The organism is Escherichia sp. E4702 (genome assembly GCF_963883545.1).
GTDB lineage: Bacteria > Pseudomonadota > Gammaproteobacteria > Enterobacterales > Enterobacteriaceae > Escherichia.
Genome location: NZ_CAWORF010000021.1, coordinates 111,989 through 169,659 on the forward strand (window position 1 = coordinate 111,989; position 57,671 = coordinate 169,659).

The 57,671-nt window shown below is 51.9% G+C and carries 46 protein-coding genes, 1 tRNA gene and 1 pseudogene (2 of these 48 running past the window's edge); 26 read left to right on the plus strand and 22 right to left on the minus strand.

All coding sequences use genetic code 11. The features are described 5' to 3' along the window. Together carB and caiF are read left to right on the plus strand one after the other, a co-directional pair. Positions 1-2,633: the 3' portion of a carbamoyl-phosphate synthase large subunit gene (gene carB / locus AACU94_RS14015; protein ID WP_135489624.1), read on the plus strand. The gene continues 589 nt to the left of window position 1, outside the view; the window shows 2,633 of its 3,222 coding nt (coding positions 590-3,222); its start codon lies off the left edge, out of view; its stop codon occupies positions 2,631-2,633. Positions 2,634-2,893: 260 nt separating this feature from the next. Next, positions 2,894-3,289, plus strand: coding sequence for a carnitine metabolism transcriptional regulator CaiF (gene caiF, locus AACU94_RS14020; protein WP_135489625.1), 396 nt, complete (start codon positions 2,894-2,896; stop codon positions 3,287-3,289). Between the two features lie 208 nt (positions 3,290-3,497). Here caiF and caiE read toward each other — a convergent pair whose 3' ends face one another. From caiE to caiT, 6 genes are all read right to left on the minus strand, one after another. Then, a complete protein-coding gene (caiE, locus tag AACU94_RS14025; RefSeq protein WP_131161266.1) occupies positions 3,498-4,088 on the minus strand; it encodes a carnitine operon protein CaiE in 591 nt (196 codons plus the stop codon). Positions 4,089-4,093: 5 nt separating this feature from the next. Beyond that, positions 4,094-4,879, minus strand: coding sequence for a crotonobetainyl-CoA hydratase (caiD, locus tag AACU94_RS14030; protein ID WP_135489626.1), 786 nt, complete (start codon positions 4,877-4,879; stop codon positions 4,094-4,096). Positions 4,880-4,988: 109 nt separating this feature from the next. Further along, a complete protein-coding gene (caiC, locus tag AACU94_RS14035) occupies positions 4,989-6,542 on the minus strand; it encodes a crotonobetaine/carnitine-CoA ligase (protein ID WP_135489627.1) in 1,554 nt (517 codons plus the stop codon). 72 nt (positions 6,543-6,614) lie between these two features. Continuing rightward, entirely contained in the window at positions 6,615-7,832 is a 1,218-nt protein-coding gene (caiB, locus tag AACU94_RS14040) for an L-carnitine CoA-transferase (RefSeq protein ID WP_135489628.1), read from the minus strand. 128 nt (positions 7,833-7,960) lie between these two features. After that, positions 7,961-9,103 (minus strand): crotonobetainyl-CoA dehydrogenase, encoded by a 1,143-nt coding sequence (caiA, locus tag AACU94_RS14045; protein WP_130217474.1) that lies wholly within the window; start codon positions 9,101-9,103, stop codon positions 7,961-7,963. A gap of 31 nt (positions 9,104-9,134) precedes the next feature. Continuing rightward, the gene (gene caiT, locus AACU94_RS14050) at positions 9,135-10,649 is read right to left on the minus strand and encodes an L-carnitine/gamma-butyrobetaine antiporter (RefSeq protein WP_130217472.1); all 1,515 of its coding nucleotides are present in this window, start codon (positions 10,647-10,649) and stop codon (positions 9,135-9,137) included. A 472-nt stretch (positions 10,650-11,121) separates the two neighbouring features. Between caiT and AACU94_RS14055 the strand changes: the two genes are divergently transcribed. The 8 genes from AACU94_RS14055 to folA all read left to right on the plus strand — a co-directional run bounded on the left by AACU94_RS14055 (position 11,122) and on the right by folA (position 19,025). Next, positions 11,122-11,892: an electron transfer flavoprotein FixA gene (locus AACU94_RS14055; protein ID WP_135489629.1), complete on the plus strand. Its 771-nt coding sequence runs from the start codon at positions 11,122-11,124 to the stop codon at positions 11,890-11,892. 14 nt (positions 11,893-11,906) lie between these two features. Next, positions 11,907-12,848 carry an electron transfer flavoprotein subunit alpha/FixB family protein gene (locus tag AACU94_RS14060; RefSeq protein WP_130257864.1) on the plus strand — a complete coding sequence of 314 codons (942 nt, stop codon included), beginning with the start codon at positions 11,907-11,909 and terminating at the stop codon, positions 12,846-12,848. Positions 12,849-12,898: 50 nt separating this feature from the next. Further along, the gene (locus AACU94_RS14065; protein ID WP_135489630.1) at positions 12,899-14,185 is read left to right on the plus strand and encodes an FAD-dependent oxidoreductase; all 1,287 of its coding nucleotides are present in this window, start codon (positions 12,899-12,901) and stop codon (positions 14,183-14,185) included. Continuing rightward, positions 14,182-14,469: a ferredoxin-like protein FixX gene (fixX, locus tag AACU94_RS14070; RefSeq protein WP_000203741.1), complete on the plus strand. Its 288-nt coding sequence runs from the start codon at positions 14,182-14,184 to the stop codon at positions 14,467-14,469. Before AACU94_RS14065 ends, fixX begins: the two co-directional genes overlap by 4 nt. A 58-nt stretch (positions 14,470-14,527) precedes the next feature. Beyond that, positions 14,528-15,859 (plus strand): MFS transporter, encoded by a 1,332-nt coding sequence (locus AACU94_RS14075; protein ID WP_135404067.1) that lies wholly within the window; start codon positions 14,528-14,530, stop codon positions 15,857-15,859. A 110-nt stretch (positions 15,860-15,969) separates the two neighbouring features. After that, positions 15,970-16,500: a glutathione-regulated potassium-efflux system oxidoreductase KefF gene (kefF, locus tag AACU94_RS14080; protein ID WP_130217464.1), complete on the plus strand. Its 531-nt coding sequence runs from the start codon at positions 15,970-15,972 to the stop codon at positions 16,498-16,500. Next, on the plus strand, positions 16,493-18,355 hold the full coding sequence (gene kefC, locus AACU94_RS14085) for a glutathione-regulated potassium-efflux system protein KefC (RefSeq protein WP_135486684.1): 1,863 nt from the start codon (positions 16,493-16,495) through the stop codon (positions 18,353-18,355). Before kefF ends, kefC begins: the two co-directional genes overlap by 8 nt. A gap of 190 nt (positions 18,356-18,545) precedes the next feature. Continuing rightward, a complete protein-coding gene (folA, locus tag AACU94_RS14090) occupies positions 18,546-19,025 on the plus strand; it encodes a type 3 dihydrofolate reductase (RefSeq protein ID WP_130204869.1) in 480 nt (159 codons plus the stop codon). Between the two features lie 77 nt (positions 19,026-19,102). Here the strand turns inward: folA and apaH are convergent, their stop codons facing one another. The 6 genes from apaH to lptD are packed head-to-tail and all read right to left on the minus strand — an operon-like array spanning position 19,103 to position 25,835. Then, positions 19,103-19,945: a bis(5'-nucleosyl)-tetraphosphatase (symmetrical) ApaH gene (apaH, locus tag AACU94_RS14095; protein WP_130204871.1), complete on the minus strand. Its 843-nt coding sequence runs from the start codon at positions 19,943-19,945 to the stop codon at positions 19,103-19,105. A gap of 6 nt (positions 19,946-19,951) precedes the next feature. Further along, complete coding sequence (gene apaG, locus AACU94_RS14100) at positions 19,952-20,329, minus strand: Co2+/Mg2+ efflux protein ApaG (protein ID WP_130204873.1); 378 nt, start codon at positions 20,327-20,329, stop codon at positions 19,952-19,954. A 2-nt stretch (positions 20,330-20,331) separates the two neighbouring features. Then, positions 20,332-21,153 (minus strand): 16S rRNA (adenine(1518)-N(6)/adenine(1519)-N(6))-dimethyltransferase RsmA, encoded by an 822-nt coding sequence (gene rsmA, locus AACU94_RS14105; RefSeq protein ID WP_135404069.1) that lies wholly within the window; start codon positions 21,151-21,153, stop codon positions 20,332-20,334. Beyond that, positions 21,150-22,139 carry a 4-hydroxythreonine-4-phosphate dehydrogenase PdxA gene (gene pdxA / locus AACU94_RS14110; RefSeq protein WP_135486681.1) on the minus strand — a complete coding sequence of 330 codons (990 nt, stop codon included), beginning with the start codon at positions 22,137-22,139 and terminating at the stop codon, positions 21,150-21,152. The genes rsmA and pdxA overlap by 4 nt, the downstream gene beginning before the upstream one ends. Beyond that, complete coding sequence (gene surA / locus AACU94_RS14115; RefSeq protein WP_000800488.1) at positions 22,139-23,425, minus strand: peptidylprolyl isomerase SurA; 1,287 nt, start codon at positions 23,423-23,425, stop codon at positions 22,139-22,141. The genes pdxA and surA overlap by 1 nt, the downstream gene beginning before the upstream one ends. 52 nt (positions 23,426-23,477) lie before the next feature. After that, positions 23,478-25,835, minus strand: a complete 2,358-nt coding sequence (gene lptD, locus AACU94_RS14120; RefSeq protein ID WP_130217452.1) for an LPS assembly protein LptD — start codon at positions 25,833-25,835, stop codon at positions 23,478-23,480. Positions 25,836-26,089: 254 nt separating this feature from the next. Here lptD and djlA point away from each other — a divergent pair, with 254 nt between their 5' ends. Next, on the plus strand, positions 26,090-26,905 hold the full coding sequence (djlA, locus tag AACU94_RS14125; protein WP_130204881.1) for a co-chaperone DjlA: 816 nt from the start codon (positions 26,090-26,092) through the stop codon (positions 26,903-26,905). A gap of 117 nt (positions 26,906-27,022) precedes the next feature. Here the strand turns inward: djlA and rluA are convergent, their stop codons facing one another. From rluA to AACU94_RS14140, 3 genes and pseudogenes are all read right to left on the minus strand, one after another. Continuing rightward, entirely contained in the window at positions 27,023-27,682 is a 660-nt protein-coding gene (gene rluA / locus AACU94_RS14130; RefSeq protein WP_135489631.1) for a bifunctional tRNA pseudouridine(32) synthase/23S rRNA pseudouridine(746) synthase RluA, read from the minus strand. 11 nt (positions 27,683-27,693) lie between these two features. Next, positions 27,694-30,600, minus strand: a complete 2,907-nt coding sequence (rapA, locus tag AACU94_RS14135) for an RNA polymerase-associated protein RapA (RefSeq protein WP_001117011.1) — start codon at positions 30,598-30,600, stop codon at positions 27,694-27,696. 163 nt (positions 30,601-30,763) lie between these two features. Further along, positions 30,764-32,287 (minus strand): annotated as a pseudogene (locus AACU94_RS14140) (DNA polymerase II); the annotation flags it as partial. A 38-nt stretch (positions 32,288-32,325) separates the two neighbouring features. Here AACU94_RS14140 and AACU94_RS14145 point away from each other — a divergent pair. After that, positions 32,326-32,400 (plus strand) — tRNA-Gln (locus AACU94_RS14145). Positions 32,401-32,553: 153 nt separating this feature from the next. On the opposite strand, the gene ubiF is transcribed toward AACU94_RS14145, so the two are convergent. Continuing rightward, positions 32,554-33,729, minus strand: a complete 1,176-nt coding sequence (gene ubiF / locus AACU94_RS14150; protein WP_135489632.1) for a 3-demethoxyubiquinol 3-hydroxylase — start codon at positions 33,727-33,729, stop codon at positions 32,554-32,556. A gap of 145 nt (positions 33,730-33,874) precedes the next feature. On the opposite strand from ubiF, the gene miaB reads away from it, so the two are divergent. The 5 genes from miaB (at position 33,875) to lnt (ending at position 39,662) form a co-directional block, all read left to right on the plus strand. Then, the gene (gene miaB, locus AACU94_RS14155; RefSeq protein WP_000162740.1) at positions 33,875-35,299 is read left to right on the plus strand and encodes a tRNA (N6-isopentenyl adenosine(37)-C2)-methylthiotransferase MiaB; all 1,425 of its coding nucleotides are present in this window, start codon (positions 33,875-33,877) and stop codon (positions 35,297-35,299) included. A 327-nt stretch (positions 35,300-35,626) separates the two neighbouring features. Further along, positions 35,627-36,667 carry a PhoH family protein gene (locus AACU94_RS14160; protein WP_001018040.1) on the plus strand — a complete coding sequence of 347 codons (1,041 nt, stop codon included), beginning with the start codon at positions 35,627-35,629 and terminating at the stop codon, positions 36,665-36,667. Further along, positions 36,664-37,131: an rRNA maturation RNase YbeY gene (gene ybeY / locus AACU94_RS14165; protein WP_000084469.1), complete on the plus strand. Its 468-nt coding sequence runs from the start codon at positions 36,664-36,666 to the stop codon at positions 37,129-37,131. The genes AACU94_RS14160 and ybeY overlap by 4 nt, the downstream gene beginning before the upstream one ends. Before the next feature lie 89 nt (positions 37,132-37,220). After that, a complete protein-coding gene (corC, locus tag AACU94_RS14170) occupies positions 37,221-38,099 on the plus strand; it encodes a CNNM family magnesium/cobalt transport protein CorC (RefSeq protein ID WP_001278605.1) in 879 nt (292 codons plus the stop codon). 24 nt (positions 38,100-38,123) lie between these two features. Next, positions 38,124-39,662, plus strand: coding sequence for an apolipoprotein N-acyltransferase (lnt, locus tag AACU94_RS14175; protein ID WP_135489633.1), 1,539 nt, complete (start codon positions 38,124-38,126; stop codon positions 39,660-39,662). Between the two features lie 126 nt (positions 39,663-39,788). Here the strand turns inward: lnt and AACU94_RS14180 are convergent, their stop codons facing one another. Next, on the minus strand, positions 39,789-41,666 hold the full coding sequence (locus AACU94_RS14180; RefSeq protein WP_135489634.1) for a rhomboid family intramembrane serine protease: 1,878 nt from the start codon (positions 41,664-41,666) through the stop codon (positions 39,789-39,791). Positions 41,667-42,120: 454 nt separating this feature from the next. On the opposite strand from AACU94_RS14180, the gene gltI reads away from it, so the two are divergent. From gltI to hscC, 6 genes are all read left to right on the plus strand, one after another. Beyond that, on the plus strand, positions 42,121-43,029 hold the full coding sequence (gltI, locus tag AACU94_RS14185; protein ID WP_130222612.1) for a glutamate/aspartate ABC transporter substrate-binding protein GltI: 909 nt from the start codon (positions 42,121-42,123) through the stop codon (positions 43,027-43,029). A 169-nt stretch (positions 43,030-43,198) separates the two neighbouring features. Next, positions 43,199-43,939: a glutamate/aspartate ABC transporter permease GltJ gene (gltJ, locus tag AACU94_RS14190; RefSeq protein ID WP_000020944.1), complete on the plus strand. Its 741-nt coding sequence runs from the start codon at positions 43,199-43,201 to the stop codon at positions 43,937-43,939. Next, positions 43,939-44,613 (plus strand): glutamate/aspartate ABC transporter permease GltK, encoded by a 675-nt coding sequence (gltK, locus tag AACU94_RS14195; RefSeq protein WP_000272824.1) that lies wholly within the window; start codon positions 43,939-43,941, stop codon positions 44,611-44,613. Before gltJ ends, gltK begins: the two co-directional genes overlap by 1 nt. Beyond that, positions 44,613-45,338, plus strand: a complete 726-nt coding sequence (gltL, locus tag AACU94_RS14200) for a glutamate/aspartate ABC transporter ATP-binding protein GltL (protein WP_000631384.1) — start codon at positions 44,613-44,615, stop codon at positions 45,336-45,338. Before gltK ends, gltL begins: the two co-directional genes overlap by 1 nt. 117 nt (positions 45,339-45,455) lie before the next feature. Continuing rightward, entirely contained in the window at positions 45,456-46,391 is a 936-nt protein-coding gene (gene rihA, locus AACU94_RS14205; RefSeq protein ID WP_130219453.1) for a pyrimidine-specific ribonucleoside hydrolase RihA, read from the plus strand. Positions 46,392-46,474: 83 nt separating this feature from the next. Beyond that, entirely contained in the window at positions 46,475-48,145 is a 1,671-nt protein-coding gene (hscC, locus tag AACU94_RS14210) for a molecular chaperone HscC (RefSeq protein WP_130222610.1), read from the plus strand. Positions 48,146-48,255: 110 nt separating this feature from the next. On the opposite strand, the gene djlC is transcribed toward hscC, so the two are convergent. After that, positions 48,256-49,707, minus strand: a complete 1,452-nt coding sequence (djlC, locus tag AACU94_RS14215; protein WP_135489635.1) for a co-chaperone DjlC — start codon at positions 49,705-49,707, stop codon at positions 48,256-48,258. Beyond that, positions 49,704-50,411: a DUF1266 domain-containing protein gene (locus AACU94_RS14220; protein WP_135489636.1), complete on the minus strand. Its 708-nt coding sequence runs from the start codon at positions 50,409-50,411 to the stop codon at positions 49,704-49,706. Before AACU94_RS14220 ends, djlC begins: the two co-directional genes overlap by 4 nt. 101 nt (positions 50,412-50,512) lie before the next feature. On the opposite strand from AACU94_RS14220, the gene AACU94_RS14225 reads away from it, so the two are divergent. After that, positions 50,513-51,067 carry a tetratricopeptide repeat protein gene (locus AACU94_RS14225; RefSeq protein WP_130219445.1) on the plus strand — a complete coding sequence of 185 codons (555 nt, stop codon included), beginning with the start codon at positions 50,513-50,515 and terminating at the stop codon, positions 51,065-51,067. Positions 51,068-51,076: 9 nt separating this feature from the next. On the opposite strand, the gene AACU94_RS14230 is transcribed toward AACU94_RS14225, so the two are convergent. Together AACU94_RS14230 and AACU94_RS14235 are read right to left on the minus strand one after the other, a co-directional pair. After that, a complete protein-coding gene (locus AACU94_RS14230; protein ID WP_130219443.1) occupies positions 51,077-52,504 on the minus strand; it encodes a J domain-containing protein in 1,428 nt (475 codons plus the stop codon). Continuing rightward, entirely contained in the window at positions 52,501-53,208 is a 708-nt protein-coding gene (locus AACU94_RS14235) for a DUF1266 domain-containing protein (protein ID WP_130219441.1), read from the minus strand. Before AACU94_RS14235 ends, AACU94_RS14230 begins: the two co-directional genes overlap by 4 nt. 163 nt (positions 53,209-53,371) lie before the next feature. Between AACU94_RS14235 and ybeQ the strand changes: the two genes are divergently transcribed. Next, positions 53,372-54,349: a Sel1 family TPR-like repeat protein YbeQ gene (ybeQ, locus tag AACU94_RS14240; RefSeq protein ID WP_135489637.1), complete on the plus strand. Its 978-nt coding sequence runs from the start codon at positions 53,372-53,374 to the stop codon at positions 54,347-54,349. Positions 54,350-54,419: 70 nt separating this feature from the next. Here the strand turns inward: ybeQ and AACU94_RS14245 are convergent, their stop codons facing one another. Further along, positions 54,420-54,902, minus strand: coding sequence for a zinc ribbon-containing protein (locus AACU94_RS14245; RefSeq protein ID WP_001044880.1), 483 nt, complete (start codon positions 54,900-54,902; stop codon positions 54,420-54,422). Positions 54,903-55,137: 235 nt separating this feature from the next. Between AACU94_RS14245 and leuS the strand changes: the two genes are divergently transcribed. Then, positions 55,138-57,671, plus strand: partial view of a leucine--tRNA ligase gene (gene leuS, locus AACU94_RS14250; protein ID WP_135489701.1) — the 5' portion only. 49 nt of this gene lie beyond the right edge of the window; 2,534 of the gene's 2,583 nt are visible here — the first part of the coding sequence; the start codon lies at positions 55,138-55,140; its stop codon lies off the right edge, out of view.

Genomic DNA, 57,671 nt, shown 5'->3' on the forward strand with positions numbered 1-57,671 from the left:
ATCTCTCCCCAACCAAAGAGCTGCTGATTGATGAGTCGCTGATCGGCTGGAAAGAGTACGAGATGGAAGTGGTGCGTGATAAAAACGACAACTGCATCATCGTCTGCTCTATCGAAAACTTCGATGCAATGGGCATCCACACCGGTGACTCCATCACTGTCGCGCCAGCCCAAACGCTGACCGACAAAGAATATCAAATCATGCGTAATGCCTCGATGGCGGTGCTGCGTGAAATCGGCGTTGAAACCGGTGGTTCCAACGTTCAGTTTGCGGTGAACCCGAAAAACGGTCGTCTGATTGTTATCGAAATGAACCCGCGCGTGTCCCGTTCTTCGGCGCTGGCGTCGAAAGCGACCGGCTTCCCGATTGCTAAAGTGGCGGCAAAACTGGCGGTGGGTTACACCCTCGACGAGCTGATGAACGACATCACCGGCGGGCGTACTCCGGCCTCCTTCGAGCCGTCCATCGACTATGTGGTTACTAAAATTCCTCGCTTCAACTTCGAAAAATTCGCCGGTGCTAACGACCGTCTGACCACTCAGATGAAATCGGTTGGCGAAGTGATGGCGATTGGTCGCACGCAGCAGGAATCCCTGCAAAAAGCGCTGCGCGGCCTGGAAGTCGGTGCGACTGGCTTTGACCCGAAAGTGAGCCTGGATGACCCGGAAGCGCTGACCAAAATCCGCCGCGAACTGAAAGATGCTGGCGCAGAGCGTATCTGGTACATCGCCGATGCTTTCCGCGCGGGCCTGTCTGTAGACGGCGTCTTTAACCTGACCAACATTGACCGCTGGTTCCTGGTACAGATTGAAGAACTGGTGCGTCTGGAAGAGAAAGTCGCGGAAGTGGGCATCACTGGCCTGAACGCTGACTTCCTGCGCCAGTTGAAACGTAAAGGTTTTGCCGATGCGCGTCTGGCAAAACTCGCGGGCGTTCGCGAAGCGGAAATCCGCAAGCTGCGCGATCAGTATGACCTGCACCCGGTTTACAAGCGCGTGGATACCTGTGCGGCAGAATTTGCCACCGACACCGCTTACATGTACTCCACTTATGAAGAAGAGTGCGAAGCGAATCCGTCTACCGACCGTGAAAAAATCATGGTGCTTGGCGGCGGCCCGAACCGTATCGGTCAGGGTATCGAATTCGACTACTGCTGCGTACACGCCTCGCTGGCGCTGCGCGAAGACGGTTACGAAACCATTATGGTTAACTGTAACCCGGAAACCGTCTCCACCGACTACGACACTTCCGACCGTCTCTACTTCGAGCCGGTAACTCTGGAAGATGTGCTGGAAATCGTGCGTATTGAGAAGCCGAAAGGCGTTATCGTCCAGTACGGCGGTCAGACCCCGCTGAAACTGGCGCGCGCGCTGGAAGCTGCTGGCGTACCGGTTATCGGTACCAGCCCGGATGCTATCGACCGTGCGGAAGACCGTGAACGCTTCCAGCACGCGGTTGACCGTCTGAAACTGAAACAACCGGCGAACGCCACCGTTACCGCTATTGAAATGGCGGTTGAGAAGGCGAAAGAGATTGGCTACCCGCTGGTGGTGCGTCCGTCTTACGTTCTCGGCGGTCGGGCGATGGAAATCGTCTATGACGAAGCTGACCTGCGTCGCTACTTCCAGACGGCGGTGAGTGTCTCTAACGATGCGCCAGTGTTGCTGGATCACTTCCTCGATGACGCGGTAGAAGTGGATGTGGACGCCATCTGCGACGGCGAAATGGTGCTGATTGGCGGCATTATGGAGCACATCGAGCAGGCGGGTGTGCACTCCGGTGACTCCGCATGTTCTCTGCCAGCCTACACCTTAAGTCAGGAAATTCAGGATGTGATGCGCCAACAGGTGCAGAAACTGGCCTTCGAATTGCAGGTGCGTGGCCTGATGAACGTGCAGTTTGCGGTGAAAAACAACGAAGTCTACCTGATTGAAGTTAACCCGCGTGCGGCACGTACCGTTCCGTTCGTCTCCAAAGCCACCGGCGTGCCGCTGGCAAAAGTGGCGGCGCGTGTGATGGCTGGTAAATCGCTGGCTGAGCAGGGCGTAACCAAAGAAGTTATCCCGCCGTACTACTCGGTGAAAGAAGTGGTGCTGCCGTTCAATAAATTCCCGGGCGTTGACCCGCTGTTAGGGCCAGAAATGCGCTCTACCGGGGAAGTGATGGGCGTCGGCCGCACCTTTGCCGAAGCGTTCGCCAAAGCGCAGCTGGGCAGCAACTCCACCATGAAGAAACAGGGTCGTGCGCTGCTCTCCGTGCGTGAAGGCGACAAAGAACGCGTGGTGGATCTGGCGGCAAAACTGCTGAAACAGGGCTTCGAGCTGGATGCGACCCACGGCACGGCGATTGTGCTGGGCGAAGCAGGCATTAATCCGCGTCTGGTGAACAAGGTGCATGAAGGTCGTCCGCACATTCAGGACCGCATCAAGAATGGCGAATATACCTACATCATCAACACCACCTCAGGCCGTCGTGCGATTGAAGACTCCCGCGTGATTCGTCGCAGTGCACTGCAATATAAAGTGCATTATGACACCACCCTGAACGGTGGTTTCGCTACCGCGATGGCGCTGAATGCCGATGCGACCGAAAAAGTTATTTCGGTGCAGGAAATGCACGCGCAGATCAAATAATAGCGTGTGATGGCGGATATGTTTTATTCGCCAATTTGATCAAATAACTAATACGGTTCTCGGAAGAGGACCGTTTTTTTTACCTGTAAGACAAAACTTTGTTGGAATTCATATTTTTGATGGCGTAAGCAGGATTTTGCTCACACTAATCCTTCGTTAGGTTGCATACTATCGATATATCCACAATTTTAATATGGCCTTGTTTAATTGCTGCAAAACGAGTCATAGCCAGTCTTTTAATTTGTGAAACTGGAGTTCGTATGTGTGAAGGATGTGTTGAAAAACCACTCTATTTGTTAATCGCCGAATGGATGATGGCTGAAAACCGCTGGGTGATAGCAAGAGAGAGCTCTATTCATTTCGATATTGAACACAGCAAGGCGGTTAATACCCTGACTTATATTCTGTCGGAAGTCGCAGAAATAAGCTGCGAAGTTAAGATGATCCCTAATAAGCTGGAAGGGCGGGGATGCCAGTGCCAGCGACTGGTAAAAGTGGTCGATATCGATGAGCAAATTTACGCGCGCCTGCGCAATAACAGCCGGGATAAATTAGTCGGCGTAAGAAAGACGCCGCGTATTCCTGCCGTTCCGCTCACGGAACTTAACCGCGAGCAGAAGTGGCAGATGATGTTGTCAAAGAGTATGCGTCGTTAATGTCATTTCGTTGATACCGTGCGACCTGGTCGCCGGATGCGATGCTAGCGCATCTTATCCGGCCTACGGTTGCTCTCCAGCAGGGTTGGATAAGGCGTTTATGCCGCATCCGACAGCTATCGCCGGATGCGATGCTGGCGCATCTTATCCGGCCTACGGTTGCTTTCCAGCCCGGTCGGATAAGGCGTTTACGCCGCATCCGGCAAGATCACCGTTTCGGCGTCACATCCGTCGTCCCCTGCAAACGGGGGCGATTTTCCTCCATTTGCCTCAACGGCTGCGTTTCATGTAACGATGCATGACAACGCCCGACAAGATCATGATATTCTTTGGTATTTAACCGCTTCCAGTGTAACTCGTCGTCACTCACACTGCGTACAGCGCGGGCTGGCGTCCCCATCAACAACTGGCGTTTCTCGCCGCTAAAGCCTGCTTTGACAAAGCTCATGGCGGCAACAATGCTCTCTTCGCCAATGACCGCGCCATCCATAATCACGCTGTTCATCCCGACCAATGCATCGCGACCAATCACGCAGCCATGTAGGATCGCTCCGTGCCCGATATGGCCGTTTTCTCCAACGATGGTGTCAGTGTCGCAGTAGCCATGCATAATGCAGCCATCCTGAATATTGGCTCCCGCTTGCACGATCAACCGCCCGTAATCACCACGCAGTGAGGCGAGTGGGCCGATGTAGACACCGGCTCCCACAATCACATCGCCAATCAAGACGGCACTGGGATGGACAAACGCCGTCGGGTGAACCACCGGAATTAACCCCTCAAAGGCGTAATAGCTCACGGTTGTTAACGTCCTTTCCACACCGGATCGCGCTTCTCGGCAAACGCCAGCGGCCCTTCAAGGGCATCTTCCGAATGCAGAACCGATGGGTAGTGTTTCAACACGCCGCTGCGAATATAGCGATACGCTTCTTCTACCGGCATTTCGCTGGTGGTGCGGTAGATCTCTTTCAGCGCCGCAATCGCCAGCGGGGCGCTGTCAACCAGTTGCTGCGCCAGTTCGCGGGCGTTATCCATCAGTTCCGCCTGGCTAACCACGCGGTTGACTACCCCCCAACGCAGCGCCTCTTCTGCGCCCATTCTTCTGCCGGTCATCACCATTTCATTGACGATGGCAGGTGGCAGGATCTTCGGCAGACGCAGCACACCGCCGCTGTCAGGAACGATGCCCAGTTTGGCTTCCGGCAGGGCGAAGCTGGCGTTATCGGCACAGACAATAAAATCTGCCGCCAGTGCCAGTTCAAAGCCGCCGCCAAAGGCGTAGCCGTTCACGGCTGCGATGACCGGTTTATCCAGATTGAAAATTTCGGTTAAGCCCGCAAAACCACCCGGACCAAAGTCAGCATCCGGTGCTTCGCCTTCTGCTGCTGCTTTTAAATCCCAGCCTGCGGAAAAGAATTTCTCTCCGGCACCGGTAATAATGGCGACGCGTAATTGCGGATCGTCACGGAAATGTAGAAATACTTCGCCCATTTCAAAGCTGGTTTTCGCATCAATAGCATTCGCTTTTGGTCGATCAAGGGTAATTTCCAGAATTGATCCATTGCGGGTCAGATGTAATGATTCACTCATTCCTTTTCTCCATTTTTGCTTTTTCAGGGACGACAACGCCCCTGCAAAAAAATGCATATTATTGTTGAACGTGATTATTACCAGACAGAGTAGTACCCTGCTGTAGTGTTTATTTCAGCGCCTTTCTGATTATTTTCCCCGAGCAATTACGCGGCAGATCTTTTCTGATCTCCAGATAAGAGGGCACTTTAAATTTCGCCATATTCTGTTCGCAAAAGTAGAAGAATTCCTCTTCGCTCAATATTTCACCTTCATTCAGCACCACAAACGCTTTGATGGCTTCATCGCGAATCGAATCTTTAATACCAACAACCACGATGTCCTGAATTTTCGGGTGCGCGGCGATAATATTTTCCAGCTCCACGCAGGAGACATTCTCCCCACCGCGTTTGATCATATTGCAGCGGCGATCGACGAAATAAAAAAATCCCTCTTCGTCGCGGTATCCGGTATCGCCGGTATGCAGCCAGCCATCGGCTTCCAGCACTTTCGCAGTGGCTTGCGGGTTGAGAAAGTACTCTTTGAAGATGGTTTTTCCCGGTACGCCTTTAATGCAGATTTCACCGATCTCACCAGACGGGAGCGGACGATTGTGATCGTCGCGAATCTCCGCTTCGTAGCAAAATCCCGCCCGGCCAATCGACGGCCAGCGTCGTTTATCGCCAGGGCGATCGCCGATAATGCCCACAATGGTTTCCGTCATCCCATAAGACGTCAGCAAGCGAACGCCGAAGCGTTCACAAAACGCATCTTTTTCCTGCTCCGACAGGTTGAGATAAAACATCACTTCCCGCAGGCGGTGTTGCCGATCGTTCGCTGAAGGCGGCTGCACCATCAACGTACGAATCATCATCGGAATACATTCGGTAATGGTGGCGCGGTACTTCTGTACCTGTCCCCAGAAGGCTCGGGCGCTGTATTTCTCGACCAGCACAAAGGTGGCTCCGGCAGAAAACGCCGCCATCGCCGCAGTACACTGGCAATCGATATGAAACGCAGGCATTACCGTCAGGTAGACGTCATCGTCACGCAGTGCGCACTGCCAGGCGGAGTAATATCCAGCGAAGCGCAGGTTGTAATGGGTAATCACCACACCTTTCGGTCGGGAAGTGGTACCGGAGGTAAAGAGAATTTCCGCCGTATCGTCGGTCGATAGCGGCGGTGCATAGCACAAGGTGGCAGGTTGTTGATTTTTCAGTTGAGTAAACGAACTCACGCCATCATCAGCGGGAAGTGCCACATCTGTCAGGCAAATGTGCCGCAACTGAGTGGCATCTTCCTGCTGAATCTGTTGATACATGGGATAGAATTGCGCACTGGTCACCAGCAGGCACGCCTGGCTATTTTGCAGGATCCACGCGCTTTCCTCGCGCAACAGGCGGGCGTTAATCGGCACCATAATCGCGCCAATTTTTGCCAGCCCGAACCAGCAAAAGATAAATTCCGGGCAGTTGTCGAGATGTAGAGCAACCTTGTCGCCTTTGCGAATCCCCAGCGTATAAAACAGGTTTGCCGTGCGGTTAATCTCCTGATTTAACTCAAGATAACTATACCGGTTAACGACTCCGCCGCTGGATTCACAAATCAGCGCCGTTTTATGACCGTAAACGTCCGCCAGATCGTCCCACATTTGACGTAGATGTTGTCCGCCAATGATATCCATTGCACCTCTATCCATTTTGTTCGTTTGTTATTGGGCGGGCGCTAGTCAGGCAAGCCGACTGGCGCCACGCGTTTAGTCCTCAACTTTGGCCAGACCTTTGCTGACCAACTCCTGAATGTCGTTTTCGCTGTAGCCGATAGTTTTCAAAATGGCAGCCGTGTCCATGCCATGTGATGGCATTCCGCGCCAGATTTGGCCTGGGTTATTTTTGAATTTCGGCATCACGTTCGGCCCTTTGCAGGTGCGACCATCCATCGTTTGCCACTGGGGGATGGATTCACGGGCCACATACTGTGGATTGCTTTCCAGTTCCGGTACGGTCAGCACTTTGGCGCAGGCGATATTCAGTTCAGCAAAGCGTTCTTTTACTTCCGCGATGGTGTGTGCCGCCAGCCAGGCATCGAGTTTCTCTTCAACCAGTGGGCCATATGGGCATTCGATACGGTGGATAAGCTGAGTGCCTTCCGGGATTTCTGGCGTGCCAAGCAGATGTGCGAGGCCAATATCTTTAAAACATTCTGCAATCTGAGTAATACCCACCAGTTCCATCACGATGTAGCCGTCGGCACATTTGTACAGACCGCAACCTGCATAGTAGGGATCTTTACCTTTGGTCATGCGCGGGCACATTTCGCCGCCGTTGAAGTAATCCATCATGAAGTACTGGCCCATACGCAGCATCACTTCATACATGGCGATGTCGATACTTTCGCCTTTTCCGGTTTCGCGCACTTTATGCAGTGCTGCCAGCGCCGCCGTGGTGGCAGTCAGGCCAGAAAAGTAATCGGCGGTATACGGGAAGGCAGGCATTGGCTGGTCAACATCACCGTTCTGAATCAGGTAACCACTGAAGGCCTGGGCGATGGTGTTATAGGCCGGAAGATTGGTGTACTCCTCGGTGCCGTACTGACCAAAACCGGACAGGTGAGCGATAACCAGTTTCGGGTTGTGCTGCCACAGTACTTCATCGGTAATGCCACGACGGGCAAAGGCCGGACCTTTACTGGCTTCGATGAAGATATCGGTGGTTTCCATTAATTTCAGAAACGCTTCGCGGCCTTCATCTTTGAAAATATTTAACGACAGCGCGTGCAAATTGCGGCGGGAGAGCTGCGGGTAGTTAGGTTGAACGCGAATGGTGTCGGCCCAGGCGACGTTCTCGATCCAGATAACTTCCGCACCCCATTCTGCGAACATTTGCCCGGCGAACGGTCCGGCGATTTCGATACCGGAGAAGACAACGCGCAATCCGGCCAGCGGCCCGAATTTTGGCATGGGTAGATGATCCATTATTAGCTCCTGAAAAATTTGTGTAGCGCATGACTGCCGGATGCGGCGTAAACGCCTTATCCGGCCTACATTCGTGCTCCCGTAGGCCTGATAAGACGCGACAGCGTCGCATCAGGCAGCGCACGGACTTAGCGGTATTGCTTCAGCACCGCACGACCCAGCGTCAGGATCTGCATTTCGTCAGATCCGCCGGAGACGCGGTCTACACGCAGGTCACGCCAGAAGCGGCTGATGCGGTGGTTGCCCGCAATCCCGACACCGCCCAGCACCTGCATTGCGCTATCCACCACTTCAAATGCCGCATTGGCGCAGAAGTATTTGCACATTGCCGCATCACCAGAGGTGATGGTGCCGTTGTCTGCTTTCCACGCTGCTTCATACAGCATGTTTTTCATGGAGTTTAATTTGATCGCCATGTGGGCGAATTTTTCCTGAATCAACTGGAAACGACCAATCGCCTCGCCAAACTGCACGCGTTGGTTGGCGTAGCGCGCCGCATCTTCAAAGGCGCACATCGCTGTACCATAGTTGGTCAGGGCTACCAGGAAACGTTCATGGTCGAACTCTTCTTTGACGCGGTTAAAGCCGTTACCTTCCCGACCGAACATGTCTTTCTCGTCCAGTTCCACGTCGTCAAAGGTGATTTCACAGCAGCTATCCATACGCAGCCCGAGCTTCTCAAGTTTGGTCACTTTGATGCCCGGTTTGCTCATATCGACAAACCATTCGGTGTAGACAGGTTTGTCCGGAGAAGCCCCGTCGCGCGCCATCACCACGATGTACGGGGTGTAGGCGCTGCTGGTAATAAAACACTTACTACCATTAAGATAAATCTTACCATCTCTACGGGTATAAGTCGTTTTCAGGCTACCCACGTCAGAGCCAGCCCCTGGTTCGGTAATCGCTGAGTTCCACATCTGCTTACCGGTGCCGCGGAATGCCATAATCTTGTCGATCTGCTCTTGTGTGCCTTCACGCAGGATGGTGTTAAACCCGCCTGGCAACTGATACAACACGTAGGTTGGCGCCCCCAAACGACCCAGTTCCATCCACACGGCGGCGAGGGTAACAAACCCCGCATCCAGACCACCGTGCTCTTCCGGGATCAGCAGGCTGTCGATATCCATATCCGCCAGTGCTTTGACAAAACGTTCCGGGTAGACGCTGTCACGGTCGCACTCGGCAAAATAGGCCTCCCAGTTTTCGCTGGCCATCAGTTCGCGGATACCGGCGACAAACAGTTCCTGCTCATCATTTAAATTAAAATCCATCTTTCAACCTCTTGATATTTTGGGGGGTTAATTAATCTTTCCAGTTCTGTTTCGCGTCTTTAATAAACGAGAGCGTCACCATAATGTTGACGAAGAACAGCGGGCATCCTCCGGCGATAATGGCGGTTTGAATCGGTTTCAGGCCGCCGAGCGCCAGCAGAACAATGCCGATAACACCAACCAACACTGACCAGCCGATACGCACCAGCAGCGGCGGCTCTTCGCCATCGCGTACTTCGCGGCAAGTGGACATCGCCAGGGTGTAAGAGCAAGCGTTAATCAGGGTAACGGTGGCAATAAAGCAGAGAATGAAGAAGCCCCACATGGTGGCTGTGCTGAGCGGCAGAGCGGCCCAGGTTTCGATGATGGCGCGCGCCACACCGTACTGTTCGATCAGGTTTGGAATGTTGATGATGTTTTTATCCATCAACAGCAGAGTGTTACTGCCGAGCACGGTCCACAGGATCCAGGTGGATGCTGTCAGCCCCATCACCATACCGAAGCACAGTTCACGCACGGTACGACCACGGGAAATACGCGCCAGGAAGATGCTCATCTGGATGGCGTAAATCACCCACCATGCCCAGTAGAACACGGTCCAGCCCTGCGGGAAGCCGCCTTTGCCAACGGCATCGGTATAGAACAACATGCGCGGCAGATACATTAGCAACATCCCCACCGAGTCGGTGAAGTAGTTCATGATGAAGCTGGCGCCGCTGACGATGAATACCCAGCCAAGCATCAGGAAACTCAAATAGCTGCGCACATCGCTGGCGATTTTCACCCCTTTTTGCAGACCACAGGCGACGCAGATAGCGTTGAGGATGATCCAGCAGGTAATGATGATAGCGTCCAGTTGCAGGGTATGCGGAATACCAAACAGGTACTGCATACACTCGGTCACCAGCGGCGTGGCAAGACCCAGACTGGTGCCCATTGCGAAGATCAGCGCCACCAGATAGAAGTTATCGACGATAGTGCCAAACAAGCCTTTGGCATGTTTTTCACCGACCAGCGGCACCAGAGTGGAGCTGGGGCGAATCACATCCATTTTGCGGACAAAGAAGAAGTACGCGAAGGCGACGGAAAGGAAGCTGTAAGTGGCCCACGGTAGCGGCCCCCAGTGGAACAAACTGTAGGCCAGCCCCAGTTCTTTCGCGCCAGTGGAGTTTGGCGCTAAAGCAAATGGCGGCGTGGAGATGTAGTAGTAGATCTCAATCGACCCCCAGAACAGTACGGCGGCAGACGTACAGGAGGCGAACATCATAAAGATCCAACTGGCGGTACTAAATTCTGGTGGTTCGTTACCTAAACGCTTTTTGGCATACGGGCCAAATACCAGCCAGAACCAACCGAAAAGCATCACCACCATATACCATTCAAATGCCCATCCCCATACATTGGTGACGTAACTGAATACAGCATTAATAACGACATTCGCCGCATCCAGATCCCTTACGGTAAGCCAACAAAGTATGCCAACGATTATTAATGGCGGAAAGAACACCTTCGGTTCTATTCCCGTTTTTCTCTTTTCTTTTGTCATGAGTTAATTCCACTGTAAAAATAAATATTTATTTGGCGTTCCCGTTTGTTTTATTTTTGTTAACATTTAATATAATTATTATTAACCTCGTGGACGCGTTAATGGCTAACTCATAATGGGTATTCAATTGGCTGCATTCTGTGATGTAAGCCACAGTTTTTCATCGGGTAAAAACAGAGTGTCTTTGTGTGAATATCCAATATTAATCAATATGATGGGCTTGATTATGAGTAAAAAAATAGCATCTGACTTTCAATATTGGTGATCCATAAAACAATATTGAAAATTTCTTTTTGCTACGCCATGTTTTCAATATTGGTGAGGGACTTAACAATATTGAAAGTTGGATTTATCTGCGTGTGACATTTTCAATATTGGTGATTAAAGTTTTATTCCCGAATTAAAGGACGTGATATCTGTAATTAACACCACCGATATGAACGACGTTTCCTTCATGATTTCTGGAGATGCAATGAAGATTATTACTTGCTATAAGTGCGTGCCTGATGAACAGGATATTGCGGTCAATAATGCTGATGGTTCATTAGATCTCAGCAAAGCCGATGCCAAAATAAGCCAATACGATCTCAACGCTATTGAAGCGGCTTGCCAGTTAAAACAGCAGGCGGCAGAGGCGCAGGTGACGGCCTTAAGTGTGGGCGGTAAAGCCCTGACCAACGCCAAAGGGCGTAAAGATGTGCTATCGCGCGGCCCGGATGAACTGATTGTGGTGATTGATGACCAGTTCGAGCAGGCACTGCCGCAACAAACGGCGACTGCACTGGCTGCCGCGGCGCAGAAAGCTGGCTTTGATCTGATCCTGTGCGGCGACGGTTCTTCCGACCTTTATGCCCAGCAGGTTGGTTTGCTGGTGGGCGAAATCCTCAATATTCCGGCAGTTAACGGTGTCAGCAAAATTATCTCCCTGACGGCAGATACCCTCACCGTTGAGCGCGAACTGGAAGATGAAACAGAAACCTTAAGCATTCCGCTGCCTGCGGTTGTTGCTGTTTCCACTGATATCAACTCCCCACAAATTCCTTCGATGAAAGCCATTCTCGGCGCGGCGAAAAAGCCAGTCCAGGTATGGTCGGCGGCGGATATTGGCTTTAACACCGTGGAAGCCTGGTCTGAACAACAGGTTGCCGCACCGAAACAGCGCGAGCGTCAGCGCATCGTGATTGAAGGCGACGGCGAAGAACAGATCGCCGCATTTGCTGAAAATCTTCGCAAAGTCATTTAATTACAGGGGATGCTATGAACACGTTTTCTCAAGTCTGGGTATTCAGCGATACCCCTTCTCGTCTGCCGGAACTGATGAACGGTGCGCAGGCTTTAGCTAATCAAATCAATGCCTTTGTCCTCAATGATGCCGATGGCGTACAGGCAATCCAGCTCGGCGCTAATCATGTCTGGAAATTAAGCGGCAAACCGGACGATCGGATGATCGAAGATTACGCCAGTGTCATGGCTGACACTATTCGCCAGCACGGCGCAGACGGCCTGGTACTGCTGCCAAACACCCGTCGCGGCAAATTACTGGCGGCAAAACTGGGTTATCGCCTTAAAGCGGCGGTGTCTAACGATGCCAGCACCGTCAGCGTACAGGACGGTAAAGCGACAGTGAAACACATGGTTTACGGCGGTCTGGCGATTGGCGAAGAACGCATTGCCACGCCGTATGCGGTACTGACCATCAGCAGCGGCACGTTCGATGCGGCTCAGCCAGACGCGTCACGTACTGGCGAAACGCACACCGTGGAGTGGCAGGCTCCGGCTGTGGCGATTACCCGCATGGCAACGCAGGCGCGCCAGAGCAACAGCGTCGATCTCGACAAAGCCCGTCTGGTGGTCAGCGTCGGTCGCGGCATTGGCAGCAAAGAGAACATTGCGCTGGCAGAACAGCTTTGCAAGGCGATAGGTGCGGAGTTGGCCTGTTCTCGTCCGGTGGCGGAAAACGAAAAATGGATGGAACACGAACGCTATGTCGGTATCTCCAACCTGATGCTGAAACCTGAATTGTATCTGGCGGTGGGCATCTCCGGGCAGATCCAGCACATGGTTGGCGCTAACGCGTCGCAAACCATTTTCGCCATCAACAAAGATAAAAATGCGCCGATCTTCCAGTACGCGGATTACGGCATTGTTGGCGACGCCGTGAAGATCCTTCCGGCACTGACCGCAGCTTTAGCGCGTTGAACCACTCTGGCAGGGCTGCATTTCGGCCCTGCCGCTGACAGGGAGCTCTTATGTCCGAAGATATCTTTGACGCCATCATCGTTGGTGCAGGGCTTGCCGGTTCGGTTGCCGCACTGGTGCTCGCCCGCGAAGGGGCGCAAGTGTTAGTTATCGAGCGTGGCAATTCCGCAGGTGCCAAGAACGTCACCGGCGGGCGTCTCTATGCCCACAGTCTGGAACACATTATTCCAGGTTTCGCCGAGTCCGCCCCCGTAGAACGCCTGATCACCCATGAAAAACTCGCGTTTATGACGGAAAAGTCAGCGATGACTATGGACTACTGCAATGGTGACGAAACCTCGCCATCCCAGCGTTCTTACTCCGTTTTGCGCAGTAAATTTGATGCCTGGTTGATGGAGCAGGCCGAAGAAGCGGGCGCGCAGTTAATTACCGGGATCCGCGTCGATAACCTCGTACAGCGCGATGGCAAAGTTGTCGGCGTAGAAGCCGATGGCGATGTGATTGAAGCGAAAACGGTGATCCTTGCTGACGGGGTCAACTCCATCCTTGCCGAAAAGCTGGGGATGGCTAAACGCGTTAAACCGACGGATGTGGCGGTTGGCGTGAAGGAACTGATCGAGTTACCGAAGTCGGTTATCGAAGACCGTTTTCAGTTGCAGGGTAATCAGGGCGCGGCTTGCCTGTTTGCGGGTTCCCCCACTGATGGCCTGATGGGCGGTGGCTTCCTTTATACCAATGAAAATACCCTGTCGCTGGGGCTGGTTTGTGGTCTGCATCATCTGCATGACGCGAAAAAATCGGTGCCGCAAATGCTGGAAGATTTCAAGCAGCATCCGGCTGTTGCACCGCTGATCGCGGGCGGCAAGCTGGTGGAATATTCCGCTCACGTAGTGCCGGAAGCAGGCATCAACATGCTACCGGAGCTGGTTGGTGACGGCGTATTGATTGCCGGTGATGCCGCCGGAATGTGTATGAACCTCGGTTTTACCATTCGCGGAATGGATCTGGCGATTGCCGCCGGGGAAGCCGCAGCAAAAACTGTGCTTTCAGCGATGAAAAGCGACGATTTCAGTAAGCAAAAACTGGCGGAATATCGTCAGCATCTTGAGAGTGGCCCGCTGCGCGATATGCGAATGTACCAGAAACTACCGGCGTTCCTTGATAACCCACGCATGTTTAGCGGCTACCCGGAACTGGCGGTGGGCGTGGCGCGTGACCTGTTCACCATTGACGGCTGCGCGCCGGAACTGATGCGCAAGAAAATCCTCCGCCACGGCAAGAAAGTGGGCTTCATCAATCTAATCAAGGATGGCATGAAAGGAGTGACCGTTTTATGACTTCTCCCGTCAATGTGGACGTCAAACTGGGCGTCAATAAATTCAATGTCGATGAAGAGCATCCGCACATTGTTGTGAAGGCCGATGCCGATAAACAGGCGCTGGAGCTGCTGGTGAAAGCGTGCCCCGCAGGTCTGTACAAGAAGCAGGATGACGGCAGTGTGCGCTTCGATTACGCCGGATGTCTGGAGTGCGGCACCTGTCGCATTCTGGGGCTGGGGTCGGCGCTGGAACAGTGGGAATACCCGCGCGGCACCTTTGGTGTGGAGTTCCGTTACGGTTGATGTCGGTTTGATACGTAACGCCGTACTGACTCTCATTGCAAAAAAACAGGAATAACCCATGCAACCGTCCAGAAACTTTGACGATCTTAAATTTTCCTCTATTCACCGCCGCATTTTGCTGTGGGGAAGCGGTGGTCCGTTTCTGGATGGTTATGTACTGGTAATGATTGGCGTGGCACTGGAGCAACTGACTCCGGCGCTGAAACTGGACGCTGACTGGATTGGCTTGCTGGGCGCGGGAACGCTCGCCGGGCTGTTCGTTGGCACATCGCTGTTTGGCTATATCTCCGATAAAGTCGGACGGCGCAAAATGTTCCTCATTGATATCATCGCCATCGGCGTGATATCGGTGGCGACGATGTTTGTCTCATCCCCCGTCGAACTGTTGGTGATGCGGGTACTCATCGGCATTGTCATCGGTGCAGATTATCCCATCGCCACCTCAATGATCACCGAGTTCTCCAGTACCCGTCAGCGGGCGTTTTCCATCAGCTTTATCGCCGCGATGTGGTATGTCGGCGCGACCTGCGCCGATCTGGTTGGCTACTGGCTTTATGATGTGGAAGGCGGCTGGCGTTGGATGCTGGGTAGCGCGGCGATCCCTTGTTTGTTGATTTTGATTGGTCGATTCGAACTGCCTGAATCTCCCCGCTGGTTGTTACGCAAAGGGCGAGTGAAAGAGTGCGAAGAGATGATGATCAAACTGTTTGGCGAACCGGTGGCTTTCGAGGAAGAGCAGCCGCAGCAAACCCGTTTTCGCGATCTGTTTAATCGCCGCCATTTTCCTTTTGTTCTGTTTGTTGCCGCCATCTGGACCTGCCAGGTGATCCCAATGTTCGCCATTTACACCTTTGGCCCGCAAATCGTTGGTTTGTTGGGATTGGGGGTGGGCAAAAACGCGGCGCTGGGGAACGTGGTGATTAGCCTGTTCTTTATGCTCGGCTGTATTCCGCCGATGCTGTGGTTAAACACTGCTGGACGGCGTCCATTGTTGATTGGCAGCTTTGCCATGATGACGCTGGCGCTGGCGGTTTTGGGGCTGATCCCGGATATGGGGATCTGGCTGGTAGTGATGGCCTTTGCGGTGTATGCCTTTTTCTCTGGCGGGCCGGGTAATTTGCAGTGGCTCTATCCTAATGAACTCTTCCCGACGGATATCCGCGCCTCTGCCGTGGGCGTGATTATGTCCTTAAGCCGTATTGGCACTATTGTATCGACCTGGGCACTGCCGATCTTTATCAATAATTACGGTATCAGTAACACGATGCTAATGGGGGCGGGGATCTCGCTATTTGGCTTGTTGATTTCCGTAGCGTTTGCCCCGGAAACACGTGGGATGTCACTGGCGCAGACCAGCAATATGACGATCCGCAGGCAGCGAGCGGGGTAATTTATTCAGATTTCTCTCTTTTCTGAATCAATATTATTGACTATAAGCCGCGTGAATATATGACTACACTTTGTGGGAAAACAAAGGCGTAAACACGCGGGCTAATAACTATGATTCTTATAATTTATGCGCATCCGTATCCGCATCATTCCCATGCGAATAAACGGATGCTTGAACAGGCAAGGACGCTGGAAGGCGTCGAAATTCGCTCTCTTTATCAACTCTATCCTGACTTCAATATCGATATTGCCGCCGAGCAGGAGGCGCTGTCTCGCGCCGATCTGATCGTCTGGCAGCACCCGATGCAGTGGTACAGCATTCCACCGCTCCTTAAACTTTGGATCGATAAAGTCTTTTCGCACGGCTGGGCTTACGGTCACGGCGGCACGGCGCTGCATGGCAAACATTTGCTGTGGGCGGTGACGACCGGCGGCGGGGAAAGCCATTTTGAGATTGGTGCGCATCCGGGCTTTGATGTGCTGGCGCAGCCGCTACAGGCGACGGCAATCTACTGCGGGCTGAACTGGCTGCCACCGTTTGCCATGCACTGCACCTTTATTTGTGACGACGAAACCCTCGAAGGGCAGGCGCGCCACTATAAACAACGTCTGCTGGAATGGCAGGAGGCACATCATGGATAGTCATACGCTGATTCAGGCGCTGATTTATCTCGGTTCGGCGGCGCTGATTGTACCCATTGCGGTACGTCTTGGTCTGGGATCGGTACTTGGCTACCTGATCGCGGGCTGCATTATTGGTCCGTGGGGGCTGCGACTGGTGACCGATGCCGAATCTATTCTGCACTTTGCCGAGATTGGCGTGGTGCTGATGCTGTTTATTATCGGCCTCGAACTCGATCCACAAAGGCTATGGAAGCTGCGTGCGGCGGTGTTCGGCGGTGGCGCATTGCAGATGGTGATTTGCGGCGGCCTGCTGGGGCTGTTCTGCATGTTACTTGGACTGCGCTGGCAGGTCGCGGAACTGATCGGCATGACGCTGGCGCTCTCCTCTACGGCAATTGCCATGCAGGCGATGAATGAACGCAATCTGATGATGACGCAGATGGGCCGCAGTGCCTTTGCGGTGCTGCTGTTCCAGGATATCGCGGCGATCCCGCTGGTGGCGATGATCCCGCTACTGGCGGCGAGCAGTGCCTCGACGACGATGGGCGCATTTGCTCTCTCGGCGTTAAAAGTGGCGGGTGCGCTGGTGCTGGTGGTACTGCTGGGGCGCTATGTCACACGTCCGGCGCTGCGTTTTGTTGCCCGCTCTGGCTTGCGGGAAGTGTTTAGTGCCGTGGCGTTATTCCTCGTGTTTGGCTTTGGTTTGCTGCTGGAAGAGGTCGGCTTGTCGATGGCGATGGGCGCGTTTCTGGCGGGCGTACTGCTGGCAAGCTCGGAATATCGTCATGCGCTGGAAAGCGATATCGAACCATTTAAAGGTTTGCTGTTGGGGCTGTTTTTCATCGGCGTTGGCATGTCGATAGACTTTGGCACGCTGCTTGAAAATCCGTTGCGCATTGTTATTTTGCTGCTTGGTTTCCTCATCATCAAAATCGCCATGCTGTGGCTGATTGCCCGACCGTTGCAGGTGCCAAATAAACAGCGTCGCTGGTTTGCGGTGTTATTAGGGCAGGGCAGTGAGTTTGCCTTTGTGGTATTTGGTGCGGCGCAGATGGCGAATGTGCTGGAGCCGGAGTGGGCGAAATCGCTGACCCTGGCGGTGGCGCTGTCGATGGCGGCAACGCCGATTCTGCTGGTGATCCTCAATCGCCTTGAGCAATCTTCTACTGAAGAGGCGCGTGAAGCCGATGAGATCGACGAAGAACAGCCGCGGGTAATCATTGCCGGATTCGGTCGTTTCGGGCAGATCACCGGACGTTTACTGCTCTCCAGCGGGGTGAAAATGGTGGTGCTCGATCACGACCCGGACCATATCGAAACGCTGCGTAAATTTGGTATGAAAGTGTTTTACGGCGACGCCACGCGGATGGATTTACTGGAATCTGCCGGAGCGGCGAAAGCGGAAGTGCTGATTAACGCTATTGACGATCCGCAAACCAACCTGCAACTGACGGAGATGGTGAAAGAACATTTCCCGCATTTGCAGATTATTGCCCGCGCCCGCGATGTCGACCACTACATTCGTTTGCGCCAGGCAGGTGTTGAAAAGCCGGAACGTGAAACCTTCGAAGGAGCGCTGAAAATCGGGCGTCTGGCGCTGGAAAGTTTAGGGCTGGGGCCGTATGAAGCGCGAGAACGCGCCGATGTGTTCCGCCGCTTTAATATTCAGATGGTGGAAGAGATGGCAATGGTTGAGAACGATACCAAAGCCCGCGCGGCGGTCTATAAACGCACCAGCGCGATGTTAAGTGAGATTATCACCGAGGACCGGGAACATCTGTCACTCATCCAACGGCATGGCTGGCAGGGAACCGAAGAAGGTAAACATACCGGTAATATGGCGGATGAACCGGAAACGAAACCCTTATCCTAATAAAGAGTGACGTAAATCACGCTTTACAGCTAACTATTTGTTTTTATTTCATTGTATTGCGGCGAGTCCACGAACAAATTATGGACTCGCCAGCAAAATAAAAATTTTCCTCAACATCATCCTCTCGCCAGTCGACGAAGGTTTACGCTTTACGTATAGTGACGACAATTTTTTTTATCGGGAAATTTCAATGATCAGTTTGATTGCGGCGCTAGCGGTAGATCGCGTTATCGGCATGGAAAACGCCATGCCGTGGAATCTGCCTGCCGATCTCGCCTGGTTTAAACGCAACACCTTAAATAAACCTGTGATTATGGGCCGCCATACCTGGGAATCCATTGGCCGCCCGCTACCTGGACGCAAGAATATTGTCATCAGCAGCCAGCCGGGTACGGACGATCGCGTAACGTGGGTGAAATCGGTTGATGAAGCCATTGCGGCGTGTGGTGACGTACCAGAAATTATGGTGATTGGCGGCGGTCGCGTTTATGAGCAGTTCCTGCCGAAAGCGCAAAAACTGTATCTGACGCATATCGACGCAGAAGTGGAAGGCGACACCCATTTCCCGGATTACGAGCCGGATGACTGGGAATCGGTATTCAGCGAATTCCACGACGCTGATGCGCAGAACTCTCACAGCTATTGCTTTGAGATTCTGGAGCGGCGGTAAGTTTGTATAGAATTTACGGCTAGTGCCGGATGTGACGCCGGTCGCGTCTTATCCGGCCTTCCTGTATCAGGCTGTGTTTAAGACGCCGCCGCTTCACCCAGATCCTTATGCCGGTTCGACGGCTGGACAAAATACTGCTTATCTTCCCAGCGCAGGCAGGTTAATGTACCACCCCAGCAGCAGCCGGTATCCAGCGCGTAAATACCTTCTGGCGTACCTTTGCCTTCCAGCGATGCCCAGTGACCAAAAGCGATGCTGTACTCTTCAGCGACGGGGCCAGGAATCGCAAACCACGGTTTCAGCGGGGCAGGGGCTTCTTCCGGCGATTCTTTGCTGTACATATCCAGTTGACCGTTTGGAAAGCAAAAGCGCATACGGGTAAAGGCGTTGGTGATAAAACGTAATCGCGCCAGACCACGCAAATCTGGTGACCAGTTGTTCGGCATATCGCCGTACATGGCATCGAGGAAGAAAGGGTAAGAGTCGCTTGACAGTACCGCTTCTACGTCACGTGCGCATTCTTTCGCGGTCGGTAAGTCCCACTGCGGCGTGATCCCCGCGTGGGCCATCACCAGCTTTTTCTCTTCATCGATTTGCAACAAAGGCTGACGACGTAGCCAGTTAAGCAGTTCATCGGCATCAGGTGCTTCCAGTAGCGGCGTGAGACGATCTTTTGGTTTGTTGCGGCTTATGCCTGAAAATACTGCCAGCAGATGCAGATCGTGATTGCCCAGCACCAGACGTACGCTGTCGCCTAAGGATTTCACATAGCGCAGAACATCAAGCGAACCAGGACCGCGCGCAACCAGATCGCCCGTCAGCCAGAGGGTATCTTTCCCAGGGGTAAATTCCACTTTATGCAGCAATGCGATCAGTTCATCGTAACAGCCATGAACATCGCCAATAAGGTATGTCGCCATAATTTTTTAATGAATGAATATTGGAACGGCGAGTCGGAATACGGGAATGTCGATGATAAAGGGAACGCCGTTCTCATCAATCATTTCGTAGTGACCCTGCATGGTGCCCAGCGGCGTTTCGATAATCGCGCCGCTGGTATACTGGTACTCTTCGCCAGGCGCGATATGCGGTTGGACGCCCACCACACCTTCGCCCTGGACTTCTGTTTCACGGCCATTGCCGTTAGTGATCAGCCAGTAACGCCCCAACAACTGCACTGGCGCTCGCCCCAGGTTGCGTATGGTTACGGTATAAGAAAAAACGTAACGTTCATTATCAGGTGAAGATTGTGCCTCAATGTAGACGCTTTGAACCTGAATACACACTCGGGGCGAATTGATCATCGTTAACTCTCCAGCAAAGGCGCGTTCTCCGCCAGATAGTTCGCCATCTGGCAATATTGCGCGACAGAGATATTTTCCGCTCGCATCGCCGGGTCGATCCCCATTCCCGTTAACACCTCGACGCTAAACAGGTTGCCGAGGCTGTTACGAATGGTTTTACGACGCTGGTTAAAGGCTTCAGTGGTGATACGACTCAGCACGCGAACATCTTTAACCGGGTGAGGCATCGTCGTGTGCGGAACCAGGCGCACGACGGCGGAATCCACTTTGGGTGGTGGTGTAAAGGCTGATGGCGGCACTTCCAGCACCGGGATCACGTTGCAATAGTATTGCGCCATGACGCTTAATCGACCATACGCCTTGCTGTTCGGTCCTGCAACCAGACGATTCACCACCTCTTTTTGCAACATAAAGTGCATGTCGGCAATGGCATCAGTATAGCTAAACAGATGGAACATCAACGGTGTGGAGATGTTATACGGCAGGTTGCCGAAAACACGCAGCGGCTGGCCCATTTTCTCTGCCAGTTCACCGAAGTTGAAGGTCATCGCATCCTGCTGATAAATCGTCAGTTTCGGGCCTAAGAACGGATGCGTTTGCAGGCGCGCTGCCAGATCACGGTCAAGTTCGATGACTGTCAGCTGGTCCAGTCGTTCGCCAACCGGTTCGGTTAAAGCTGCCAGACCGGGGCCGATTTCGACCATTGCCTGGCCCTTTTGCGGGTTAATGGCAGAAACAATACTGTCGATCACGAACTGATCGTTGAGAAAGTTTTGCCCGAAGCGTTTACGGGCTAAATGGCCCTGGTGGACTCGATTATTCATTGGGTATTAACAATCATTTTGATGGCGAGATTAAGCGCCGTAATAAAACTGCCGACATCGGCTTTGCCACGTCCCGCCAGTTCAAGCGCGGTGCCGTGGTCCACTGATGTGCGAATAAAGGGCAGGCCCAGCGTAATGTTCACACCGCGCCCGAAGCCCTGGTATTTTAGCACGGGAAGACCCTGATCGTGGTACATCGCCAGCACGGCGTCGGCGTTGTCGAGATATTTCGGCTGAAACAGGGTATCGGCAGGCAACGGCCCGTTGAGTTTCATCCCCTGCGCCCGCAGTTCGTCGAGAACGGGAATGATGGTGTCTATCTCTTCCGTGCCCATATGACCGCCTTCGCCCGCGTGCGGATTCAGGCCACAGACCAGAATCCGCGGTTCGGCAATACCAAATTTGGTTCGCAAATCGTGATGCAAAATAGCAATCACTTCGTGCAGAAGCGCAGGGGTGATGGCGTCAGCAATATCGCGCAGCGGTAAATGCGTTGTTGCCAGCGCCACGCGAAGTTCTTCGGTTGCCAGCATCATCACCACTTTTTTCGCCTGTGAGCGTTCTTCAAAAAACTCGGTATGACCGGTAAACGGAATGCCTGCGTCGTTGATAACGCCTTTATGCACCGGACCTGTGATCAGTGCAGCAAATTCGCCGTTAAGGCAACCGTCGCACGCGCGTGCCAGCGTCTCCACCACATAATGCCCATTCTCAACTGCTAATTGTCCCGCAGTGGCAGGTACACGTAGTGCAATGGGAAGTAGCGTCAGCGTTCCCGCAGATTGCGGTTGCGCAGGGGAGTCGGGGGAATAAGGGCGGAGGTTAAGTGGTAAACCGAGCATCGCTGCCCGGTCGGTAAGGAGAGTGGCATCGGCACAAACAACCAGTTCGACCGGCCACTCTCGTTGTGCAAGCTGGACAACTAAGTCCGGGCCAATCCCGGCGGGTTCGCCGGGAGTGATCACAACACGTTGGGGTTTAACCATTAGTTGCTCAAAATTTTCACATAAGCGCTGGCGCGTTGTTCCTGCATCCAGCTTGCTGCTTCTTCCGAGAACTTACGGTTCATCAGCATGCGGTATGCACGATCTTTTTGCGCCGCATCGGTTTTATCGACGTTACGGGTGTCCAGCAGTTCGATTAAATGCCAGCCGAATGAAGAGTGAACCGGTGCACTCATTTGACCTTTATTCAGGCGGGTCAACGCATCACGGAAGGCTGGATCGAAAATATCTGGCGTAGCCCAACCGAGATCGCCGCCCTGATTTGCAGAGCCAGGATCCTGAGAGAACTCTTTTGCTGCGGCAGCAAATGTGGTTTTACCGCTCTTGATATCCGCAGCAATTTGTTCCAGTTTCACGCGGGCCTGTTCGTCAGTCATGATAGGCGACGGTTTCAGCAGAATATGGCGAGCATGAACTTCGGTCACCGAGATATTTTTGCTTTCGCCGCGCAGGTCGTTAACTTTCAGAATGTGGAAGCCAACGCCGGAACGAATTGGGCCAACAATGTCGCCTTTCTTCGCGGTGCTTAATGCCTGGGCGAAGATCCCCGGCAGCTCCTGAATGCGACCCCAGCCCATTTGGCCGCCGTTCAGCGCTTGCTGATCGGCAGAGTGAGCGATAGCCAGTTTGCCGAAGTCTGCACCGTTACGTGCCTGATCGACAATGGCACGCGCCTGAGTTTCCGCCTCATTCACCTGTTCAGAAGACGGGTTTTCCGGCAGCGGGATCAGGATGTGGCTTAAGTTCAGTTCAGTGCTGGCATCATTTTGATTACCGACTTGCTGCGCCAGAGCTTCAACTTCCTGTGGCAGGATAGTGATGCGACGACGCACTTCGTTGTTGCGCACTTCCGAGATAATCATCTCTTTGCGGATCTGATTACGATAGGTGTTGTAGTTCAGACCATCGTAAGCCAGACGGCTGCGCATCTGATCCAGCGTCATGTTGTTCTGTTTGGCAATGTTGGCAATCGCCTGATCAAGCTGCTCATCGGAGATTTTAACCCCCATTTTCTGCCCCATCTGCAGGAGGATTTGATCCATGATCAAACGTTCCATGATTTGGTGGCGCAGCGTAGCGTCATCAGGAAGTTGCTGCCTTGCCTGGGCAGCGTTCATTTTTACCGACTGCATTAATCCATCAACGTCGCTTTCCAGCACGACGCCGTTATTGACGACGGCTGCGACTTTATCGACTACCTGGGGGGCAGCGAAACTGGTATTCGCAATCATGGCGATACCGAGAAGCAGCGTTTTCCAGTTCTTCATACTTTTTCCATTTCAATTAACCGCACTGCGGATTACGTGGTAAATCAACAAATCACAAAGAGTTTTGATACGGCAGAATGTTCGAACGCAGCATCTCTTGCGTACCCAGACCGTAGTTGGAACTCAGGCCACGAAGTTCGATGTTAAAGCCGATTGCGTTGTCATATATCGCATGTTGTTTATCGTTATCCCAACCGTTCAGCTTACGCTCATAACCGACGCGAATCGCATAGCAGCAGGAGCTGTATTGCACACCTAACATTGAGTCGGCTTGTTTGTTCGCGTTGGTGTCGTAGTAGTACGCCCCGACAATCGACCAACGATCGGCGATTGGCCAGCTAGCGACTGCACCCACCTGCGAAATGCCATTCTTATACTGCTCGGCAGTGGAATAGTATTTAGGCAGTGTAGCCTGAATATATTCCGGGCTGGCGTAGCGATAGTTCAGCTGTACCAGACGGTCTTCATCCCGACGGTATTCAATGCTGGTGTTACTGGTGGCTACGTTATCAAGACGTGTATCGTACTGAATACCGCCACGCAATCCCCAGCGTTCGGAGATGCGCCAGTAGGTATCGCCTGCCCATACCAGTGAGCCCGTTTTGTCGTCATTCTCCCATGTTATGTTGTCATCGCCGGTGCGAGACTCCGTGAAATAGTAGATTTGACCAACGGAAATATTAAAACGTTCAACGGCTGCATCATCATATACGCGAGTTGTGATACCGGTCGTGACCTGGTTCGCGGAAGCAATACGGTCAAGACCGCCATAAGTCCGGTCCCGGAACAGGCCCGAGTAGTCGGATTGCAGCAAGGAGGAGTCGTAGTTATAGATGTCGCTCTGATCGCGATACGGCACATACAGGTATTGTGCGCGCGGCTCCAGCGTCTGGGTGTAACCCGGCGCCAGCATTTCCATATCACGTTCGAAGACCATTTTGCCGTCAACTTTAAATTGCGGCATTACGCGGTTAACAGAATCTGCCAACTTATTGTTTTGTGGGTTGCTGTTATACCAGTCGAGATTGGTCTGCTGATAATGGGTAGCCAGTAGCTTCGCTTCGGTATTGATACTGCCCCAGGTGTTAGATAACGGCAGGTTGATCGTCGGCTCCAGATGAACGCGGGTAGCCTCCGGCATATTGCTGTTTGTATTAACAAAATGCACTGCCTGACCATAAACTCGGGTATCAAATGGGCCGAGATCGTTATGGTAGTAGTTGACGTCTAACTGTGGTTCAGCGGCATAGCTGTTGCCACTGGTATCATCAAAAACCTGGAATTGTTTAGTCGAAAGCGTGGCGTCAAAGTTCTGCACCGCATAGCCCACGCTGAATTTTTGCGTGGCGTAACCATCGGTACTGGAACCATATTTATTATCAAAATCATTGAAATAGGTCGGGTCGCTGACTTTGGTGTAGTCGATGTTAAAGCGCCAAACCTGGTCCATCACTCCAGAGTGTTGCCAGTAGAACAACCAACGGCGTGAATTGCTATCTTCTGGATGTTCATCTTCATAGACTTTATCCGAAGGCAGATAGTCCAGTTCCATCAAGCCTGCGCCGGCCTGGGTGAGATAACGGAATTCGTTTTCCCACATAATGTTGCCACGACGATGCATATAATGCGGCGTGATGGTGGCATCCATATTTGGCGCGATGTTCCAGTAATACGGCAGGTAGAACTCAAAGTAGTTGGTGGTGGTGTACTTGGCGTTCGGGATCAAGAAACCAGAACGGCGTTTGTCACCCACCGGCAACTGTAAATAGGGGCTGTAAAAGATCGGAACCGGACCCACTTTAAAACGGGCGTTCCAGATCTCCGCGACTTGTTCTTCGCGGTCATGAATAATTTCGCTACCCACCACGCTCCAGGTATCAGAACCTGGCAGACAGGAGGTAAAAGAACCGTTATCCAGAATGGTGTAGCGGTTTTCGCCACGCTGTTTCATCAGGTCTGCTTTACCGCGCCCCTGACGCCCCACCATCTGATAATCACCTTCCCAGACGTTGGTGTCTTTGGTGTTCAGATTCGTCCAGCCTTTTGGCCCTTTGAGGATCACCTGGTTATCGTCGTAATGGACATTACCGAGCGCATCGACGGTACGTATCGGCTCCGGTTGTCCTGGCGCCTCTTTTTGATGAAGCTGTACTTCATCGGCCTGCAGACGGCTGTTACCCTGCATGATATCCACGCTGCCGCTAAACACGGCGTCATCGGGGTAGTTCCCCTTTGCATGGTCAGCATTAATCGTCACGGGTAGGTCATTGGTATCGCCCTGTACCAGAGGACGGTCATAGCTTGGCACGCCCAACATGCACTGTGAGGCGAGGTCGGCTGCCAGTCCCTGTTGACTATAAAGGGCGGTGGCAATCATGGTGGCCAGGAGAGTGGGGATACGTTTTTTCATACGTTGATTTTATTGTTCCATCATCGGTAACGTTGCGCGTGACAAACGGTCAGAGACTAACGTACTCGTCATCTCTACGCTAGTGTTAATCCTGTCCGAATAGCGTCTGTGGTGTTAGGCACGGCATTGAATGACAGGTATGATAATGCAAATTATAGGCGATGTCCCACAATTGACCGTAGCCGGAAAACGGTAAAAGCACCTTTATATTGTGGGAGATAGCGCTGGTTTCCGTAAGTCCATTTGGGGAATATATGCAGTATTGGGGAAAAATCATTGGCGTGGCCGTGGCCTTACTGATGGGCGGCGGCTTTTGGGGCGTAGTGTTAGGCCTGTTAATTGGCCATATGTTTGATAAAGCCCGTAGCCGCAAGATGGCGTGGTTCGCCAACCAGCGCGAGCGTCAGGCGCTGTTTTTTGCCACCACTTTTGAAGTGATGGGGCATTTAACCAAATCCAAAGGTCGCGTTACCGAGGCTGATATTCATATCGCCAGCCAGCTGATGGAGCGAATGAATCTTCATGGTGCTTCCCGTACTGCGGCGCAAAATGCGTTCCGGGTGGGAAAATCAGACAATTACCCACTGCGCGAAAAGATGCGTCAGTTCCGCAGTGTCTGCTTCGGGCGTTTTGATTTAATTCGTATGTTTCTGGAGATCCAGATTCAGGCGGCATTTGCTGATGGTTCGCTGCATCCGAATGAGCGAGCGGTGCTGTATGTCATTGCTGAAGAATTAGGCATCTCTCGCGCCCAGTTTGACCAGTTTTTGCGCATGATGCAGGGCGGTGCACAGTTTGGCGGCGGTTATCAGCAGCAGTCCGGCGGTGGTAACTGGCAGCAAGCGCAGCGTGGCCCGACGCTGGAAGATGCCTGTAATGTGCTGGGCGTGAAGCCAACGGATGAGGCGACCACCATTAAACGCGCCTACCGTAAGCTGATGAGTGAACACCATCCGGATAAGCTGGTGGCGAAAGGTTTACCGCCTGAGATGATGGAGATGGCGAAGCAGAAAGCACAGGAAATTCAGCAGGCGTATGAACTGATAAAGCAGCAGAAAGGATTTAAATAAGTTTCAAAGTGTAGGCCTGATAAGACGCGGCCCGCGTCGCATCAGGCAATCGGCGCAAAATTGCCGGATGCGGCGTGAACGCCTTCTCCGGCCTACCGAACTTCGCCAGCGTGACGATTAAAAATCCGCTGGTGCTTTAAACGTCATACTATTGCCATACGCCGGATGGGTAATCGTCAGCATCTCCGCATGCAGCAACAAACGCGGTGCCATTGCTCTCGCTTCTGGTGATGCATAAAAACGATCGCCGAGAATCGGATGACCCAGCGCCAGCATATGCACACGCAATTGATGCGAACGCCCGGTAATCGGTTTTAACACCACTCTTGCCGTGTTATCCGCCGCATACTCCACCACTTCATATTCCGTCTGCGCAGGCTTGCCCGTTTCGTAACAGACTTTCTGTTTCGGGCGGTTTGGCCAGTCGCAAATCAGCGGTAGATCCACCAGACCTTCTGCGGGGGATGGATGCCCCCAGACGCGGGCCACATACTGCTTTTTCGGCTCGCGCTCGCGGAACTGGCGTTTTAACTCCCGCTCCGCGGCTTTGGTCAGCGCTACTACAATCACGCCGCTGGTAGCCATATCCAGACGATGCACCGATTCTGCCTGCGGATAATCACGCTGAATGCGCGTCATCACACTGTCTTTGTGCGCTTCCAGACGACCTGGCACAGACAACAAACCGCTCGGCTTATTGACCACCATAATGTGGTCATCCTGATACAGGATAACCAACCAGGGTTCCTGCGGTGGATTGTAGTTTTCCATCCCCATTTTAGGCTCCGTTACTGATGCGTTACAACGATCAAACGCAGGGCATCCAGACGCCAGCCTGCCTGATCCAGGCTTTCCATTACCTGCTGACGGTTGCTCTCAATGGCGGTCAGTTCGTCGTCACGAATGTTCGGGTTCACCGCACGCAGCGCTTCCAGACGAGACAGTTCGGCAGACAGTTTTTCGTCGGCTTCGTTACGCGCTGCATCAATCAATGCACGGGCAGATTTCTCGATCTGCGCTTCACCCAACTGGAGGATAGCGTGAACATCCTGCTGCACGGCGTTAACCAGTTTGCTGCCGGTGTGGCGGTTCACCGCGTTAAGCTGACGGTTAAAGGTTTCAAACTCCACCTGCGCTGCCAGGTTGTTGCCGTTTTTATCCAGCAGCATACGTACCGGCGTCGGCGGCAGGAAGCGGTTAAGCTGCAACTGCTTCGGCGCCTGGGCTTCAACCACGTAAATCAGCTCTACCAACAGTGTACCTACCGGCAATGCTTTGTTTTTCAACAGTGAAATCGTGCTGCTACCGGTATCGCCAGAGAGGATCAGATCCAGACCGTTGCGGATCAGCGGATGCTCCCAGGTAATAAACTGTGCATCTTCACGCGCCAGCGCCACTTCACGGTCGAAGGTTATGGTAATACCGTCTTCCGACAGGCCAGGGAAGTCCGGCACCAGCATATGATCGGACGGCGTCAGCACGATCATGTTGTCGCCGCGATCGTCCTGATTGATACCGATAATATCGAACAGGTTCATGGCGAAGGCGATCAGGTTGGTATCGTCATCCTGCTCTTCAATGCTTTCTGCCAGCGCCTGGGCTTTTTCGCCACCGTTGGAATGGATTTCCAGCAGGCGGTCACGACCCTGTTCCAGCTGTGCTTTCAGCGCTTCATGCTGCTCGCGGCAGTTTTTGATCAGATCGTCAAAGCCTTCGGTTTGATCCGGTGAAGCCAGATAGTTAATCAGATCGTTGTATACGCTATCGTAAATAGTGCGTCCGGTCGGGCAGGTGTGCTCGAACGCATCCAGACCTTCGTGATACCAGCGCACCAGCACTGACTGAGCGGTTTTTTCCAGATAAGGCACATGGATCTGAATATCGTGCGCCTGACCGATACGATCCAGACGACCAATACGCTGCTCCAGCAGATCCGGGTTGAACGGCAGATCGAACATTACCATGTGGCTGGCGAACTGGAAGTTACGCCCTTCAGAACCGATTTCCGAGCACAGCAGTACCTGAGCGCCGGTGTCTTCTTCGGCAAACCAGGCGGCAGCGCGGTCACGTTCGATAATCGACATGCCTTCGTGGAACACCGCGGCGCGAATACCTTCACGTTCGCGCAGTACTTGCTCCAGTTGCAGCGCAGTGGCAGCTTTGGCGCAGATCACCAGCACTTTCTGAGAACGATGGCTGGTCAGGTAGCCCATCAGCCATTCAACGCGCGGATCGAAGTTCCACCAGGTGGCGTTATCGCCTTCAAATTCCTGATAAATACGCTCCGGGTAGAGCATATCGCGAGCGCGATCTTCAGCACTTTTGCGTGCGCCCATAATGCCGGAGACTTTAATAGCGGTCTGATACTGCGTCGGCAGCGGCAGCTTAATAGTGTGCAGCTCGCGTTTCGGGAAGCCTTTCACACCGTTACGCGTGTTACGGAACAGCACGCGGCTGGTGCCGTGGCGATCCATCAGCATCGAAACCAGTTCCTGACGGGCGCTCTGGGCATCTTCGCTGTCGCTGTTTGCTGCTTGCAACAGCGGCTCAATATCCTGCTCGCCGATCATCTCGCCAAGCATGTTCAGTTCGTCATTGCTCAGTTTGTTACCTGCCAGCAGCATGGCAACGGCGTCCGCAACCGGACGATAATTTTTCTGCTCTTCAACGAACTGCGCGAAATCGTGGAAACGGTTCGGGTCCAGCAGACGCAGACGGGCGAAGTGGCTTTCCATACCCAGCTGTTCCGGGGTTGCGGTCAGCAGCAGAACGCCCGGCACGTGCTCTGCCAGTTGTTCAATAGCCTGATATTCGCGGCTCGGCGCGTCTTCGCTCCACACCAGGTGATGCGCTTCATCGACCACCAGCAGGTCCCACTCGGCTTCACAGAGGTGTTCCAGACGCTGTTTGCTACGACGGGCAAAATCCAGCGAGCAAATCACCAGCTGTTCGGTGTCGAACGGGTTGTAAGCATCGTGCTGAGCTTCGGCATAACGCTCATCATCAAACAGCGCAAAGCGCAGGTTGAAACGGCGCAGCATTTCCACCAGCCACTGATGCTGTAAAGTTTCCGGTACGATAATCAGCACACGTTCAGCAGCGCCAGAGAGCAACTGCTGATGCAGGATCATCCCGGCTTCAATGGTTTTCCCTAACCCCACTTCGTCAGCCAGCAGAACGCGCGGCGCGTGGCGGCGACCAACATCATGAGCGATGTTGAGCTGGTGCGGGATCAGACTGGTACGCTGACCGCGCAGGCCGCTGTACGGCATACGGAACTGTTCGCTGGAATACTTACGCGCGCGATAACGCAGTGCAAAGCGGTCCATACGGTCAATCTGCCCGGCAAACAGACGGTCCTGCGGTTTGCTGAACACCAGTTTGCTATCAAGGAAAACTTCACGCAGGGCCACGCCGGACTCTTCAGTATCCAGGCGAGTACCGATATAGGTCAGCAAGCCATTTTCTTCTTTTACTTCTTCGACTTGCATCTGCCAGCCGTCATGGCTGGTAATGGTATCACCAGGGTTGAACATCACGCGGGTCACGGGGGAATCACTGCGTGCGTACAGACGGTTTTCACCAGTAGATGGGAAAAGTAATGTGACAGTTCGCGCATCCACCGCGACAACGGTTCCAAGTCCTAATTCGCTTTCTGTATCGCTGATCCAGCGTTGACCAAGTGTAAAAGGCATATGTGTTTGGCTCTATATCTTTAATTGCAGGCAATAACTACCCGCTACCAGGCTAATGTGGTAGTGGTGTTATTCAGGTCCAGGAATGGAAAGGGCGCTATGGTACTGGATGGCAAGGCATTCGTCACGCATCAAAATGGTATCTGACGAACTCTTTTTTTGCTCAAAATAGCCCAAGTTGCCCGGTCATAAGTGTAGCAAAATTATCCTCAATAAAGGGGAGTATTCCTTCCGCCACAGGTTGAAGCTGGCGGGTCAGATAGTGTTCGTAATCCAGCGGTGAACGTTGATAGTCCAGCGGCTCCGGGCCGTTGGTGGTCCATACGTACTTAATGGTGCCACGGTTCTGGTATTGCAAGGGGCGACCGCGTGTTTGGTTTTCTTCATCGGCAAGGCGTGCAGCGCGTACATGTGGCGGTACATTACGCTGATATTCGCTCAGCGGACGGCGCAGCCGTTTACGGTAAACCAGTTGGGCATCCAGTTCACCCGCCATCAGTTTGTCGATGGTTTCGCGTACGTATTCCTGATATGGCTCGTTGCGGAAGATGCGCAGGTAAAGTTCCTGCTGAAACTGCTGGGCCAGCGGCGTCCAGTCGGTGCGCACGGTTTCCAGCCCTTTAAACACCATCCGCTGTTTGTCACCCTCCTGAATCAGTCCGGCATAACGCTTTTTACTGCCGGTATCGGCTCCGCGAATGGTTGGCATCAGAAAACGGCAGAAATGGGTTTCATACTCCAGTTCTAATGCGCTGGTCAGCCGTTGTTTTTGCAGCGTTTCCGCCCACCAGGCGTTAACGTGCTGCACCAGTGCACGACCGATTTTCGCCGCCTCTTCTTCCGAAAGTGCGCCTTTCAGCCAAACAAACGTTGAGTCGGTATCGCCGTAGATCACGTCGTAGCCCTGCGCTTCAATCAATGCTTTGGTTTGCCGCATGATCTGATGACCACGCATGGTGATCGATGACGCCAGGCGCGGATCGAAGAAGCGGCAGGCAGTGGTGCCAAGCACGCCATAAAAGGCATTCATGATGATCTTCAGCGCCTGCGACAGCGGCTTGTTGCCCTGACGTTTGGCTTCATCGCGCCCGTGCCAGATGTTAGTCACAATCTCCGGCAGGCAATGTTTTTCCCGCGAGAACCATGCATCGAGAAAACCTTCGGTGCTGTGCTCTGGATCAGGCTGCGCCATGCCTTCTACCAGCCCGACGGGATCAATCAGAAAGGTGCGGATGATCGACGGGTACAGGCTTTTGTAGTCCAGCACCAGCACCGAATCATAAAGCCCTGGCCGCGAATCCATCACGTAGCCGCCAGGGCTGGCGTGTGGCGGCACTTCGCCGAGATTAGGCGCGACATAACCAGCGCGGTGCATACGGGGAAAATAGAGATGACCAAACGCCGCCACCGACCCCCCGTGCCGATCCACCGGCAGGCCGTTCACCGTCGCTCGTTCGAGCAAAAACGGCATGATTTCAGTTTTATGGAAAATCTGCGTCACCAGCTCGCAATCTTTCAGGTTATAAGTCGCCAGTGCGGGCTTATCTTCGGCGAAACGGCGGTCAATTTCGTCCATCCGATCCCACGGGTTATCGATAGATTTTCCTTCGCCTAATAGCTCCTGAGCGACAGTTTCCAGTGAGAATGAAGAGAAATTCCAGAACGCGGATTTCAGCGTACCCCAGCCAATTTATTCAAGACGCTTACTTTGTAAGTGCACCCAGTTGGGGTATCGCCAAGCGGTAAGGCACCGGATTCTGATTCCGGCATTCCGAGGTTCGAATCCTCGTACCCCAGCCACATTAAAAAAGCTCGCTTCGGCGAGCTTTTTGCTTTTCTGCGTATATTCAATGCCGAATGTGATGCTGACACGTCTTATCCTTCAAAGTCGGATGCGACGCTGGCGCGTCTTATCCGACCTACGGTTGGCATGCTTCCGGCAATGTTGTAAGGCTACAACCCTAACGCATATTTCAGCGCCTGACGTTTCAACACGCCAGCACGCTCCGCCGCCATTAATCCGAGATTACGCACAAAACGCAGTGGTGGCAGATTATTGCTGAATCCGGCATAAAACAGATCCATACCGCTCTGCATAATGAAGTTATCCGCCATGCGTCGCATCTGGTAACGCTTGAGCACAGGATAACTGGCCCACGCTTCGCCATAGCTGCGGGCGTTGACCAGAACATCAATCAGGGCATCGACATCACGATAACCAAGATTCACCCCCTGCCCCGCCAGCGGATGGATGGTATGCGCGGCATCGCCCACCAGCGCCAGCCCCGGCTGCACATACTGCAACGCATGGCGACGCGTCAGCGGAAAAGCACCTGCGGCAAGCGGCGTCACGTACCCAAGACGCGACGGGAAATGCTTCGCGATTTCCGCCTGTAACTGCGCCATATTCATATTCTGCAACTGGCGAATGCGCGCCGGAGAGTCATACCACACCAGCGATGCCCAGTTATCAAACAATGGCAGAAACGCACGCGGTCCGTCCGGGGTAAATTGCTGCCAGGTGCTGTCGCCGGGATCGTTCTCACACTGTACGCTAATCAACATACACGACTGCGCATACTGCCAGGCATGAACGCCAATTCCCGCCATCTGCCGCACCTGCGAATTTGCGCCGTCGGCACCAATCACCAGCTTCGCGCGGATCGTTTCACCGCCCTTCAGTTCCAGCTCCTGAAGATCATTATGGCGATGCAGCGAAATCAGCGAGGTTGGTACACGTAACGTCACGTTCGGATGCGCTTCCAGCGCCTGCCACAGCGCCTGTTGCAGAACAGTGTTTTCCACCATATAGCCCAGCAGAGGCAGCTTTAATTCGGCTGCGTCAAACACCACATGCGCCGTTTCCCACTCCCACGTTTCCAGTCTGCGATAAGGATGGCAACGCATAGCCTGTACCGCATCCCAGACGCCTAAACCTTTAAGCAGAGACACCGACGCGGCGCTGATCGCTGAAATACGCACGTCCGGCTTGCTGTCAGCGATAAACGGCGCAGGTTCTGCGTGCTCGATTACCGTTACCGCAAATCCGTGCTGTGCCAGCCCCAGAGCCAGCGCGCCGCCGACCATTCCTCCGCCGACAATGGCAATTTCCGTTGGTTGATTTGTCATGGTCAATCATCCTGTTAGCAATATGCTTTAAGTTTACAGGATTTTTACCCCCAAGGGCTGATAACGCTCATACTGGTCACAACGGCAGCAAAGCATTACACTATGCGCCCTGCATTCCTGGCTACTATTTCGCAAGAGCAAGTCGATGACCAAAAAACTCCATATTAAAACCTGGGGCTGTCAGATGAACGAGTACGATTCATCGAAGATGGCCGATCTGCTGGATGCCACCCACGGCTATCAACTGACCGACGTGGCGGAAGAAGCGGATGTGCTGCTGCTGAACACCTGCTCAATCCGCGAGAAGGCTCAGGAAAAAGTCTTCCATCAGTTGGGTCGCTGGAAACTGTTAAAAGAGAAGAATCCAGACCTGATTATCGGCGTCGGCGGCTGCGTGGCATCGCAAGAAGGCGAGCACATTCGCCAGCGCGCCCACTATGTCGATATTATTTTTGGGCCGCAAACGCTGCACCGTCTGCCGGAGATGATCAACTCCGTGCGCGGCGACCGCAGCCCGGTTGTAGATATCAGCTTCCCGGAAATCGAGAAGTTCGACCGTCTGCCGGAACCGCGCGCCGAAGGGCCGACCGCGTTTGTCTCCATCATGGAAGGCTGCAATAAATATTGCACCTACTGCGTGGTGCCTTACACCCGTGGTGAAGAGGTAAGCCGTCCGTCTGACGATATTCTGTTTGAGATTGCCCAGCTTGCGGCTCAGGGCGTGCGTGAAGTCAACCTGCTCGGTCAGAACGTGAACGCCTGGCGTGGTGAAAACTACGACGGCACCACCGGATCGTTTGCCGATCTGCTGCGTCTGGTTGCTGCGATCGACGGGATCGATCGTATTCGCTTTACCACCAGCCATCCGATCGAATTCACCGACGATATCATCGAAGTGTACCGCGACACGCCGGAGCTGGTGAGCTTCCTGCACCTGCCGGTACAGAGCGGTTCCGATCGCATTCTGAACCTAATGGGCCGTACCCATACGGCGCTGGAGTACAAAGCGATCATCCGTAAACTGCGTGCGGCGCGTCCGGATATTCAGATCAGTTCTGATTTCATCGTTGGCTTCCCTGGCGAAACCACCGAAGACTTCGAGAAAACGATGAAGCTGATTGCCGACGTCAATTTCGACATGAGCTACAGCTTTATCTTCTCTGCACGTCCGGGTACGCCAGCCGCCGATATGGTTGATGATGTTCCGGAAGAAGAGAAGAAGCAGCGTCTGTATATTCTGCAAGAACGTATCAATCAGCAAGCGATGGCATGGAGCCGCCGGATGCTCGGCACCACCCAGCGTATTCTGGTAGAAGGTACATCGCGTAAGAGCATCATGGAGCTTTCCGGTCGTACTGAAAATAACCGCGTGGTCAACTTCGAGGGCACGCCGGATATGATCGGTAAATTCGTCGATGTAGAAATTACCGACGTCTACCCGAACTCTCTGCGCGGTAAAGTGGTGCGTACTGAAGATGAAATGGGTCTGCGCGTGGCAGAAACTCCGGAATCGGTGATTGCCCGTACTCGCAAAGAAAACGACCTTGGCGTGGGTTATTATCAGCCGTAATTCTCAGGCCCGCCGGTCTGGTAAGTTTTGAGACTGACGTCAAACGCAAATTGCCTGATGCGCTACGCTTATCAGGCCTACATGATTCCAGCAATATATTGAATTCGCATGAATTTGTAGGCCGGACAAGGCGTTTACGCCGCATCCGGCATGAACAACACGCACTTCGTCAATAATCACTGGCCCGCCGTTCCGGTGGGCCTTGTTTTTTCTCTCTTTATCCCCATCTTTATCGCAATGCTTGCGCCTTTTTCCTGTGGCGTGAATAATTTCCTTATAGGCCGGTGAATGTTCAGCTTCCGGCGGCATACAGATAAGAGGAACGGTTTGAACATAGACACTCGCGAAATCACCCTGGAGCCAGCAGACAATGCGCGTCTGTTGAGCCTGTGCGGCCCGTTTGATGACAACATCAAGCAGCTCGAACGCCGTCTCGGCATCGAAATCAATCGCCGCGATAACCACTTTAAACTGACCGGCCGCCCGATTTGCGTCACCGCCGCGGCAGACATTCTTCGCAGCCTGTATGTCGATACCGCCCCGATGCGCGGTCAGATTCAGGATATCGAACCGGAACAGATCCACCTTGCGATTAAAGAAGCGCGGGTACTGGAGCAAAGCGCGGAGAGCGTGCCGGAGTACGGCAAAGCGGTCAATATCAAAACCAAACGCGGCGTAATTAAGCCGCGCACGCCAAACCAGGCGCAGTACATCGCCAATATTCTCGACCATGACATCACCTTCGGCGTTGGCCCGGCGGGTACAGGTAAAACCTACCTGGCAGTGGCTGCGGCTGTTGATGCCCTGGAGCGTCAGGAAATTCGCCGTATTTTGCTGACTCGTCCGGCAGTAGAAGCCGGTGAGAAGCTGGGCTTCCTGCCTGGTGATTTAAGCCAGAAAGTAGACCCGTATCTGCGCCCACTGTACGACGCGCTGTTTGAAATGCTGGGCTTTGAGAAAGTCGAGAAACTGATTGAGCGCAACGTTATTGAAGTCGCACCGCTGGCCTATATGCGTGGTCGTACGCTGAACGACGCGTTTATCATTCTTGATGAAAGCCAGAACACCACCATCGAACAGATGAAGATGTTCCTGACCCGTATCGGTTTTAACTCAAAAGCGGTTATCACCGGCGACGTCACACAGATCGATCTGCCGCGTAATACTAAGTCTGGTTTGCGTCATGCCATCGAAGTGCTGGCCGATGTCGAAGAGATCAGCTTTAACTTCTTCCACAGCGAAGACGTGGTTCGTCACCCGGTGGTGGCGCGTATCGTTAACGCTTATGAAGCCTGGGAAGAAGCCGAACAAAAACGTAAAGCGGCGCTGGCGGCAGAACGCAAGCGCGAAGAACAGGAACAAAAATGAGTCAGGTGATCCTCGATTTACAACTGGCATGTGAAGATAATTCCGGGTTACCGGAAGAGAGCCAGTTTCAAACATGGCTGAATGCGGTGATCCCGCAGTTTCAGGAAGAATCGGAAGTGACTATTCGCGTGGTCGATACCGCCGAAAGCCACAGTCTGAATCTGACCTATCGCGGTAAGGATAAGCCGACCAACGTGCTCTCCTTCCCGTTTGAAGTGCCGCCTGGCATGGAGATGTCGCTACTGGGCGATCTGGTTATCTGCCGTCAGGTGGTTGAGAAGGAAGCACAGGAGCAAGGCAAACCACTGGAGGCGCACTGGGCGCATATGGTGGTGCACGGTAGTCTGCATTTGTTAGGTTACGATCACATCGAAGATGACGAAGCAGAAGAAATGGAAGCCCTCGAAACAGAGATTATGCTTGCTCTGGGCTATGAGGATCCGTACATTGCCGAGAAAGAATAATTTGCCAGGCATTTGACTGGCAGACGTCCCCGCCGTTGGTGATTAACGACGGCGTTTTGATTAACTAACATGAGAACCCATACGACGCCATGAGCGACGACAATTCACACAGTAGTGACACGATAAGCAACAAGAAGGGATTTTTCTCCCTGTTACTCAGCCAACTTTTCCACGGTGAACCGAAAAACCGTGACGAACTGCTGGCGCTGATCCGTGATTCCGGGCAGAACGACCTTATCGACGAAGATACGCGCGATATGCTCGAAGGAGTGATGGACATCGCAGACCAACGCGTCCGCGACATCATGATCCCCCGCTCCCAGATGATTACCCTGAAACGCAACCAGACGCTGGACGAATGCCTTGATGTCATCATCGAGTCCGCCCACTCACGTTTCCCGGTGATTAGCGAAGACAAAGATCACATTGAAGGGATTCTGATGGCGAAAGACTTGCTGCCGTTTATGCGCAGCGATGCTGAAGCCTTCAGCATGGACAAAGTGTTACGTCAGGCGGTTGTCGTTCCTGAAAGTAAGCGCGTAGACCGGATGCTGAAAGAGTTTCGCTCTCAGCGTTACCACATGGCGATCGTCATTGACGAATTCGGTGGGGTTTCCGGTCTGGTGACCATTGAAGACATCCTGGAACTGATTGTTGGTGAGATTGAAGACGAGTATGACGAAGAAGATGATATCGACTTCCGTCAGCTGAGTCGTCATACCTGGACCGTGCGCGCACTGGCTTCCATTGAAGACTTCAACGAAGCGTTCGGCACCCACTTTAGCGATGAAGAGGTCGACACTATCGGTGGTCTGGTGATGCAGGCATTTGGGCATCTTCCGGCGCGTGGCGAAACCATCGACATCGACGGTTACCAGTTCAAAGTGGCGATGGCCGACAGTCGGCGTATTATTCAGGTTCATGTCAAAATCCCGGATGACTCACCCCAGCCGAAGCTGGATGAATAAAACCGAAACTGGATAGATAACTACATGGCTTTTGCCTCATTAATTGAACGCCAGCGCATTCGCCTGCTGCTGGCGTTATTATTCGGTGCCTGCGGAACGCTGGCCTTCTCTCCTTACGACGTCTGGCCTGCGGCGATTATTTCGCTGATGGGGCTTCAGGCGTTGACCTTTAACCGCCGTCCACTCCAGTCTGCCGCTATTGGCATTTGCTGGGGATTTGGCCTCTTTGGCAGCGGTATCAACTGGGTCTATGTCAGTATCGCGACCTTTGGCGGAATGCCTGGCCCGGTTAACATCTTCCTGGTGGTACTGCTGGCGGCGTATTTGTCGCTGTATACTGGACTGTTTGCTGGCGTGCTGTCGCGTCTGTGGCCGAAAACCACCTGGCTGCGCGTGGCGATTGCCGCCCCTGCTCTCTGGCAAGTGACCGAGTTTCTGCGCGGTTGGGTGCTGACTGGCTTCCCGTGGTTACAGTTCGGCTATAGCCAGATTGATGGCCCGTTAAAAGGGCTGGCACCGATAATGGGCGTGGAAGCCATTAACTTCCTGCTGATGATGGTTAGCGGCCTGCTGGCACTGGCGTTAGTCAAACGCAACTGGCGTCCGCTGGTGGTGGCCGTCGTACTGTTTGCCCTTCCCTTCCCGCTGCGTTACATCCAGTGGTTTACCCCGCAACCGGAGAAAACCATTCAGGTTTCGATGGTTCAGGGCGATATTCCGCAATCGCTGAAGTGGGATGAAAGTCAGCTTCTTAATACGCTGAAGATTTACTACAACGCAACGGCACCGCTGATGGGCAAATCATCGTTGATTATCTGGCCGGAGTCGGCAATAACCGATCTGGAAATTAATCAGCAACCGTTCCTCAAAGCACTGGACGGTGAGTTGCGCGATAAAGGTAGCTCGCTGGTAACCGGGATTGTCGACGCGCGTCTCAATAAGCAGAACCGCTACGATACCTACAACACCATCATCACACTGGGTAAAGGCGCACCGTACAGCTATGAATCAGCCGATCGCTATAACAAAAACCATCTGGTGCCGTTTGGCGAGTTTGTCCCGCTGGAGTCGATTCTGCGTCCGTTAGCACCGTTCTTTGATCTGCCGATGTCGTCGTTCAGCCGTGGGCCATATATCCAGCCACCGCTATCGGTAAATGGTATTGAGCTTACTGCGGCCATTTGCTATGAGATCATTCTTGGCGAGCAAGTGCGCGATAACTTCCGCCCGGATACCGACTATCTGCTGACTATCTCCAACGATGCGTGGTTTGGTAAGTCTATTGGTCCTTGGCAGCACTTCCAGATGGCGCGAATGCGTGCGCTGGAGCTGGCGCGCCCACTGTTGCGCAGCACCAACAACGGCATTACGGCGGTGATTGGTCCGCAGGGTGAGATTCAGGCGATGATCCCGCAGTTCACCCGCGAGGTGTTAACCACTAACGTGACGCCAACCACCGGACTCACACCGTACGCACGTACCGGCAACTGGCCGCTGTGGGTGCTGACGGCACTGTTTAGTTTTGCCGCTGTGTTGATGAGTCTGCGAGCACGTAAACGTTAATGTGCCTGATGCGCTACGCTTATCAGGCCTACGCGATTTTTGCAACATGTTGAATTTACGTGATTTTATAGGATGAAGCGTACTTTCTCAACACACTGTGGGGCATGATTATCATGCCCCTTTTTCTTACGGTTCAGGGATACAAGCCACATTGCCATATTGGGGATGACGAATAATTGCCTGCGGATCAAGCGAGCGCGTCCTGTCCAGTTGGAGTAACCCGTTCTTCGCCATAACAAATATTTTTCTACCATCCGCTGAAAAACGCAGGTGATTAACGTAGCTGGCAGGATAAACGCCAATAATCTGCCCGGCATTAATATTAAGCAGGATGACATAACCTTGCAGGCCATATGACACCAACGCTAAATATTGACCGTCCGGGCTAATACCCTCAACGGAATAAACGCTCCTGCTACACCATTGCGTCATAATGCTGGCTTGTTGATCCCCTACGCTTATACGTGAAATCCCCTGGCTATCGGCAAAAATAACCTCACCATTTTTGGGTCGGAATCCCATCGCAGAAACGACACCACGCGCATCACCTGCGGGAAAGTCTTCTTTCTGATGCGTGATGGTATTGATCCGCACGATGTTACCTCTGCCTGCTCCCGGAACCAGTAATGTTCTTTCATCCGGGGAAAGTGCCATAACCCAGGCGCCTGGTTTACCGCTTGTCCCCGTCCCGTCGTATTTCTCCAGCGGGATATCCGCCACATGCTGATAAGTCACCAGATCAATGGCTGACACACTATTACTGGTGCGATTCATCACCCAGGCTTTTGTTCCATCATGCGAGAGGATAAGGCTGTCAGGATGTGCGCCGGTGGTAATCGACTGAATAATCTCCCCCGTCGCCACGTTAATGACCGATAACGCATTCGCTTCAAATGACGTCGCATAAAGCAACTTTTCATCCGGGCTTAATGCCAGCGATCTGACGCCCTGATCTTTACAGCCACCACAATGTTTGACTGACTTTTCTTTCGCTATGGGCGCTGTAAAGGTATGCAGGATTTTCTTTTGTCCGAGGTCGAAAACAACAATACTGTTCGTGTTTTCAATTGCGGCATACAACGTATTACCATCCCGACTGATCGCCATATCATGGATATCGGCAATCTCAGCGAGCAAATCACCACTGGCCTGTTCACGACTTACCGGAGCGGATAATGTTTCCCTGAGGGCGTTACGTTCCTCCGCTAACTGTTGCTTTTTTTGCCGTCGCTCTTGTTCAATCTCCTGCGGATAAAACGCTTCACGCAGGCTTTGCCTGACCTGTAAAACTGATTCATCAATCTGCTGCTGCGCAAGCCAGATAGCCCCGATAAGAAGAAGACTGCCCGCAACAATAATCCCGCCTTCCGTAACAAGCCGGTTTTGCCCAGATAAACGCGCACTCAGCCACCCCAACGCGCCACCCGCAATCAGGCCGCCAATATGACAAGCATTATCTATTCCTGTTTGCCGGGCACCATACAACAGTGTCAGCGCCACCATACCCAACAGAGAAAATACTCGCCGCTGGTTTTTATGGTGTGTACCCGCACCTGAAGTAAGCTGTGTTGCTATCGCAGCGCCAGCTATCCCCATAATTGCCCCGGATGCCCCAACGCTGATGACTATCTGCTCACTTTCGCGTAACGCATAACAGGCGCTGATGAGTCCACCAATGACGCCGGAGAACAACCAGATAATCAGGAGTCGCCATTTCCCCAGAATCCGTTCCGCCACAGCCCCCACCACCAGGAGAGCAAACATATTCATCAGCAAATGGGAAAAACTACTATGCAGAAAGACACTGCTCAATAAGCGCCAGGGTTCACCCGACAACGTGAGAGAAGCAACGTTTGCGCCGAGATGGATAAGTGCGGATTGATCGACTTCTTCATAACTCATCCATTGTGCGAGGTAACAAAATATCCCAACACAAAACGCAAAAAGGATAAGGGTTATTGCGGGTAATTGAACATTTAACGGCTTAACCGTAGATGCAGACATAAGGTGATTCTTCCTTGAAAAGACAGGTAAAAAGCATTTTTCCCGTGTGCAGTTATCATCCCGGCAAACGTCCCATACCGAAAAGTTAACACTGTCCGAAATATGACTTTTTCAGTCTAAAATTACAACCGTAATTAATTCACACCTAAGTATTTTTTGGCATGTATGTTGCTTTATTTACTGTGTAAGCAATGAAATCAGCCGCGACGCAACCGGGTTGCACCATCACAAATCAGCGGTAGCACCAAAAAGGTGCGGTTTAAGAATTTTGCTTCGGAATGGTGCGGAGCATCTCGCAAAAACAAACAATAAAACAGCAATATCTTTACATTTAGCCAAACTAAATGTTACCTAACAAGCACAACACTGCACAATAAAGTTGCAGATGATAACAACACAAACACTCACAACGGGTATCCATGCGTTTTTAACGCAGAAGATAAAGGAGTTGGATATGCAATTACGTAAACCTGCCACAGCAATCCTGGCCCTGGCACTTTCCGCAGGCCTGGCACAGGCAGATGACGCTGCCCCGGCAGCGGGCAGTACTCTGGACAAAATCGCCAAAAACGGTGTGATTGTCGTCGGTCACCGTGAATCTTCAGTGCCTTTCTCTTATTACGACAATCAGCAAAAAGTGGTGGGTTACTCGCAGGATTACTCCAACGCCATTGTTGAAGCAGTGAAAAAGAAACTCAACAAACCGGACTTGCAGGTGAAACTGATTCCGATCACCTCACAAAACCGTATTCCTCTGCTGCAAAACGGCACTTTCGATTTTGAATGTGGTTCTACCACCAACAACGTCGAACGCCAAAAACAGGCGGCTTTCTCTGACACTATTTTCGTGGTCGGTACGCGCCTGCTGACCAAAAAGGGCGGCGATATCAAAGATTTTGCCGACCTGAAAGACAAAGCCGTGGTCGTCACTTCCGGCACTACCTCTGAAGTTTTGCTCAACAAACTGAATGAAGAGCAAAAAATGAATATGCGCATCATCAGCGCCAAAGATCACGGTGACTCTTTCCGCACCCTGGAAAGCGGTCGTGCCGTTGCCTTTATGATGGATGATGCCCTGCTGGCCGGTGAACGTGCGAAAGCGAAGAAACCAGACAACTGGGAAATCGTTGGCAAGCCGCAGTCTCAGGAAGCCTACGGTTGTATGTTGCGTAAAGATGATCCGCAGTTCAAAAAGCTGATGGATGACACCATCGCTCAGGTGCAGACCTCCGGTGAAGCGGAAAAATGGTTTGATAAATGGTTCAAAAATCCAATTCCGCCGAAAAACCTGAACATGAATTTCGAACTGTCAAACGAAATGAAAGCACTGTTCAAAGAACCGAATGACAAAGCACTGAACTAATTACAAGAACCAGGGGCGGAAATTCCAGCCCTCTCGATTGTTACGTAGCACGGACAGACTATACGCCTGATGGTCGTTCCCCATCGGGCCTGAAAACCGCAATACGCTGGGTAACAATCTTCGAGGGTAGCAGTTAACGCTGCTACCCTCTTTTTTCTGGAGTAGATTTATGTCTATAGACTGGAACTGGGGTATTTTTTTACAACAAGCCCCGTTCGGCAACACCACCTATCTTGGTTGGATCTGGAGTGGTTTTCAGGTCACGATCGCTTTGTCGATCTGCGCCTGGATTATCGCTTTCCTCGTCGGTTCATTTTTCGGCATTTTACGTACCGTTCCAAACCGTTTTCTCTCCGGTCTGGGTACGTTGTATGTCGAACTGTTCCGCAACGTGCCGTTGATTGTGCAATTCTTTACCTGGTATCTGGTGATCCCGGAGCTGCTGCCGGAGAAAATCGGCATGTGGTTTAAGGCCGAGCTGGATCCCAATATTCAATTTTTCCTTTCATCCATGCTCTGCCTGGGGCTGTTTACTGCCGCCCGTGTTTGCGAACAGGTACGCGCCGCGATCCAGTCGCTGCCGCGTGGGCAGAAGAATGCCGCGCTGGCGATGGGTCTGACGCTACCGCAGGCTTACCGCTACGTACTGTTGCCTAACGCTTATCGCGTTATCGTCCCGCCGATGACCTCCGAGATGATGAACCTGGTGAAAAACTCCGCCATCGCCTCGACTATCGGTCTGGTAGATATGGCGGCGCAGGCGGGTAAATTACTCGATTACTCCGCTCACGCCTGGGAGTCGTTTACCGCCATCACGCTGGCGTATGTGTTGATTAACGCGGTTATCATGTTGGTAATGACGCTGGTTGAACGTAAAGTTCGCCTGCCCGGCAACATGGGAGGCAAATAATGTACGAGTTTGACTGGAGTTCCATTGTCCCTTCCCTGCCATATCTGCTCGACGGGCTGGTGATCACCCTGAAAATCACCGTCACGGCAGTCGTGATTGGTATTTTGTGGGGCACCATGCTGGCGGTGATGCGCTTGTCCAGTTTTGCGCCTGTTGCGTGGTTTGCCAAAGCCTACGTTAACGTATTCCGCTCGATTCCTTTAGTTATGGTTTTGCTGTGGTTTTACCTGATTGTGCCGGGTTTTCTGCAAAACGTGCTGGGATTATCGCCAAAAAATGATATCCGTTTAATTTCGGCGATGGTGGCGTTTTCGATGTTTGAAGCGGCCTACTATTCAGAGATTATCCGCGCCGGTATTCAAAGTATTTCTCGTGGTCAGTCGAGCGCCGCGCTGGCGTTGGGAATGACTCACTGGCAGTCGATGAAACTGATTATTCTGCCGCAGGCGTTCCGCGCGATGGTGCCGCTGCTGCTCACTCAGGGCATCGTACTGTTCCAGGATACCTCACTGGTGTATGTGTTATCTCTGGCCGATTTCTTCCGTACCGCCTCAACCATCGGTGAGCGTGATGGTACGCAGGTTGAGATGATCCTGTTTGCCGGATTTGTTTATTTCGTTATTAGCCTTAGCGCGTCGTTGTTGGTCAGCTACTTGAAAAGAAGGACAGCATAATGATTACCCTGAAAAATGTTTCAAAATGGTATGGTCACTTTCAGGTGCTGACCGACTGCTCAACCGAAGTGAAAAAAGGCGAAGTGGTGGTGGTTTGTGGCCCGTCTGGTTCCGGCAAATCAACGCTGATTAAAACCGTCAACGGCCTCGAACCAGTGCAGCAAGGTGAAATCACTGTCGATGGTATCGTGGTTAACGACAAGAAAACCGATCTGGCAAAGCTGCGTTCCCGCGTCGGGATGGTATTCCAGCATTTCGAGCTGTTCCCTCATCTGTCGATTATCGAAAACCTGACCCTGGCGCAGGTGAAAGTGCTTAAACGCGATAAAGCGCCGGCTCGTGAAAAAGCATTGAAATTGCTGGAGCGCGTGGGACTTTCCGCACATGCCAATAAGTTTCCGGCGCAGCTTTCCGGCGGTCAGCAGCAGCGTGTGGCGATCGCTCGCGCATTGTGCATGGATCCTATTGCGATGCTGTTCGACGAACCGACATCGGCGCTGGATCCGGAGATGATCAACGAAGTGCTGGACGTGATGGTCGAACTGGCGAACGAAGGAATGACCATGATGGTGGTGACCCACGAAATGGGCTTTGCCCGTAAAGTGGCGAATCGGGTGATCTTTATGGACGAGGGAAAAATCGTCGAAGACTCGCCGAAAGACGCTTTCTTCGATGATCCGAAATCGGACCGAGCAAAAGACTTCCTCGCGAAAATCCTGCACTAATCCTTCTGGCGCGCATACCCAGGTGCGCGCCATCTCACGCTTTATCGTTTCGGTCCTCGTATCTGTTACATTCCGGCGTTACCCTTGTCGCAAAGAAACACACAACAAGGAGCAACAATGGCACTGCCAATTCTGTTAGATTGCGACCCAGGTCATGACGACGCTATCGCAATAGTTCTCGCCCTCGCCTCACCAGAGCTTGATGTCAAAGCCATCACATCTTCAGCCGGAAACCAGACACCCGATAAAACATTACGCAATGTTCTGCGTATGCTGACCTTGCTTAATCGCACCGATATTCCAGTAGCAAGCGGTGCGGTAAAACCGTTAATGCGTGAGTTGATTATCGCGGACAACGTACACGGCGAAAGTGGACTGGACGGCCCGGCATTACCAGAACCGACGTTTGCACCGCAAAACTGTACGGCGGTGGAGCTGATGGCGAAAACGCTGCGTGAAAGTGCGGAACTTGTCACCATTGTTTCTACCGGACCGCAAACTAACGTCGCCTTGCTGCTCAATAGCCATCCGGAACTGCACAGCAAAATCGCCCGTATCGTGATTATGGGCGGCGCAATGGGGCTTGGTAACTGGACGCCTGCGGCTGAATTTAATATTTACGTTGACCCGGAAGCGGCAGAAATTGTCTTCCAGTCCGGGATTCCGGTGGTGATGGCCGGTCTGGATGTTACTCACAAAGCACAAATCCACGTTGAGGACACCGAGCGTTTCCGCGCTATTGGTAACCCGATTTCAACCATTGTTGCCGAACTGCTGGATTTCTTCCTCGAATATCATAAAGACGAAAAATGGGGCTTTGTCGGCGCACCGCTGCATGACCCATGCACCATTGCCTGGCTATTGAAACCCGAGTTGTTTACCACCGTGGAGCGCTGGGTCGGCGTTGAAACACAGGGGAAATATACCCAGGGGATGACGGTTGTTGATTATTACTATCTGACCGGTAATAAACCGAATGCCACTGTAATGGTCGATGTTGATCGTCAGGGCTTTGTTGATTTACTGGCTGAACGTCTGAAATTTTACGCTTAATACTCCTTATTGATTAAGATCACCACGTTTTACCAGGGTGGTCTTAATCTGGTTATCTCTTTTTCTTTCAAGATATAAATGCAATGGATAATGCAGAACTCGCCATTGGTATCGATCTCGGTACTACCAATAGTTTAATTGCTGTCTGGAAAGACGGTGCCGCACAATTAATTCCAAATAAATTCGGTGAATATTTAACACCATCCATAATTAGCATGGATGAAAATAATCATATTTTAGTCGGAAAACCGGCTGTATCAAGGCGTACTTCGCATCCGGATAAAACGGCAGCGTTATTTAAACGTGCAATGGGCAGTAATACCAACTGGCGGTTAGGCAGCGACACATTTAACGCGCCAGAACTGTCCTCTTTGGTATTACGCTCATTAAAAGAAGATGCCGAAGAATTTCTGCAACGTCCGATTAAAGATGTGGTGATCTCTGTTCCTGCTTATTTCAGTGATGAACAACGCAAGCATACCCGTTTAGCAGCAGAGTTAGCCGGGCTAAATGCAGTGCGCCTGATAAACGAGCCAACGGCAGCCGCGATGGCGTATGGCCTGCATACGCAGCAAAATACCCGTTCGCTGGTGTTTGATCTCGGCGGCGGCACGTTCGACGTCACGGTGCTCGAGTACGCCACGCCGGTGATTGAAGTTCACGCCTCCGCTGGCGATAACTTCCTCGGTGGCGAAGATTTTACGCATATGCTGGTCGATGAGGTTTTAAAACGCGCGGAAGTTGCCAAAACCGCGCTTAACGAGAGTGAACTGGCAGCCTTGTATGCCTGTGTGGAAGCGGCAAAATGTAGCAATCAATCGCCAATGCACATTCGCTGGCAGTACCAGGAAGAAACACGTGAATGCGAATTTTACGAGAACGAACTGGAAGATTTGTGGTTACCGCTACTCAACCGCTTGCGTGTGCCGATTGAACAGGCGTTGCGCGATGCACGTCTGAAGCCGAGTCAAATCGACAGCCTGGTACTGGTCGGCGGTGCGTCGCAAATGCCGCTGGTGCAGCGAATCGCCGTGCGTCTGTTTGGCAAACTACCGTATCAAAGTTACGACCCGAGCACCATTGTCGCGCTGGGCGCAGCGATCCAGGCCGCCTGCCGCTTACGCAGCGAAGACATTGAAGAAGTGATCCTCACCGATATTTGCCCCTACTCGTTGGGCGTTGAAGTTAACCGCCAGGGCATTTCCGGCATTTTCTCGCCAATTATTGAACGCAACACCACTGTGCCTGTATCGCGTGTAGAAACTTACTCAACCATGCACCCGGAACAGGATTCAATTACGGTTAACGTCTATCAGGGAGAAAACCACAAAGTTAAAAATAACATTCTGGTGGAATCATTCGATGTGCCGTTGAAGAAAACTGGGGCTTATCAGTCGATTGATATTCGCTTTAGTTATGATATCAACGGGTTGCTTGAAGTTGACGTGCTTCTGGAAGACGGCAGCGTTAAGTCCAGAGTCATTAATCACAGTCCGGTAACATTGAGCGCTCAGCAGATTGAAGAGAGTCGGGCGCGGTTATCCGCATTGAAAATTTATCCGCGCGATATGCTCATCAACCGTACCTTTAAAGCCAAACTGGAAGAGTTGTGGGCGCGTGCACTGGGTGACGAGCGAGAAGAGATTGGCCGGGTGATCACCGATTTTGATGAGGCGTTGCAGTCAAACGATATGGCCCGCGTCGATGAAGTTCGTCGACGGGCGAGCGATTATTTGGCCATTGAGATCCCTTAAACACGGCTGCCGGATGCGGCGTAAACGCCTTATCCGGCCTACTCGTAGGTCGGATAAGATGCATTAGCATCGCATCCGACATTGAAAGATAAGATGCGTCAGCATCGCATCTAACTGAGCAACATCGCGATTTTGCCGAGAGCATAACCTATCACCAGCACCGTTAAGCTGATTTTAATAATGCTGGTAATGCTCTGTGGTTTTTCATCCTCATCATTTATCTCTTCATGATTTTCAGGTATAGGCTCATCGACATCTTCATCCACCGGTTCGAGTTTCACTTTCGTTAACAGCATCCGGGTGATAATGGCCTCTAATGGATGAGCGTCTCCGCCTTCCAGCCTTGTATTAAGACGGGCCAGCATCTCTTGTTTCGGAAACGCTTCCAGTACTACTTGTTCCGCTACCCGATACAGATCCAGTAACGGTGAATCTTGCCCTGTCTCGCTACCGACTCTCGATTTCCACCACGCCCATGCTTTGCGTTTGAAGAATAACGACTCGATAAAAGATTGACCTAACGGCGATAATTTTCCGCTATGTAAAATTTCCGCCCATAACAGCCGCGTCCGGGCGCTCTCACCAGGAACATATTTCAACGGCTTACCTTGTGCATCAATCATGCTTCGCGCTTCGATAACCATCACTAATAACGCGAAGTAATCCGGGCAATGACGTTTGCTCCACTGCAATAACAAATTATCGGCTTGTGTAGATGGGTAACTTTCCCAGTACACGCAGAGATCGGCAAGCAGGCTTTCCCCCTCGCCGCAGAACAACCGTTGAGCACACAAGTAATATCGGGCATCTTCGCTTTCTGGTTCTTCCATTTGCCACTGTTTGGCTACAGGAATGAGTTCCGCCATACCTGTTTGCACCGAGCTGTACCAGCGCAATAGTTTGCGATGCAACTTCGCATCATCAGGAATTAACCACGGACCTGCCATCGCCAAAAATGCAGTGACATAGTCAGGATGGTAACGACAGCAACGTTCCAGCGCGAAGTAATATTCAACAGTCTGGTTCTGTAACGCAACGGGGTATTCCAGAAGGCTAAGGAAATCGAAACAATCACCAGCCTGAATGGCCTCAAGAAAAGCCTCCCGCTCTTCTTCATCCATTCCTTCGCTGTCATTAAACGAATGCCAGTTCAAACGCTCTGCCAGCAAAGAAGCACAATTTAATGAAAGATATCGCGCTTCTATAGCGATTGCACACAGCGGCCAGCGTAATTGATCGACATCCTCCATGTTCCAGGTATTTAATTGCTGAATAAATTTCTGCCAGGCGGAGGGCTGAAAACGATCACTTTCTGAATCCAGTAATGTCCTGAATGCACGTAGTATTTCATGTTCAGCGGCGGCATCTTTTTCTTCATAATCTGCTTCCTCGACAGGATTTACCGCCAGTCGCAGCGCCTCTTCATAGGCCTGACGTAACGCTTTAAACCCCTGCGGATCGGTTTCGGGATGACACAACGGTAAACGAGCAAGATAAGCCTGACGGATAATATCAACTTGTGTTGTGCTTTCGATTTCGAGGATTTGCCAACATGTTTTCATAGGTCGCTCACATCCTTAAGCGTTACCGGGCATTCAGGTTGGGCAGTTAATGGCTGCCAGGGAAGCGTGGCATAGAAACGATCGCTTCCCGCTACCAGCTCTTCGAACATCCGACTCCCGGCGCTATCATATTTGTACAAGGTCAGCGCCTCGCGTAGCGAAGCATTGTCTTCGCACTGAGCGGATTGCCAGTAGAGACGTCCTAACGAATAGGCGGAAAAATAGTGCATCCAACTCTGATAGTAATGGTGTGCTCGTTCATAGACGCGCGATTGCAGCCATAAACTCTCTTCTTCCGTCAGCCACTTGTTGAGCACACCGACCCGTGACAGAAACCCCATTCGAACATAATCCCAGGCTTTGATTCCCCCTTCCCCGCAGCACATAGCAGTTTGTGCAACAAATTGGGTATAAATCAGACCTCTGTCAGAGCTACCAGCAATTAATGCTTTCCACTCTTCAGGTGAAGTGCGATGCCATGCCAGATATAACCCGGCTAAATCATTTGCGTGACCATCATCGGTCATTTGGTAAATAGTCTGAATTAAATCATCACGATTATTTATTCCCCAGGATGATGACAGATCAAATTCTTTTATTCCGGTATACATTTTTGGCGAGTCATGTGCAGGCTTGCATCCCTTATTAAGAATCTCCATTGGCGTAGAAAGCGCAAATAGAAGGCGTTGTTCTTCCTTATCCATTTATTAACAATCCTTTAAGTACATTAACTGACTACTTTTTTATTAATGATGAGTATAAACTTGACGCTTTCAAAATAAAAAGAAAATCGAAGTATTGATAAATGAACAAAAAAATATATTTTATATTCGCAATATTTATAGTTGCAGCTATCACTTGTATTAGCCAACCTAAGAAAACGACTTTGCGCGATAAAGCTATGGTGAATTATGTCTTTGATTATTTAAGATCCCCAGGCAGTCTTCCGTTTACCACGGCAGCAACGGAGCTTTCCGCGATTCATGGTCACTCAACGTCGCAATATCGCCTTGGCGAATTTTATCTTCATGGTAGCGACGGTAAACCACTGGATTATACACAGGCGAGATACTGGTATGAGCAATCAGCAGAACAGGAAAATCCGCGCGCACAAAGCAAACTGGGGTGGATCTACCTGAAAGGTCTGGGAGTCAAACCCGATACCCGTAAAGCAATTCTCTGGTATAAGGAAGCAGCTGAACAAGGGTATGCTCATGCTCAATATACTTTGGGTTTGATCTACAGAAATGGCACTGGTATTAATGTTAACCATTATGAATCTCAAAAATGGTTAAAACTGGCCGCCAAACAACATTACAAAAATGCGGAAAGATTGCTTGCTGGGCTTCCCGCACATTAACGTCGACTGTCACCCGAAGAGATGGAGTATTTTCCCTATCAAACCAGCAAAAATAAAAATATAGAAAATAATTTTAATGATGCCCAGACAGCCCGGCCCACCATCATCAACAGGCATTGGCTGCGGTTGCGGCTCCGGTTCGACGGTTTGCTTCTCGGTAAAATTCGCCGACTGAATTAATAATCGACGAATAATTAATGCTTCCAGTGGGCAACGATCTTCTGCATCAAGACGAGCGACGATCGGCATTAATGATTCTTCTGTAGGCTGGTTCGCCAGTACTAATTGTTTAGCAACTAAATATAATGGCCATAAGGGATGCTCTGTATCACGCGTGAGTGAGATTCGCGGCTTACGCCCTTTGTGCAAAACCATCTCGACCAGAGAACGCCCCAGCGCAGAGAGTTTTTCATGGCTGAGTATTTCGTATAATTGAAAGCGCGTACGGGCGCTGTCGCCGGGGACATAAAGTAGCGGTTTTCCCTGATCGTTAACCAGTTCACGAGCTTCAATCATCATCACCACTAATGGGTAATAATCGACCCGATGCTGACGGCACCATTGCAACATTAAAGCATCCGCCTGGGTAGAGGGAGACTTGCGCCAGTAATCACAAAGTTCTGCCAGCAGGTTTTCGCCTTCCCCACAATAGACGCGTTGCGCGTATTCATAATAACGCGCATCTTCATTATCAGGTTCAGCTTCCCGCCACGACCGAGCGTAATCCAGGAGTTCAGGTAATCCCAGGCGGCTTGAGGTATACCAGCACAGTAAATTTCTGTGCAGTTTTGCATCATCGGGGATAATCACTGCGCGATGTTGCGCTAAATACAGTGTCAGCCATTCTGGATGCGATGACCAAATCCGAGCGAACATTTGGTAAAAATCAATGGTGTCATTTTGCACGGCAACGGACAGATGCAGGATGGTCTGGAAGTTAAAAATATTCCCCTTCGCAATGGCATATAAAAAGGATTCCAGTTCTTCTTCGTCTATTTCCTCGGTGTTTTCCTCCTGCAACCACCGCAATCTTTCTGCTAATAACACCATGCACTCGAAGGATAAATGGGCAGTGTTCATAGCTATCGCGCACAACAACCAGCGTAATTCATCAATCTCTTCCATCGAGCAATAATTTAATTGCTGAATGAATCGCTGCCAGGCTGAGGGCAGAAAACGTTCGCTATCAGAGGCAAGTAACGCACGAAAGGCGAGCAGAATTTCATGTTCTGCAACTTCATGTTCTTCTGGTTGCCAAACAGATTTAGCTGGCGACTGCGCAATCCGTAGCGCGTCTTCATACGCCTGACGCAGTTGTTTAAAGCCCTGTGGATCGGTTTCTGGATGAAAGGACGGTAACAACCCCAGATAAGCGCGACGGATAATATCGACGTCAGTTGTTTCCTCTATTTCGAGGATCTTCCAGCAATTTTTCATAGGTCGCTCATATCCTTAAGCGTTTCCGGGCATGCGGGGTAGTCAGCCAGTGGTTGCCAGGGTAAGGTCGCGTAATATGCATCGTCACTGGCAAATAATTGATAAAACATATCATTGCCGGAATCGTCGTATTCTTTACGCGCTAAGAATTCATGTAATAAAGGCAGATTATCATCCTCGGGAGACTGCCAATATTGCCAACCAAAGGTATAACCGGCAAAGTATTGCCGCCAGTTACTATAATAACGTAGCGCCCGTAGATGAATGCGCGACTGGATCCATAGACTTTCTTCTTCACTCAACCAGTTATTAAGTACGCCCATTCGGCTTAAAAAACCCATCCGGACATAATCCCAGGCTTTGATCCCCCCTTCGCCACAGCATTCAGCGGTGCTGGCGACAAATTGCGCGTAAGCCTGACCTTGCTCATTTAATTCAGCAAGATAGTCACGCCATTCACATGGCGAATAACGAAACCAGTGATGATAAAACCCAGCCAACCGTGCAGCATGACCGTTATCGATCATTCGGTGAATTGTGCGCAGCAGGTCATCACGGTCATCAATTCCCCAGGAGGAAGAAAGGTCAAAAAAGCATGTACCTAAATACATTTTGGGGGATGAATGCGAAGGTAAACAGCATTCATTGCGTATTTCCATCGGGGTGGAAAGTGCAAACAATATTTTTTGCGACTCCATGTCCATATAATTTATCCTTAAACATTCATTTAATGAATGTAAACTACATTGCGAGGCTCATTTATTTATACTTTTCTGACGCAACATAATACGCATAAAATAAGGCTTACGCAAAAATGGAACATATAAAAATATAATATGCTTTATCTGCAACCATAAGGAAATGATAATGATTTTTACGTCAAGTCGCTGCGATAATTTATCAATAGATGAGATTATCGAACGTGCTGAACAAGGCGATAGTGAGGCTCAATATATTGTTGGATTTTATTACAATCGCGATAGCGCAATTGACTCTCCGGACGACGAAAAGGCCTTTTACTGGCTAAAGCTTGCCGCCGGGCAAGACCATTGTGAAGCACAATATTCCTTAGGGCGGAAATACTCCGAGGATAAAAGCCGTCATAAAGATAATGAGCAAGCCATCTTTTGGCTGAAAAAAGCTGCCATACAAGGACATACTTTCGCTTCCAACGTCCTTGGCTGGATACTGGATCGTGGAGAAGACCCCAACGATAAAGAAGCGGTTGCCTGGTATCAGATAGCCGCAGAGAGCGGAATGTCTTATGCGCAAAATAATCTTGGGTGGATGTACAGAAATGGCAACGGAGTCGCACAAGACTATGCGCTGGCATTTTTCTGGTACAAACAAGCTGCATTGCAAGGCCATAGTGACGCGCAAGACAATCTGGCCGATCTTTATAAAGATGGAGAAGGCGTTGCTCAAAACAAGACTCTCGCCGCATTCTGGTATTTGAAAAGCGCACAGCAGGGTAATCGGCACGCCCAGTTTCAAATTGCGTGGGCTTATAACGCTGGCGAAGGGGTAGACCAGGACTATAAACAAGCGATGTACTGGTATCTGAAGGCTGCCGCTCAGGGAAGCATCGGCGCTTACGTTAACATCGGCTATATGTATAAACATGGGCAAGGCGTTGAGAAAGATTATAACGCTGCCTTTGAATGGTTTACGAAAGCCGCTGAATGCGATCACGCCACTGCCTGGTATAACCTGGCCATTATGTATCACTACGGAGAAGGAAGACCTGTTGATCTCCGACAGGCTCTCGACCTGTATCGTAAAGTTCAGTCATCCGGTACCAGGGATGTCAGTCAAGAAATCCGTGAGATTGAAGATTTACTGTAGAGATAAAAAACAAGGGCCGGGGAATTTCATTCGGCCCAAATTCTCTTTATTGCTGTGCAAAATCAAACTATTACGGCTCGAACGGGCGTCTCTGGAACTGATCATGACCACACTTCGGGCATAGCGTCAGCACTTCCGGCGTGTAGATCGGGAGATGGAAGTGACATTTCTCGCAGACCAGATTCCCCAGCCCTACCACTTCTCCGCTGTGATAAACCCCGTGATGATTGAGATCCTGGAAAACTTCACGCCATTCAAGCTGCGTTTTATCGGTGATGTCCGCCAGTTCCTGCCAGAGGCTTTCTTTAATCACCCGCATAAAAACGCTGTCAGATTCTTCCTTCAGGCTCTCTTCATAACTCATGGCGAACTCTTCCAGGTCACGTCTGACGGCCCGAGTCAGTTCATCGACCTCGGTCCGCGTTAACTCCCCTGTTTTTATTACACGCTCACGCGCCTGTTCTACCAGTGCATCGATATCGCGTTCGCCATTACGCAGTCGCTCGCTTAATGACGCCACCAGTTCACGGTAATATTGAGCAACCTTGTTCATCATTTCATCTCCCGTGTCGTTAACTGGCTATAATAATAGACGTTATTTACGCTCAACTTTGCAAGACTGCCCACAGAGTGTGTAAATTCGTGCAAGGATTACCGCTGTGCGATTTCAACGTCGAGTGCGCGAAAGGCTGTTTTGACGCGGACGTTTGGGCTATGCTATGCGGATCTGAAAAACCACCTCTAACGCTACTTTTGTAGCCGTAATGAAAACAGGACCACTGGCTGCCATGCAAGAGCAATACCGCCCGGAAGAGATAGAATCCAAAGTACAGCTTCATTGGGATGAGAAGCGCACATTTGAAGTAACCGAAGACGAGAGTAAAGAGAAGTATTACTGCCTGTCTATGCTTCCCTATCCTTCTGGTCGACTACACATGGGCCACGTACGCAACTACACCATCGGTGACGTGATCGCCCGCTACCAGCGCATGCTGGGCAAAAACGTTCTGCAGCCGATCGGCTGGGACGCGTTTGGTCTGCCTGCGGAAGGCGCGGCGGTAAAAAACAACACCGCGCCAGCACCGTGGACGTACGACAACATCGCGTACATGAAAAACCAGCTCAAAATGCTGGGCTTTGGTTATGACTGGAGCCGCGAGCTGGCAACCTGTACGCCAGAATACTACCGTTGGGAACAGAAATTCTTCACCGAGCTGTATAAAAAAGGCCTGGTGTATAAGAAGACCTCTGCGGTCAACTGGTGCCCGAACGACCAGACCGTACTGGCGAACGAACAGGTTATCGACGGCTGCTGCTGGCGCTGCGATACCAAAGTTGAACGTAAAGAGATCCCGCAGTGGTTTATCAAAATCACCGCTTACGCTGACGAACTGCTCAACGATCTGGATAAACTGGATCACTGGCCAGACACCGTTAAAACCATGCAGCGTAACTGGATTGGTCGTTCCGAAGGCGTAGAAATCACCTTCAACGTTAACGACTATGACAACACGCTGACTGTTTATACTACTCGCCCGGACACCTTTATGGGTTGTACCTACCTGGCGGTAGCGGCAGGTCATCCGCTGGCGCAGAAAGCGGCGGAAAATAATCCAGAACTGGCGGCCTTTATTGACGAATGCCGTAACACCAAAGTTGCCGAAGCTGAAATGGCGACGATGGAGAAAAAAGGCGTCGATACTGGCTTTAAAGCTGTTCACCCATTAACGGGCGAAGAAATTCCCGTTTGGGCAGCAAACTTCGTATTGATGGAGTACGGCACGGGCGCAGTTATGGCGGTTCCGGGTCACGACCAGCGCGACTACGAGTTTGCCTCTAAATACGGCCTGAACATCAAACCGGTTATCCTGGCGGCTGATGGTTCTGAACCCGATCTTTCTCAGCAAGCCCTGACTGAAAAAGGCGTGCTGTTCAACTCTGGCGAGTTCAACGGTCTTGACCATGAAGCGGCCTTCAACGCCATCGCCGATAAACTGACTGCGATGGGCGTTGGCGAGCGTAAAGTGAATTACCGCCTGCGCGACTGGGGTGTTTCCCGTCAGCGTTACTGGGGCGCGCCGATTCCGATGGTGACGCTGGAAGACGGTACTGTAATGCCGACCCCGGACGACCAGCTGCCGGTGATCCTGCCGGAAGATGTGGTGATGGACGGCATTACCAGCCCGATTAAAGCAGATCCGGAGTGGGCAAAAACTACCGTTAACGGTATGCCAGCGCTGCGTGAAACCGACACTTTCGACACCTTTATGGAGTCCTCCTGGTACTATGCGCGCTACACTTGCCCGCAGTACAAAGAAGGTATGCTGGATTCCGAAGCGGCTAACTACTGGCTGCCGGTGGATATCTACATTGGTGGTATCGAACACGCCATCATGCACCTGCTCTACTTCCGCTTCTTCCACAAACTGATGCGTGATGCAGGCATGGTGAACTCTGACGAACCAGCGAAACAGTTGCTGTGTCAGGGTATGGTGCTGGCAGATGCCTTCTACTATGTTGGCGAAAACGGCGAACGTAACTGGGTTTCCCCGGTTGATGCTATCGTTGAACGTGACGAAAAAGGCCGTATCGTGAAAGCGAAAGACGCGGCAGGCCATGAACTGGTTTATACCGGCATGAGCAAAATGTCCAAGTCGAAGAACAACGGTATCGACCCGCAGGTGATGGTTGAACGTTACGGCGCGGACACCGTTCGTCTGTTTATGATGTTCGCTTCTCCGGCGGATATGACTCTTGAATGGCAGGAGTCCGGCGTGGAAGGGGCTAACCGCTTCCTGAAACGTGTCTGGAAACTGGTGTACGAGCATACTACGAAAGGCGATGTTGCGGCACTGAACGTCGATGCACTGACTGAAGATCAGAAAGCGCTGCGTCGCGATGTGCATAAAACAATCGCTAAAGTGACCGATGATATCGGCCGTCGTCAGACCTTCAACACCGCAATTGCGGCGATTATGGAGCTGATGAACAAACTGGCGAAAGCACCGACCGATGGCGAGCAGGATCGCGCCCTGATGCAGGAAGCGCTGCTGGCAGTAGTTCGTATGCTTAACCCGTTCACCCCACACATCTGTTTCACGCTGTGGCAGGAGCTGAAAGGCGAAGGCGATATCGACAACGCGCCGTGGCCGGTGGCTGACGAAAAAGCGATGGTGGAAGACTCCACGCTGGTCGTTGTTCAGGTTAACGGTAAAGTCCGTGCCAAAATCACCGTTCCGGTGGACGCAACGGAAGAACAGGTTCGCGAACGTGCTGGCCAGGAACATCTGGTAGCAAAATATCTTGATGGCGTTACCGTGCG

Coding starts and splice junctions, on each gene's coding strand:
- caiF (WP_135489625.1), top strand. CDS start 2,894: ATGTGTGAAGGATGTGTTGAAAAACCACTCTATTTGTTAATCGCCGAA.
- caiD (WP_135489626.1), bottom strand. CDS start 4,879: ATGAGTGAATCATTACATCTGACCCGCAATGGATCAATTCTGGAAATT.
- caiC (WP_135489627.1), bottom strand. CDS start 6,542: ATGGATATCATTGGCGGACAACATCTACGTCAAATGTGGGACGATCTG.
- caiB (WP_135489628.1), bottom strand. CDS start 7,832: ATGGATCATCTACCCATGCCAAAATTCGGGCCGCTGGCCGGATTGCGC.
- caiA (WP_130217474.1), bottom strand. CDS start 9,103: ATGGATTTTAATTTAAATGATGAGCAGGAACTGTTTGTCGCCGGTATC.
- caiT (WP_130217472.1), bottom strand. CDS start 10,649: ATGACAAAAGAAAAGAGAAAAACGGGAATAGAACCGAAGGTGTTCTTT.
- AACU94_RS14055 (WP_135489629.1), top strand. CDS start 11,122: ATGAAGATTATTACTTGCTATAAGTGCGTGCCTGATGAACAGGATATT.
- AACU94_RS14060 (WP_130257864.1), top strand. CDS start 11,907: ATGAACACGTTTTCTCAAGTCTGGGTATTCAGCGATACCCCTTCTCGT.
- AACU94_RS14065 (WP_135489630.1), top strand. CDS start 12,899: ATGTCCGAAGATATCTTTGACGCCATCATCGTTGGTGCAGGGCTTGCC.
- fixX (WP_000203741.1), top strand. CDS start 14,182: ATGACTTCTCCCGTCAATGTGGACGTCAAACTGGGCGTCAATAAATTC.
- AACU94_RS14075 (WP_135404067.1), top strand. CDS start 14,528: ATGCAACCGTCCAGAAACTTTGACGATCTTAAATTTTCCTCTATTCAC.
- kefF (WP_130217464.1), top strand. CDS start 15,970: ATGATTCTTATAATTTATGCGCATCCGTATCCGCATCATTCCCATGCG.
- kefC (WP_135486684.1), top strand. CDS start 16,493: ATGGATAGTCATACGCTGATTCAGGCGCTGATTTATCTCGGTTCGGCG.
- folA (WP_130204869.1), top strand. CDS start 18,546: ATGATCAGTTTGATTGCGGCGCTAGCGGTAGATCGCGTTATCGGCATG.
- apaH (WP_130204871.1), bottom strand. CDS start 19,945: ATGGCGACATACCTTATTGGCGATGTTCATGGCTGTTACGATGAACTG.
- apaG (WP_130204873.1), bottom strand. CDS start 20,329: ATGATCAATTCGCCCCGAGTGTGTATTCAGGTTCAAAGCGTCTACATT.
- rsmA (WP_135404069.1), bottom strand. CDS start 21,153: ATGAATAATCGAGTCCACCAGGGCCATTTAGCCCGTAAACGCTTCGGG.
- pdxA (WP_135486681.1), bottom strand. CDS start 22,139: ATGGTTAAACCCCAACGTGTTGTGATCACTCCCGGCGAACCCGCCGGG.
- surA (WP_000800488.1), bottom strand. CDS start 23,425: ATGAAGAACTGGAAAACGCTGCTTCTCGGTATCGCCATGATTGCGAAT.
- lptD (WP_130217452.1), bottom strand. CDS start 25,835: ATGAAAAAACGTATCCCCACTCTCCTGGCCACCATGATTGCCACCGCC.
- djlA (WP_130204881.1), top strand. CDS start 26,090: ATGCAGTATTGGGGAAAAATCATTGGCGTGGCCGTGGCCTTACTGATG.
- rluA (WP_135489631.1), bottom strand. CDS start 27,682: ATGGGGATGGAAAACTACAATCCACCGCAGGAACCCTGGTTGGTTATC.
- rapA (WP_001117011.1), bottom strand. CDS start 30,600: ATGCCTTTTACACTTGGTCAACGCTGGATCAGCGATACAGAAAGCGAA.
- ubiF (WP_135489632.1), bottom strand. CDS start 33,729: ATGACAAATCAACCAACGGAAATTGCCATTGTCGGCGGAGGAATGGTC.
- miaB (WP_000162740.1), top strand. CDS start 33,875: ATGACCAAAAAACTCCATATTAAAACCTGGGGCTGTCAGATGAACGAG.
- ybeY (WP_000084469.1), top strand. CDS start 36,664: ATGAGTCAGGTGATCCTCGATTTACAACTGGCATGTGAAGATAATTCC.
- corC (WP_001278605.1), top strand. CDS start 37,221: ATGAGCGACGACAATTCACACAGTAGTGACACGATAAGCAACAAGAAG.
- lnt (WP_135489633.1), top strand. CDS start 38,124: ATGGCTTTTGCCTCATTAATTGAACGCCAGCGCATTCGCCTGCTGCTG.
- AACU94_RS14180 (WP_135489634.1), bottom strand. CDS start 41,666: ATGTCTGCATCTACGGTTAAGCCGTTAAATGTTCAATTACCCGCAATA.
- gltI (WP_130222612.1), top strand. CDS start 42,121: ATGCAATTACGTAAACCTGCCACAGCAATCCTGGCCCTGGCACTTTCC.
- gltJ (WP_000020944.1), top strand. CDS start 43,199: ATGTCTATAGACTGGAACTGGGGTATTTTTTTACAACAAGCCCCGTTC.
- gltK (WP_000272824.1), top strand. CDS start 43,939: ATGTACGAGTTTGACTGGAGTTCCATTGTCCCTTCCCTGCCATATCTG.
- gltL (WP_000631384.1), top strand. CDS start 44,613: ATGATTACCCTGAAAAATGTTTCAAAATGGTATGGTCACTTTCAGGTG.
- rihA (WP_130219453.1), top strand. CDS start 45,456: ATGGCACTGCCAATTCTGTTAGATTGCGACCCAGGTCATGACGACGCT.
- hscC (WP_130222610.1), top strand. CDS start 46,475: ATGGATAATGCAGAACTCGCCATTGGTATCGATCTCGGTACTACCAAT.
- djlC (WP_135489635.1), bottom strand. CDS start 49,707: ATGAAAACATGTTGGCAAATCCTCGAAATCGAAAGCACAACACAAGTT.
- AACU94_RS14220 (WP_135489636.1), bottom strand. CDS start 50,411: ATGGATAAGGAAGAACAACGCCTTCTATTTGCGCTTTCTACGCCAATG.
- AACU94_RS14225 (WP_130219445.1), top strand. CDS start 50,513: ATGAACAAAAAAATATATTTTATATTCGCAATATTTATAGTTGCAGCT.
- AACU94_RS14230 (WP_130219443.1), bottom strand. CDS start 52,504: ATGAAAAATTGCTGGAAGATCCTCGAAATAGAGGAAACAACTGACGTC.
- AACU94_RS14235 (WP_130219441.1), bottom strand. CDS start 53,208: ATGGACATGGAGTCGCAAAAAATATTGTTTGCACTTTCCACCCCGATG.
- ybeQ (WP_135489637.1), top strand. CDS start 53,372: ATGATTTTTACGTCAAGTCGCTGCGATAATTTATCAATAGATGAGATT.
- AACU94_RS14245 (WP_001044880.1), bottom strand. CDS start 54,902: ATGAACAAGGTTGCTCAATATTACCGTGAACTGGTGGCGTCATTAAGC.